The 57,671-nt window shown below is 45.0% G+C and carries 47 protein-coding genes, 1 tRNA gene and 1 pseudogene (2 of these 49 only partly in view); 27 read left to right on the forward strand and 22 right to left on the reverse strand.

What is annotated here, in order from left to right:
* From HQ865_RS11425 to yiaA, 6 genes are all read right to left on the reverse strand, one after another.
* Positions 1–148 carry the 5' end (the start) of a DUF808 domain-containing protein gene (locus HQ865_RS11425; RefSeq protein ID WP_173415023.1) on the reverse strand. The gene continues 695 nt to the left of window position 1, outside the view, so the window shows 148 of its 843 coding nt (coding positions 1–148); it begins with the start codon at positions 146–148; its stop codon lies beyond the left edge, outside the window.
* Positions 149–240: 92 nt separating this feature from the next.
* Positions 241–1,770 carry a RagB/SusD family nutrient uptake outer membrane protein gene (locus tag HQ865_RS11430; RefSeq protein ID WP_173415024.1) on the reverse strand — a complete coding sequence of 510 codons (1,530 nt, stop codon included), beginning with the start codon at positions 1,768–1,770 and terminating at the stop codon, positions 241–243.
* Between the two features lie 26 nt (positions 1,771–1,796).
* The gene (locus HQ865_RS11435; RefSeq protein WP_173415025.1) at positions 1,797–5,045 is read right to left on the reverse strand and encodes a SusC/RagA family TonB-linked outer membrane protein; all 3,249 of its coding nucleotides are present in this window, start codon (positions 5,043–5,045) and stop codon (positions 1,797–1,799) included.
* 376 nt (positions 5,046–5,421) lie between these two features.
* The gene (locus HQ865_RS11440) at positions 5,422–6,297 is read right to left on the reverse strand and encodes a hypothetical protein (RefSeq protein WP_173415026.1); all 876 of its coding nucleotides are present in this window, start codon (positions 6,295–6,297) and stop codon (positions 5,422–5,424) included.
* A 29-nt stretch (positions 6,298–6,326) separates the two neighbouring features.
* Positions 6,327–7,577, reverse strand: a complete 1,251-nt coding sequence (locus HQ865_RS11445) for a YdcF family protein (RefSeq protein WP_173415027.1) — start codon at positions 7,575–7,577, stop codon at positions 6,327–6,329.
* Positions 7,578–7,739: 162 nt separating this feature from the next.
* A complete protein-coding gene (yiaA, locus tag HQ865_RS11450; protein ID WP_173415028.1) occupies positions 7,740–8,207 on the reverse strand; it encodes an inner membrane protein YiaA in 468 nt (155 codons plus the stop codon).
* Between the two features lie 130 nt (positions 8,208–8,337).
* Here yiaA and HQ865_RS11455 point away from each other — a divergent pair, with 130 nt between their 5' ends.
* The 5 genes from HQ865_RS11455 to HQ865_RS11475 all read left to right on the forward strand — a co-directional run bounded on the left by HQ865_RS11455 (position 8,338) and on the right by HQ865_RS11475 (position 17,887).
* A complete protein-coding gene (locus tag HQ865_RS11455; protein ID WP_173415029.1) occupies positions 8,338–9,840 on the forward strand; it encodes a hypothetical protein in 1,503 nt (500 codons plus the stop codon).
* Positions 9,841–10,326: 486 nt separating this feature from the next.
* On the forward strand, positions 10,327–13,653 hold the full coding sequence (locus HQ865_RS11460) for a hypothetical protein (RefSeq protein WP_173415030.1): 3,327 nt from the start codon (positions 10,327–10,329) through the stop codon (positions 13,651–13,653).
* A gap of 10 nt (positions 13,654–13,663) precedes the next feature.
* A complete protein-coding gene (locus HQ865_RS11465) occupies positions 13,664–17,005 on the forward strand; it encodes a DUF6443 domain-containing protein (RefSeq protein ID WP_173415031.1) in 3,342 nt (1,113 codons plus the stop codon).
* Positions 17,006–17,024: 19 nt separating this feature from the next.
* Positions 17,025–17,696: a hypothetical protein gene (locus HQ865_RS11470; RefSeq protein ID WP_173413098.1), complete on the forward strand. Its 672-nt coding sequence runs from the start codon at positions 17,025–17,027 to the stop codon at positions 17,694–17,696.
* Positions 17,693–17,887, forward strand: coding sequence for a hypothetical protein (locus HQ865_RS11475; protein ID WP_173413097.1), 195 nt, complete (start codon positions 17,693–17,695; stop codon positions 17,885–17,887). The genes HQ865_RS11470 and HQ865_RS11475 overlap by 4 nt, the downstream gene beginning before the upstream one ends.
* Before the next feature lie 51 nt (positions 17,888–17,938).
* On the opposite strand, the gene HQ865_RS11480 is transcribed toward HQ865_RS11475, so the two are convergent.
* Complete coding sequence (locus tag HQ865_RS11480; protein ID WP_173413096.1) at positions 17,939–18,289, reverse strand: helix-turn-helix domain-containing protein; 351 nt, start codon at positions 18,287–18,289, stop codon at positions 17,939–17,941.
* 143 nt (positions 18,290–18,432) lie between these two features.
* On the opposite strand from HQ865_RS11480, the gene HQ865_RS11485 reads away from it, so the two are divergent.
* From HQ865_RS11485 to HQ865_RS11560, 16 genes and pseudogenes are all read left to right on the forward strand, one after another.
* Positions 18,433–20,055 (forward strand): P-loop NTPase family protein, encoded by a 1,623-nt coding sequence (locus tag HQ865_RS11485; RefSeq protein ID WP_173413095.1) that lies wholly within the window; start codon positions 18,433–18,435, stop codon positions 20,053–20,055.
* A 3-nt stretch (positions 20,056–20,058) separates the two neighbouring features.
* Positions 20,059–20,955 (forward strand): tyrosine-type recombinase/integrase, encoded by an 897-nt coding sequence (locus HQ865_RS11490; RefSeq protein ID WP_173413094.1) that lies wholly within the window; start codon positions 20,059–20,061, stop codon positions 20,953–20,955.
* Positions 20,939–21,901, forward strand: a complete 963-nt coding sequence (locus tag HQ865_RS11495; protein ID WP_173413093.1) for a tyrosine-type recombinase/integrase — start codon at positions 20,939–20,941, stop codon at positions 21,899–21,901. Before HQ865_RS11490 ends, HQ865_RS11495 begins: the two co-directional genes overlap by 17 nt.
* Before the next feature lie 226 nt (positions 21,902–22,127).
* Positions 22,128–22,178 (forward strand): annotated as a pseudogene (locus HQ865_RS25970) (hypothetical protein); the annotation flags it as partial.
* A 57-nt stretch (positions 22,179–22,235) separates the two neighbouring features.
* The gene (locus HQ865_RS11505) at positions 22,236–22,889 is read left to right on the forward strand and encodes a hypothetical protein (RefSeq protein ID WP_173415032.1); all 654 of its coding nucleotides are present in this window, start codon (positions 22,236–22,238) and stop codon (positions 22,887–22,889) included.
* A gap of 2 nt (positions 22,890–22,891) precedes the next feature.
* Entirely contained in the window at positions 22,892–23,329 is a 438-nt protein-coding gene (locus HQ865_RS11510) for a hypothetical protein (RefSeq protein ID WP_173415033.1), read from the forward strand.
* A 168-nt stretch (positions 23,330–23,497) separates the two neighbouring features.
* Entirely contained in the window at positions 23,498–24,829 is a 1,332-nt protein-coding gene (locus HQ865_RS11515) for an RHS repeat domain-containing protein (protein WP_173415034.1), read from the forward strand.
* Between the two features lie 21 nt (positions 24,830–24,850).
* Entirely contained in the window at positions 24,851–25,714 is an 864-nt protein-coding gene (locus HQ865_RS11520; RefSeq protein WP_173415035.1) for a hypothetical protein, read from the forward strand.
* A gap of 156 nt (positions 25,715–25,870) precedes the next feature.
* The gene (locus HQ865_RS11525; protein WP_173415036.1) at positions 25,871–27,388 is read left to right on the forward strand and encodes an RHS repeat-associated core domain-containing protein; all 1,518 of its coding nucleotides are present in this window, start codon (positions 25,871–25,873) and stop codon (positions 27,386–27,388) included.
* A gap of 3 nt (positions 27,389–27,391) precedes the next feature.
* Positions 27,392–27,823: a DUF4265 domain-containing protein gene (locus tag HQ865_RS11530; RefSeq protein ID WP_173415037.1), complete on the forward strand. Its 432-nt coding sequence runs from the start codon at positions 27,392–27,394 to the stop codon at positions 27,821–27,823.
* Between the two features lie 165 nt (positions 27,824–27,988).
* The gene (locus tag HQ865_RS11535; protein WP_173415038.1) at positions 27,989–29,488 is read left to right on the forward strand and encodes an RHS repeat domain-containing protein; all 1,500 of its coding nucleotides are present in this window, start codon (positions 27,989–27,991) and stop codon (positions 29,486–29,488) included.
* Positions 29,475–29,816, forward strand: a complete 342-nt coding sequence (locus tag HQ865_RS11540) for an immunity protein Imm33 domain-containing protein (protein ID WP_173415039.1) — start codon at positions 29,475–29,477, stop codon at positions 29,814–29,816. Before HQ865_RS11535 ends, HQ865_RS11540 begins: the two co-directional genes overlap by 14 nt.
* A gap of 139 nt (positions 29,817–29,955) precedes the next feature.
* Positions 29,956–31,587 (forward strand): RHS repeat domain-containing protein, encoded by a 1,632-nt coding sequence (locus tag HQ865_RS11545; RefSeq protein WP_173415040.1) that lies wholly within the window; start codon positions 29,956–29,958, stop codon positions 31,585–31,587.
* Positions 31,574–31,960 carry a DUF2750 domain-containing protein gene (locus HQ865_RS11550; RefSeq protein ID WP_202020469.1) on the forward strand — a complete coding sequence of 129 codons (387 nt, stop codon included), beginning with the start codon at positions 31,574–31,576 and terminating at the stop codon, positions 31,958–31,960. The genes HQ865_RS11545 and HQ865_RS11550 overlap by 14 nt, the downstream gene beginning before the upstream one ends.
* A 404-nt stretch (positions 31,961–32,364) precedes the next feature.
* Positions 32,365–33,489, forward strand: a complete 1,125-nt coding sequence (locus tag HQ865_RS11555) for an RHS repeat-associated core domain-containing protein (protein WP_173415041.1) — start codon at positions 32,365–32,367, stop codon at positions 33,487–33,489.
* A 3-nt stretch (positions 33,490–33,492) separates the two neighbouring features.
* Positions 33,493–34,122, forward strand: coding sequence for a hypothetical protein (locus tag HQ865_RS11560; protein WP_173415042.1), 630 nt, complete (start codon positions 33,493–33,495; stop codon positions 34,120–34,122).
* A 297-nt stretch (positions 34,123–34,419) separates the two neighbouring features.
* Here HQ865_RS11560 and HQ865_RS26055 read toward each other — a convergent pair whose 3' ends face one another.
* Positions 34,420–34,545, reverse strand: a complete 126-nt coding sequence (locus HQ865_RS26055; RefSeq protein WP_262889728.1) for a hypothetical protein — start codon at positions 34,543–34,545, stop codon at positions 34,420–34,422.
* A gap of 241 nt (positions 34,546–34,786) precedes the next feature.
* Positions 34,787–34,860, reverse strand: a tRNA-Arg gene (locus HQ865_RS11565).
* Between the two features lie 279 nt (positions 34,861–35,139).
* Here HQ865_RS11565 and HQ865_RS11570 point away from each other — a divergent pair.
* On the forward strand, positions 35,140–35,991 hold the full coding sequence (locus tag HQ865_RS11570; RefSeq protein ID WP_173415043.1) for an N-acetylglucosamine kinase: 852 nt from the start codon (positions 35,140–35,142) through the stop codon (positions 35,989–35,991).
* 127 nt (positions 35,992–36,118) lie between these two features.
* Here HQ865_RS11570 and HQ865_RS11575 read toward each other — a convergent pair whose 3' ends face one another.
* Positions 36,119–36,814, reverse strand: coding sequence for an NUDIX hydrolase (locus HQ865_RS11575; protein WP_173415044.1), 696 nt, complete (start codon positions 36,812–36,814; stop codon positions 36,119–36,121).
* Positions 36,815–36,944: 130 nt separating this feature from the next.
* Here HQ865_RS11575 and pfkA point away from each other — a divergent pair, with 130 nt between their 5' ends.
* The 4 genes from pfkA to HQ865_RS11595 all read left to right on the forward strand — a co-directional run bounded on the left by pfkA (position 36,945) and on the right by HQ865_RS11595 (position 40,511).
* Positions 36,945–37,931: a 6-phosphofructokinase gene (pfkA, locus tag HQ865_RS11580; RefSeq protein WP_173415045.1), complete on the forward strand. Its 987-nt coding sequence runs from the start codon at positions 36,945–36,947 to the stop codon at positions 37,929–37,931.
* 9 nt (positions 37,932–37,940) lie between these two features.
* On the forward strand, positions 37,941–38,789 hold the full coding sequence (locus tag HQ865_RS11585; protein ID WP_173415046.1) for a hypothetical protein: 849 nt from the start codon (positions 37,941–37,943) through the stop codon (positions 38,787–38,789).
* A 6-nt stretch (positions 38,790–38,795) separates the two neighbouring features.
* Complete coding sequence (gap, locus tag HQ865_RS11590; RefSeq protein WP_173415047.1) at positions 38,796–39,791, forward strand: type I glyceraldehyde-3-phosphate dehydrogenase; 996 nt, start codon at positions 38,796–38,798, stop codon at positions 39,789–39,791.
* Positions 39,792–40,028: 237 nt separating this feature from the next.
* Positions 40,029–40,511: a gamma-glutamylcyclotransferase family protein gene (locus tag HQ865_RS11595; RefSeq protein ID WP_173415048.1), complete on the forward strand. Its 483-nt coding sequence runs from the start codon at positions 40,029–40,031 to the stop codon at positions 40,509–40,511.
* Between the two features lie 73 nt (positions 40,512–40,584).
* Here the strand turns inward: HQ865_RS11595 and HQ865_RS11600 are convergent, their stop codons facing one another.
* Together HQ865_RS11600 and HQ865_RS11605 are read right to left on the reverse strand one after the other, a co-directional pair.
* Positions 40,585–42,948: an ABC transporter permease gene (locus tag HQ865_RS11600; protein ID WP_173415049.1), complete on the reverse strand. Its 2,364-nt coding sequence runs from the start codon at positions 42,946–42,948 to the stop codon at positions 40,585–40,587.
* A 195-nt stretch (positions 42,949–43,143) separates the two neighbouring features.
* Positions 43,144–43,338, reverse strand: a complete 195-nt coding sequence (locus tag HQ865_RS11605; protein ID WP_173415050.1) for a hypothetical protein — start codon at positions 43,336–43,338, stop codon at positions 43,144–43,146.
* Between the two features lie 107 nt (positions 43,339–43,445).
* Between HQ865_RS11605 and HQ865_RS11610 the strand changes: the two genes are divergently transcribed.
* Complete coding sequence (locus tag HQ865_RS11610; protein ID WP_173415051.1) at positions 43,446–43,928, forward strand: tetratricopeptide repeat protein; 483 nt, start codon at positions 43,446–43,448, stop codon at positions 43,926–43,928.
* Positions 43,929–44,074: 146 nt separating this feature from the next.
* On the opposite strand, the gene glgB is transcribed toward HQ865_RS11610, so the two are convergent.
* The 10 genes from glgB to HQ865_RS11660 form a co-directional block, all read right to left on the reverse strand.
* On the reverse strand, positions 44,075–45,979 hold the full coding sequence (gene glgB / locus HQ865_RS11615) for a 1,4-alpha-glucan branching protein GlgB (protein ID WP_237073809.1): 1,905 nt from the start codon (positions 45,977–45,979) through the stop codon (positions 44,075–44,077).
* 519 nt (positions 45,980–46,498) lie between these two features.
* Positions 46,499–47,845, reverse strand: a complete 1,347-nt coding sequence (gene rseP / locus HQ865_RS11620; RefSeq protein ID WP_173415052.1) for an RIP metalloprotease RseP — start codon at positions 47,843–47,845, stop codon at positions 46,499–46,501.
* A gap of 3 nt (positions 47,846–47,848) precedes the next feature.
* Positions 47,849–49,036: a 1-deoxy-D-xylulose-5-phosphate reductoisomerase gene (locus HQ865_RS11625; RefSeq protein ID WP_202020505.1), complete on the reverse strand. Its 1,188-nt coding sequence runs from the start codon at positions 49,034–49,036 to the stop codon at positions 47,849–47,851.
* Between the two features lie 77 nt (positions 49,037–49,113).
* A complete protein-coding gene (locus HQ865_RS11630) occupies positions 49,114–49,491 on the reverse strand; it encodes a four helix bundle protein (protein WP_173415054.1) in 378 nt (125 codons plus the stop codon).
* A gap of 55 nt (positions 49,492–49,546) precedes the next feature.
* Positions 49,547–51,040: a GH3 auxin-responsive promoter family protein gene (locus HQ865_RS11635; RefSeq protein WP_173415055.1), complete on the reverse strand. Its 1,494-nt coding sequence runs from the start codon at positions 51,038–51,040 to the stop codon at positions 49,547–49,549.
* 6 nt (positions 51,041–51,046) lie between these two features.
* Positions 51,047–51,763: a glycerophosphoryl diester phosphodiesterase membrane domain-containing protein gene (locus HQ865_RS11640; protein ID WP_173415056.1), complete on the reverse strand. Its 717-nt coding sequence runs from the start codon at positions 51,761–51,763 to the stop codon at positions 51,047–51,049.
* A gap of 7 nt (positions 51,764–51,770) precedes the next feature.
* The gene (locus tag HQ865_RS11645; RefSeq protein ID WP_173415057.1) at positions 51,771–52,742 is read right to left on the reverse strand and encodes a glycosyltransferase; all 972 of its coding nucleotides are present in this window, start codon (positions 52,740–52,742) and stop codon (positions 51,771–51,773) included.
* A gap of 156 nt (positions 52,743–52,898) precedes the next feature.
* Positions 52,899–53,867: a glycosyltransferase family 2 protein gene (locus HQ865_RS11650; RefSeq protein ID WP_173415058.1), complete on the reverse strand. Its 969-nt coding sequence runs from the start codon at positions 53,865–53,867 to the stop codon at positions 52,899–52,901.
* A gap of 497 nt (positions 53,868–54,364) precedes the next feature.
* Positions 54,365–56,956 carry an alpha-L-arabinofuranosidase C-terminal domain-containing protein gene (locus HQ865_RS11655; protein WP_173415059.1) on the reverse strand — a complete coding sequence of 864 codons (2,592 nt, stop codon included), beginning with the start codon at positions 56,954–56,956 and terminating at the stop codon, positions 54,365–54,367.
* 2 nt (positions 56,957–56,958) lie between these two features.
* Positions 56,959–57,671 carry the 3' portion of a glycoside hydrolase family 43 protein gene (locus HQ865_RS11660; protein ID WP_173415060.1) on the reverse strand. 349 nt of this gene lie beyond the right edge of the window, so only the last 713 of its 1,062 coding nucleotides appear in the window; its start codon lies beyond the right edge, outside the window; it ends in the stop codon at positions 56,959–56,961.

Below are 57,671 nucleotides of genomic sequence, written 5' to 3' on the forward strand. Positions count from 1 at the left end.
ATACGAAACCCGTTGCCTTTTCGGCATTAACGGCAAGGTCATCGCCAAGGATGCCGGCCGTTTTACCCGCGGCTACTTTTGTGTTTACCGCCACGTCATCCATCAGCGCGGCTATATCATCCAGAATTGCAAAAAAGCCTGATGCCATAATTGGCGCAAGTTAACTCATTGAGTCAAAAAAATATAGAATAACAAAAAAAGGAGAGACCAATGGCCTCTCCTTTCCCTATAAACCGGCAATTAATAACCGGGGTTTTGGTACATTTTAACCGGATCGAGTTTGTACTCGTCGAACGGAATTGGGTAGTACCTGTCTTTAGTAGTAAAGTGCTGCAGGTTGGCAAGGCCAAAATCAGCCTGGTTTTTCCCGCGGAAATAGGTTACCAGTTCATCGGTAGTAAAAGTACGCAGCAGGTCGAACCAGCGGTGATGCTCAAATGCCAGCTCTACGCGGCGCTCGTGCAAAATGGCCAGGCGCAGATCAGTGTATTTGGCGGCATAGGCAGGGTTGGTTAAGCTTACGGCGTAAGTAGGCATACCCGCACGGGTGCGCACCATATCAATATATTGAATAGCGCCGGCACTGTCGCCCAGGTAATTGCTCACCTCGGCCAGCATCAAAATTACGTCGGCATAGCGCATCAGCGGGTAGTCGTTACCGCCATAGCCAAGGTTACTTGCAGCAGCGCTGGCATCGCGGTATTTGGTAATAAACCAATCGTTTACCACGGTTGAATATTTAACCGAGAAAGCCATACGCGGGTCGCCGGTTTCATACTCCTTAATAATATCGGCAGTGATACCCCCCGAAAGCGCGGTTGACGGTTTAAGCGAGTTGATGGTTTCGCCTTTGACCTGGTTGTTGGCGGCAATGCTTGAGTAGTAGCTGGCGTTGCCCTGTATGTAAGGCATCTGCCAGATCAGTTCGGGGCAGGTGGCTTTTTTACTTACATCAAACACATCGGTGTATGGGATGCTGCTTAGTGTAGTAAAAGAGCGCATATTGTAAGCAGCCAGCAAAAAGGTCTTGGCATTGTTAAGATTGTCAGTACGCTTGCTTTGATCTTGTGTGGTAGCCATGGTTAAATATACCTGGCCCAGCAGCGTGTTGGCCGCAGCCAGCGTAACGCGCCCCGTGGTAGCAGCAGTTTGCAATTTAGCCAATGGGGCTTTGGTAGCGTCTGTCAGGTCGGCTACGATCTGTGCGTATACAGTTGCCTGTTTCTCGCGGAAAGTAGCGGCGCCCACCTCGTCAACGTTGTTAAGCTGTTTGGTAACCAGCGGCACATCGCCCCACTCGCGCACCAGGCGGAAATACATCATCGCACGCAGAAATTTAGCTTCAGCGGCATACTGCAATTTCAGGTTCGGGTCGCTAAAAGGCACCTGGTCAATATAAGTTAACACAATGTTGCAACGGCTGATGGTGCCGTATAACGATACCCAATGGCTTTTCAGGTAGGTGTTACCAGGCAACAACGAGTAATCGTTAAACTGGAACGGCTCACCCGCGTTACTCTGGTTGTCGTTACTACCGGTATCATCAGAGCGTTCGTCTGTCCACAAGCTGCTGCCTTCGCCAATATTGTTGCTGCTGCGCAAGCTGGTATAAATACCGTTAATGGCCAGCAAAATATCATTAGGCGATTTAAAATCGTCGTTCAGGGTAACGCTGTTCGGGTCGACTTTTTCAAGAAACGACTTTTTACATGAAGAACCCATCAACACAAACAGGAACGCGCCTGCTATGATCATTAATTTCTTATTCATCTTCTTTATTCTTTATTGATGATTCATTAGAAAGCAAGGTTAACACCTAAGTTGTAGCCACGCACAAGCGGATAAACACCATAATCTACACCCGGAGCCAGGTTGGGGTTCTGGGTACTGTTGGTGGCGCCACTTGAGTAGTTATAGTCAACCTCGGGGTTGTAACCTTTGTATTTGGTAATAGTAAACACGTTAGTTGCACTGGCAAAAATGCGCAGGCGGCTAATGCCGGCTTTTCCTAACAACGATTTAGGGACTGTATAACCAAGGGTGATGCCATCGCAACGCAGGAATGAACCGTCTTGCAGATAGAAGGTTGACAGACGGGTACTGTTGCTCTGGTCGCCGCCGCGTGATGCCCGGTAAACCTGGCCGTTGCCGGTCTGAGCATCATTGCGGTAACGATCGGCCACTACCGAGTATTGGTTGCCCGAACCTTCCATGTTAAACAGGTAATAGTCCTGGCCGTCCAGCACCTGGTTACCGTATGAACCGTTGAAGTTGGTAGTGAAATCGAAGCCTTTGTAAGACGCGTTCAGTGCAAAGCCATAAGTAAATTTAGCGTAAGGAGAGCCGATCACCGATTTATCAGCATCAGTTACCTTACCATCGCCATTGGTATCAACAAAATACAGCTCGCCCGGGTGCAGCGGGTTGCTCTGCGCGTTTGATTGCGGTACTTTATTGTAGTTGTCGGCAGTAGTAATACCGGCTACTTTAAAACCGTAGAACATACCTACAGGCTGACCTTGCTGGGTAATGTGTGTTTGGTATGAACGTTCGGCACCTGCTACGATAATGGTGTTATTGCCCGGAAATTTGGTTACAAGGTTGCGGTTGAGCGAGAAGTTACCGCTTGCGCCAAATTTAAAGTCTTTGCCTTCGATGATCTTACCATCCAGCTGAACATCAAAACCACGGTTACGGATCTGCGAATCGTGCAGGTTGGTAAGGATAGTGGTACTACCCGAAACAGCCGAGATAGGCTGGTTGTACAGCAGGTTGTAAGTGTAGCTGAGGTAATAATTGAAGATAACAAACAGGCGGCCTTTCAGTAAGCCCAGGTCGGCGCCGAAGTTGTATTGAGAGGTTGACTCCCAGCTCAGTTTATTGTCTTTAATACCGGTTGGCGCGGTAGAAGTTGCTACACTGCCGCCCAAAACTGCACCGCCGGTACTACCTATGGTTTGCTGATAGTTGTAGTCGCCAATATTGTAGTTACCTACCAAACCCCAGCTGCCACGCAGCTTAACGGTTGATTGGTTGCCCAGCCAATTGTGATAGAAAGGTTCTTCTGACAGGTTCCAGCCGCCGGATACTGACGGGAAATAGCCATATTTATTTTCAGGGCCGAAGCGTGATGAACCATCAGCGCGGAACGAACCGATCAGGTAATATTTGCTGGCAAAATTATAGCTGACACGGGCCAGGTAAGATAGCAGCGTAGTTTCGCGCTTGTAGGCCGAGTTAAGCGTAAAGTTGGTCGGGTCGGCACCTTTGTTAGAGATCTCGGGAATGTTATCGTTTTGGAAACCTTTGGCGTTAACGCTTACATAATCTGTAGTAGCATCTTCCGCGGTATAGCCAGCCAGTACATTAACTGAGTGCCTGCCGAATTTTTTATCGTAGTTTACGGTAAACTCACCCAAACGGTTCTGCTGGCCTAAGTTAGCTGCGGTAGCGTTGGCAGCCGCGATAGCCTGCGGAGAGCCAGGCGCGTTGGCGCCGCTGCTCAGGTTGGTGGGTAGGTAGTAATCGTATTTCTCGTTATAGGTCTGCAAACCCAGGTTAGCTTTAAAGGTCAGTTCAGGTAAAATTTTATAACTGGCCGAACCATTGTAATAGCTGCGATAACCATGGCGAACGATCTGCGTACGCTGTGCCAGGGCAACCGGGTTTTCAATAGACTGGTAACCATAAGCGGCCGACTCAGATGCGGCACGGTTGGTAGCCAGCGAGCCATCAGCATTATAAGCCGGGAAATATGGCATATAAATAAGCGCGCCTAAAATTGGGCCGTGGTCAAAACGCCCCTCAGAGGTTTCGTGGTTTAGGTTTTGTGTGTACGAAACATTGGCTGCAATATGCAGTTTATTGTTAACGTCGCCCTCAACGTTGGTCCTGAAGTTGTAACGCTCCTGGCCTGAGTTTTGTACAATACCCTGTTGGTTTTGGTAAGCTCCGCCCACATAGTATTTAATGTCCTTGTTACCACCGCTAAAAGTCAGGTTATGTTTTTGAAAGAAAGCGGTGCGGTACAGCTCGTCCTGCCAGTCGGTATTTACCGATTGCGGGATCGCCTTTTGACTGGCAAAATCATAAATATAAGCAGGTATTTGTACCGATGCGGCATTAGCGCTACCCACGTTTGCTATACGGGTAGTGTTAACGTCGGAGTACATGGCATCGTTCCATACATGGCCGGTGTTTACCCAAATATCTTTATAGGTGTTATTACGGCCGTCAATTACTAACTGGGCATACTGATCTGCATCGAGTAATTTTACTTTATGCGCCAATTGGTTTTGACCGGTTTGTACGTCGTATTCAAACTTACCTTTACCTTCTTTACCATGTTTAGTGGTGATGAGGACAACACCGCCTGATGCTCGCGAACCGTATATGGCAGCCGAAGCGGCGTCTTTCAAAATATCGATAGTTTCGATATCTTCCGGATTGATGTAAAGGTCGTTACCGGCAGGGAAACCGTCGATCACGTACAGCGGGTCTGAGCTGGCCGAGAACGAACCGATACCACGTACACGGATCTTAACGCCCTTATCAGGCGCGCCGTCTGTTTGCGAGATCTGCACACCGGCTACTTTACCTACCAGTGCCTGGCCCAATGTAGGGGCCGAAGTGTTCAATTCGCTGGCTTTAACGCTGGAAATAGCACCGGTTACGTCGCTCTTGCGTACAGTTTGGTAACCAATGGCTACCACTTCCTGCAACTGGTTAAACTGAACTTTCAACTTAACATTAATGTTGCCGCTGCTTGCTGGCATATCCTGCGTAAAATAACCTACGAAAGAATAGCTAAGCGTAGCACCCTGGGGAACTTTAATCGAATAACGGCCGGCGGCGTTGGTTGATACTGCGTTAGGAGTGCCTTTCTGGCGTACAGTAACGCCGGGTACCGGCTGGTTGGTTTCATCTGTTACGACACCCGAAACGGTTTGGGTGTTTTGAGCAGCAACACGTACGGTTACTGACAAGGTCATGATAAGCAGAAAAAGAAGTTTCTTTAAAAGATCATGCGTAATCTTTTTATTCATACTTTTATTTGTTGGTTGTTTAGTAAAAGACAAAAAGCATTGCGAGCGCTTGATGTTGATTTGACAATTGACCGGACCGGGTGAATGTTAGCGCATTCACCGGTTTTTATTGATCGCCGGGGCCGATACGGATGGGCGTTCGTTTTTTACATAGGCAATAGTTTTTCTGGATCGTTTAAATAACATTTGTTAATAATCTTTCAAAAAAAGCAGCAGATTTGCTTGTGGTAGAAGATTTTAAATAGCTTAGTATTGAAATATTTGCAACAAAGCTATCGCCGCTATCTTAAGTAGATGCTATTTAAAAGTTAAGTTTATATAAAGCATAAAGGCCTATGTTGATACATAGGCCTTTATGTTTTAACAAATGTGATTTTCACCAGTCGGTCTTCACAAAATTGACATTATTTTTACGTGATGAGGTAACAGCGATGCCCTTAGTGTTCGAGCCGATAAAGGAAAAACCCTCCAGTTCATCGGCGCGGTCTATATGATCTACCTGCTTCAATACCACCATTTTACCGACATCAACAGATTTCTCCAAATCCACATAAGTAAACCGCCACTGGCGTCCTTCTATTTTATTTTGTATAAGCACCAGTACACCTTTGCCGGGAACCCAGTTTAGGTTTTGCACCCAGGGGGTGCACACAAACTTTTTATATAATACGCCCGGTTCGCTGGTCTTTTTGCATTTGCTCAATTTTTCGGGATCGTACAGGCGAACTTCGTTACCGTGGTCGCCGTAATCGGCGGTGGCTACATACCATTTGTTGTGGTACTTCACATATTCGGGGCGGGTTCCTTGTATGCAGGCATCATCATCAATAGTATTCAGCAACGGTCCATCAAGCGTGCCTTTTTTAAGGAACGCGTTCCAGTCGATGCAATAAATATTGGTTTTCCAAACAGTACCCTCCGGGTTCATTTTTACCGAGTTGCCCATAAAGGTTGGGCCAACGCCGTTGTAAGCAATCCCTGTTGGGTGGCTGATCACGTCCTGCCCGTTTTGTGTCAACTTGTACTCCTTTTTCAGGTATACCAGGCTATCTTTTACCAGTTTAAATTCGCGCACCATACCCACTTCCCTATCGCCATATAAAAATATACGGCCCTTTTGGTAAGATATACCCTGGCAGGCGCCTAAGGAATCGACAGTTGTTTCGCGTTGGATGTTAACATCGATACCGCCTGCTATAAAAGCAGATGTGGTGATAAATAATGCCGCTACAACGGCGTATATTATTTTCATACAAAAATTAATTTTAAGATAATGCGATACTATGGATCAAGCGGCTCGTCAAGGTCTATTTGCATGGCCTCCGGAAGTGGGTAAAACTCGGTAGCGGTTGGTGAAAGCGATTTACCCAGTTTATAAGGCACATAGCCCAGCTCTTTCATGCATCTGCCAGCCATATTGATGATAGCGCCGGCCTGTCCCCTTTCGGTAACTACCAGGCCCGGTTTATTATCGGGGATGCCATAACGGTACATCAGCCTTACACCATTGCGCATATTGGTAGTGGTATGGCGGGCATGCGGCTCCATAATTACGGCGTAAGCGGGTATGTGTAATACCTCTACAAGGTACTTCTTCATTTCCTCGGCCTCGCAATATTTTGTTTTATAAGGATGCACCTTACCGCCAGACGGCATAACAAAAGGAGCCAAACCCGCACGGTATTGCTGCGCAGCTAATCTGCAACGCAACATGCCGCCTGCACTTAAAGGCGTGGTCAGGTTCTCGGGCCCTTCGCCGGGGATCAGGATAACCGTATATGGATATTTAGCCCAATTGGTTACCTTAATGTGTTCAACCGCTGCTTTATTTACAGTCTGCGCCATCGGCTCGTAATTTGCCGCATCCTGGCGTTCGTTCAATTGCAGTAACAACAAGGCAGCCTGCATGGCAGGTTCAAAAAACAGGGAGGCGTCTTTTACATCGCCATAAAGTGTTTCGTTAATGCTGCTTAGCTGGAAGGCATATCTCCTGCCTTTGGTATTAAAGCTGATCGAATCGATAAGTGGATAATTTGGCTTTTTGCCATCACCGTAAACACCGATGGTATAATTAATACCTGCCGCGTCCTGTTCCCAGGCCTTAACCAGTAATTGCGATATAGTTAATCCTTTATACAAACCATAAGTACCGGATGGGATCAGTTTGTTCTTCACCAGCTTCTGCAGCGCGCTACCGGATTTGCAAAGCGCTTCCAATTCAATGCCAACGGTTTTTATCTCCTCGTCCGAAAATTTGATCTTATCAGTAAAGCAGGCCGCGTCCTTACAATCGGTTACTGAGTTTTTCAGATCGGTTAACTTCTTTTGGGTTAATTGCTTTAAAACAGCATCGGTTTTTAGTGTCTGGCTAACTGCTTTATCTTGTTGGATAAGCGTAAGCAGGTAATAATTTTTTGTCTTCACCCAATCGCCATCAGTGATCAACTGATAATGATTGACGGGTGCTGGCTTTTGTGCTAACACCAAAAGCCCGTTCAATACGGTAAATAAAAGAATAAATAGTTTTTTCATACAATAGCGGATGCATTGCAAAATAGCCGCTTGAATATGAATTGAACATTAACCTAATGTGATGAAAAGACCGATCGACATTTAATCTGAGACTACACCCAAACAATGCAATAAACCCCGCAGGCTTGCCAGGCAAAGCGCTGCGGGGCGGCAACCGCTACGTTACAACTCTTTATCCTCAAACATCTTTGCGTCGCGGGTATTCTTTTGTACAGCAATAGCCGAAAACATGCTCAGGCAAAACGCCATAGCGTAAAAACCTTTTTCGCTTCGGGCAAGATCAGTATTCCATAAACCTATTGTTAACAGTATCATTGCAGCAATAGTAGCAAACCAACTCAGGCCGTAGTAAAGATCCGTTACGGCAAGTCCCTCGGCCCTGTCCCTTACGCTTTTTTGAACTGATATAACCGCGAATAAGCCAAATAATAAAATGGTAAAATAATAGCCTTTTTCGTTCAATTGGATGTCTGCATTCCATAAGCCGATGCAATACCCCACCACTCCTGTTAATAAAGCGAACCACGAGGCGCCAATAAACGCGGCGGTTGGTTTAAATGGGTTCCTGGTTTTGTCGCCATATTTTACGGCGGTTAAATTTTCGTCTGTTTTGTTTTGTAGCGGTTCCATATTTTTTGTTTTTGTTGATTAATATGAACCAAATGTCGGGTGCAAAACCTACCTGCAAAAGTCAAATTGTTTAAATTACTGACGATATATTTTTCAATTATTGTATTTTTATAAGTATTAATATATCTATATGGACTACCTTTCAGAGTTAATCAACCTACTCAACAATAATGACAAAAAGCTTTTCAGGCAGTTTTTACAACGAAAAAACAAAAGAGATGACGTAAAAAACCTATTGTTACTTGATTTGATAGAAACTGACGATATAGATAACATAAACAAGCTTTACGGAACTAAAAAAAACAATGATGCCTACCATGCCCTGCGTAAAAGGTTACAGGATAGTTTATTGTTATTTCTATCACAGAAAACATTTGAAAGTGATCATTCTGATACCTACGATGCCTTGCGCCTGCTGGTGGTGGGACGCTTTTTATTAGAAAATGATGTGTTTAAGATTGCATTTAAATGCCTGCATAAGGCCGAACGACTGGCTGAAGATATGGAACAGTTTAATTTATTGAACGAGCTTTTACTACTGAAGATACAGTATGCCCATTTGCCGGGATCTGAAGATCTGGAACCCTTGACCGCCCGTTTCCTGCAGAATCAAGGGCATATGGAACGCGAAGCTAAGCTAAATTTGGCATATGCTTTTTTAAGACAGGAAATACAGGAGATACACCGGGATGGAAAGATCGTTAATTTGACGGCTTTGATAATAACCACTATCCGGAAATACAGAATTTCTGCACAAGACCTGATGACTTACAAGTCTATTTACCAAATTCTTTTTATAGCTAACGAATATGCGGCGATACAGCAGAATTACGCATTGATAGAGCGTTATATCAACAGAACGAATCAATTTATACAAAATCAGCCCTATAAAACCAGGTCTTACCTTTTTTACCATATATCCATCCTGTATTATTTAGCAAACTTTCATTTAAGGCGAAAAGACTTTGCAGAAAGTGTGGGTTATCTCAGGAAAATGATGGATTTAATGCTAACCGATAATCGTTATCACGCGTTATTTTATTTACGTTATCAATTGCTTTCTGCGCTCGACTTGTTCTTTACGGGCTTCGCCGATGATGCGATAGCGCTTTTGCAGGTGTCGCTTTCCCGGACAAAGCATGTATCTAGGCCGGAAGACATCGACGATATAAGAATATGCCTGGCTATGTTTTTAGCCCTGGGTAATAACCGGGAGAGCTTAAAATATCAAGCCTTGCTTACCCGCACTGATGCCTGGTATGAAAAAAAAATGGGCATGTTATGGACCATCCGTAAAAGCCTGATGGAAATTTTAGTACAGGCCCAGTTTGGTAATATCGAGCTTGCCATGTCCCGGTTAAACAGCTTTCGGCGACGATATAAGAAGTACCTGCTTAAAACGTCGGAAGAGCGCGTGCTGACGTTTTTGAAGCTGGTTGAAAAATATCTGCTGAAGCCCGATGTTATTTTTGAAGAAACCTATAAAACAGCCGTATTAAACCTGGCTAACAAAGCAGAGAACGACGACATCTTCAGTTTAAGTTTTATCGCCTGGCTGATAGCACGCTGGGAAAGAAAAACACCTTATAAAGTGGTGCTGATACTTATACACGACGACAACCAGGCGCAATAATAAAACTGCAGTTCACTGTCTTTAGCCAAATCTCGCTTATACTTCGCTATACGCTTATGGGCTCGGGTAATATATAATCGCGCAAATATTTTTCGAATAGTGGCACAGTTGCGTCACTATTTTATATTCGGGCTATGTTGATATTTGTAGTATTACGCGAACCTATTCACATTGACAAACACCATGCCCTGACATTTGCGCCATCCCTGTACGGAACACTAATTGAAAGTTCTGTGCAAATAAGGTCAATTTAATTATTGAAGCATAGCCATACCGAATTCCTTGTTTTTTATAAAATATAATTCTTACATTCGGGAAGCTCAATTCAATAGCTTTGAGCAATCCGTACAGTCAAAACCGCATTAACCTTAAAGCCTTATCCATGAAACCCAGCCGCAAAACATTTATTTAACCTGCGCACTTATTTGCTGTTTCGGCCCCTGCCGTTATATAAATCATCAACCTTTATTTATCCCAAAACCATCCATGAAAAAAACCTTCCTTATCGGTGTGGTGCTGTCCTTATGCGCCATACAGTTATTCGCACAAACCGATCCAACGAATTACACCAGGGCAGATATCGTCCCACCCTCTCCAACAGCAGCTAACCTGTCCAAATACGGCAACGTACCGGTTACCATGTACACGGGTATGGCCAACGTCAGCGTCCCTATCTTTACCGTACAGGGGAACGACCTCAGCCTGCCCATCAGTCTAACCTATAACTACAACGGCCATAAACCTGCAGAGCAGACCAGTTGGATCGGTCTCGGCTGGTCCTTACAGGCAGGTGGCGTAATTACCCACAACGTTAAAGGGCTGGATGACGAGTACAACACCAGCAACCCCTATGCGTACGAGAACAGTGCTGCGAAATACAATAACCCATATGTTGACACAGATAACACCTATCTTACCCAGATCGACAACCGCACTTATGATGCCGAGCCGGATGTGTACAGCTTCAACTTTGCCGGCCACTCGGGCAAGTTTGCCCGGGTAAAGAACAGATTTGTGCTTTTCCCGGTACAAAAACTAAAGATAGCCGCCAGTGGCACCGGCTTTAATATCACTACCGAGGACGGCACGATTTATGAGTTTGGCGAAATTGAAAGTACGCAAACCAAAGCCAGCGCTGGAGCGGGCCACATCCCCGGTTTTTTTTCGGCCTTCTATCTGACCAAAATAACCAATGCCGCCCAAACCGAATCCATCACACTTACTTACACGGATGAAGGCACGATTTCGCAGCGCGGTGCCTGGGCCCAAACCTGGCTCCTGTCTACTAATCCTTTTCTTCCCGGCTATAACCCTGCCGGAACTTTATCTACCGCAAATCTGAGTATGCCTACCTGGGTATCGAGCAAAAGGCTGACAACGATACAGTCATCCAAATATACCGTTACCTTCTACCCCGAGTCCTGGGTAAGAACAGATGTCGGAGTCCATTCCGGTACCGGCCCATATGCTTTGGCGACTATCGGCATTGCTACCAACGCGGGTATCCCTGTAAAGACCTTTCACCTGGATCATAGCTATTTTGTTCACTCCGTTACCGCCGGGATTACCCATTCCAATTTTCTAAAGTTACGTTCGGTAAGCGAAACGGTATCCGGCGGTGCCGACTCGCTGACGCATTATTTTGATTATTATGATGACGGAAGCGGAGGCATACCTGAAGTAACCGGGTTCGACCAGGTAGATCATTTCAATTATTACAATGGCCAGACCAGCTTTACCATGATGCCGAATACCTTTTATCCCGGCGGTGCTAACCGTACCCCCGTTCTCTCCGGGGCGGTGCTGGGGTCTTTAAAAAAAGTAACCTATCCCACCGGCGGCAGTACGGAATTTGAATATGAACTTAACCGCACCAATACCGGGAACTATGAACAACACCAGGCGATGGTTAATCCTTACGCCTACCGCACTGATCCGGATACCGAGAATGAAATTACCGATACGGCATCGTTCAACAGTAATCATTCGCAATGGCTCAAATTAGTATGGACGCGCACGGCCAAAAACCCGGATGTCGACGACCCCCTGGGCAGGGCGCGTGATAACTACCATCCGGAGGTATACATTTACAAAGGCGACCTGGACGGGGCACTGGTTTATACCGGCAAAATATTGTATACCGCGGAAAACGATGCGGGGCATGTGGATAGCCTGGCTATTGATAGCGGCAAGTATGTGATACAGGTGATCTGCGATAAAAGCGAGAACTGGGTAGACGTACAAGCCAGCTTTACGGAAGCTACCACCATTCCTGAAACCGTACCCAGCGCGGGTGTGCGGGTGAAGACCATTACCGACAACCCGGTAACTGGTCTCCCTGTTATTAGGAAATATAAATATGAATTTGGCGGCAATGCCCCGGTTAACTACGTAACCAACAGCTATATAGAAAGAAAACATGACAATCCAAGTTTTCCTTTTCTTTATAATGACTATAGTTATTTCACCTACAGTTCCATGCAGGTGCAAAGCGAAACGCCCGGTTTGCCGCTCTTTTATTCGAAGGTTACGGAGGATACCGGCAGCGATACGACAAACGTCAGCCGCTCCGTATACTTTTTCCAGTGCCTGGAATCCGGCGGCAATAACCTGGGGGTAGAAACAGCGGAAGAACTGCATTATAAAAAGAACAGCAGCGGCTATACCCTGCTCAGCTCTAAATTTTATGATTATAAAGTAGTGCCCGACACCTTGCTTATAGCGGTTAAGCCGTATGTAACGCTTTCCGAAATAGAGGCACCCGAACCACCTATCAATACTTACAGCGCCATTGTTTACGGCCTTGACTCGGAGTGGAAGTTCCTTAACAAAGTTACCGAAACCATTTACAATAACGATACCCTGACCACCCAAACCCGCAACCATTATAACCTGGCCACCCGCAACCTGGTGCTGAGCCAGCAAACCAATTCGGACGGGCGGGTATCGGTACAAAAGATGAAATACCCCGACGATTATGCCGGCTCCATAACGGGTAATCTGGTAGCAGCCAACGTACTGGCCCCGGTTATCGAGAAGCAGGTATGGCAAAAGCGCTCGGCTACCGATTCGGTGCTGATTGGCGGCACCATAACCAAATACGATTCGCTGCTGTATAAACCCGTAAAAATATATGCGCTGGAGAATGCCGCGGGGCTGGCATCGTTAAGTACCGAAACCAAAGACGGTGCAGGCAAGTACAACACCCTGCTCAGCGACAGCCACTATATACAACGGGCAACTTACACTTACGATACCGGTGCCAAAATTACGGCCCAGCAGCTTACCGGCGGCATCAGCACGGCCTACCAGTACGGCTACCCGGCGGTTAACGGTACCGAGGCCGGTAAAAACGCCTACCCCATTGCCGAATGCCGCAACGCCACCACCGCCGAGTTTTACACCCAGAACTTTGAGGACGGCAGCAGTGGAACAACCGGCGCGGCGCATACGGGTGCTAAGTATTACAGCGGCACATCATATACCGTTAGCTGGACCAGGCCCAACAGCCGCGCCTATGTGATCACTTATTGGTACAAGAGCGGGAGTACATGGTTGTACAGCGGCGAGCTGGCCTATACCGGCAGCAGCTACACCTTAAGTGGTGGCAGCGCCTACGATGATGTGCGCATTTTCCCCGCCGACGCGCAGATGAGCACCTATACCTATTTGCAGGGCGTGGGGGTTAGCAGCACCATTGATGCCAAAGGGATCACCACCTACTACACGTACGACGAGCACAACCGCCTGCTGGCCGTTAAAGACCAGTATGGCAATATCCTGAAGCAGTACGATTATAATTACGCACACTAAACCCATCAGCATGAAAAAGCATTTAACTCTCCTTTTTGTAGTGCTGCTGGGCATAGTGTCCCACACCCAAGCCCAAAGCACCAGTCAAAACTATGTGCGCACGCGGGTGCCGCGCACCCCCATCAAAACCACGGGCCGGCTGGATACGCTAACTACGAATAAAGATTCGGTGCAAAGCACCATCCAATATTTAGACGGGCTGGGCAGGCCCATCCAAACCGTGCAGGTATACGGCAGCCCTAACGGGCAGGACCTGGTGCAGCCCCAGGCCTACGACCAGTTTGGCCGCGAACCCATCAAATACCAGCCCTACAGCGTAACACCCGCCACGGCCGGCATGTACCAGGGCACCGCCCTGAGCGGCACCGGCGGCTATACCGGCAGCCAGCAGTACAGCTTTTACCAGATCACCGGGCAAAGCTATGCCCCTACCACCACGCCCTACGCAGTAACCGTGTTCGAACTTTCGCCATTGCAAAGGCCGGTAGAACAGGGCGCCCCCGGCAATGCCTGGCAACCCTACAGCGGCAGTATCACGGGTAGCGGGCATACCGTAAAAATGGCCTATGCCAATAACAACAACACCGCGCTAAGCGATACGTCTGGTACCCGCATCGTAGCCCTGTATACCGCCGCCATTAACAGCAACGGCAGCCGCACGCTGAACCGGGCCGGCAGCAATACCGCCGTATACGGCGCCAACCAGCTGAGTGTAACGATCAGCAAAGACGAGAACTGGCAAAGCGGCCGGGCCGGCACGGTAGAAGAATACAAAGACAAGGCCGGCCGCGTAGTACTGAAACGGACGTTCAACTGGAAAAGCAGCACGCTGGAGATCCTTTCTACCTATTACGTATACGATGATAAAGGCCTTTTGGCTTATGTACTGCCACCCGGTGCTGCTCCCGATGCCACGGGGGCTATCAGCGGTACCACGCTCAGTAACTTTTGCTACCAGTACCGTTACGACGGCCGGGGGCGGCTGACCGAAAAGAAGCTGCCGGGCAAGGGCTGGGACTTTGTGGTGTATAACACCCTTGATCAGGTGGTAGCCACGCAGGACAGCAACCAGCGGGTGAACAACCAGTGGCTGTTTACTAAGTACGATGTATTGGGGCGTACCGCTTTGACCGGGGTATGGGATAACAGCAATACGGCCATCAGCCGCAGCGACCTGCAAAGCACCATAGACGGGCAAACTATCCTTTGGGAGGAGGCTATCACCACCGGCCTGGGTTATACGGCCAATGCCTGGCCCGGGAGTTATACTACCCGCTTAAGCCTTAATTATTACGATAACTACACTTTCCCGGGTTACCCCTATGCACCCTGGGGTAGCGGGACAATGGCCCAGCCCCGTGGCCTGCCTACCGGCAGCCAGATTACGGTAATGAACCCCGACGGAACCTTTATAGACGGCTTATTTACAGTAAGCCATTATGATGCCGAAGGCCGCGTGGCCCAAACCAGCAAGCAGCATTACCTGGGCGGGCACGCCGGCTACAGTTATGGTAATTACGATGTGAACTTGCCCACATATGATTTTAACGACCAGGTGGTAGCGAACAGCCGTTACCATGTAGTGAATTATGCGGTACCACTGGCTGTAGGTAACGTGTTTTATTACGACCACATGGGCCGCCGGGTTGCCCTGTACGAAGAGATCGTTTCGGGGAGCACCTCCAACCCCATTACGCTTATTGCCGTTAACCTGTACAACGAACTTGGCCAACTGAGGATAAAAGGCCTGCACAGCACCAATAATGGCGCCAGCTTTTTACAAAATTTGGGCTACACCTATAACCCGCGGGGCTGGCTTGGCACCATTAACAGCAGCGGCAATTTGTTTAACGAGGAATTATACTACGAAAGCCCCTCCACGGGCAAGCAGTATAACGGCAATATCAGCAAAATGCTGTACAGCGGTAGCTACAGCGGCAGCAAAAGTTTTACTTACACTTATGATAAGCTGAACCGGCTCACCAATGCCACCTCAACCGGGAATACGCTGGATGAAGGACTCACCTACGACGTGATGGGCAATATTACCAACCTGACCAGGGGCGGGCAAAGCTATTCTTCGCTCTCCTACGGGTATACGGGTAATCAACTAACCGGCGTAACAGGAAGTAGTTTTACCACAAGAACCTACGCTTACGATGGCAACGGCAACGCTACCAGTGATGGGGGTAGTAAGACGATTGATTACAACTTGCTCAACCTGCCCCGGAAAGTAAGGAATGGCAGTACTGAACTGGCTAATTATACCTATGATGCCACCGGCAGGAAGCTGAGCAATACCAGTACCGCCAGCGGGATGAATGATGGTACCTGGGAGTATATCGACGGGATCGTTTACCACAATGGTTCAGTGGCTTTTATCTCCACTGAAGAAGGACGCGCTGTCCCCAATGGTGGCGGTAACTATGTTTACCAATACAACTTAAAAGATCATTTGGGCAATGTACGTTCTACCTTTTACAGTAATAGTGGCACAGCTACCGTTTTACAGGAGGATGAGTATTATTCATTCGGGTTAAGACATGGGCTTTACGATGCTTCTAACAATAATCGTTACCTTTATAATGGGAAGGAGGTACAGACTGACCTTGCTAACCAGTATGATTACGGTGCACGTTTCTACGACCCTGTAATTGCGAGGTGGACTGCTATTGATCCTCTTGCGGAGAAAAATAGCCGATGGACACCCTATAATTATGCGGTTAATAACCCTATTAGGTTTATAGACCCTGATGGTCGAGATACTGCTCAAAGAAACGCAGCTGTTAGGGAGGCAGGGAGATGGGTAGCAGGAAATGATAATGGAAAAGGTAATACGTATAGGTTAGGTGCGAAAGGCGAGGATGGCCCCGGTTCCGAAATCGACTGTTCTGGATTAATTACAAAAGTTGTCGTTGCTGGAGGCGAAAAAGACCCTAACCACGGAAAAAGTAATGGTATAACCAATATTGACAAGAATCTACCAAATGTTGATCCAGAAGATGTAGTACCAGGAAATGTCGTCACATTAAATGGCAATAAGCATGGGGGACTTATTACTTTGGTCCAAAGGGATAAAGATGGCAATTTTGTAAACTTACAGATGACGGATTCAGGTGGAGATCCCTCAAGTGGAACTTCTGGACCGAGGGTAAGCAACCTTATACAGAATGGAAAAGTTATGTATTGGGGAAAGCGAATTGTAAGTTTTAATAAATTTGATACTAAACCTGATGCACCGGCATCAGCACCATCCAATAATAAACCCCAACAACAAAGCCAAGGCGGTTTATGGAATTCAATAAAGAGTAGTGTAGTTAATACTTTTAATTACATAATGGATAATATGTAACATATCTAAATTGCAGAAAATGAATAAACGACTTTTAATATTACTTCTAATCGCAACAGCCACATGGACAAGTTGCAACAGCAGCTCGACCAAGAGTTCATCCGACTCTTTAAACAATACTGGCGATACGTCCAAAGCAGTAGCAGATGCTAAACAGAAAGCGATTGATGCTCAAATGGCTAAAGGCAATCGCTCCGATAGTGAAGAAGAAACACCTTCGCAATCGGATGAAAAAAATAGAATATTAAAAAGCTATGATGATGTTAAAACAATTGATACCATGTTAGTTAATGGTAATGACAGCTTAAACTTTCATCTAAAATATTATTGTCTGAAGAACACCAATTTATTGGTACCCAAGTCATATGATATTGATAAGAGCGCTCCCAAAGACTTCTTAACACATGAATTTGCATCAGATGTGTTACTTGTCAATAAGAGAGATACTGTTTTGAAAAAGCAGTTTAGAGCAAGCGATTTCGCCCCCTACTTTAAAGATGAATTCGGAGGTAACCTAAAAAAATATGGTACTATATTGATGCCCAATCTTTCGCGGAGAAATAAAGATAAAAGTCAAATAGTACTGGTTTATTCTCTTGCAATACCTACAACAGATATAGGAAAAGGGGTATTCTTAATCATCTCAAAAAATGGTGATTATAAAGTGGTTGAAAATTACAATGGCCAATGAAAAAGCTTATCCTATTACTACTACTAAGCATGGCTTTTACAGTTCATGCGCAAACAGCGCAGCAGGACAGTGCCCACAGTGCCTATCACCTGAAGCACAAAAAAGACCCCAAGCAGCATAATCCCTATGCGTTTGCGGACAGTGCAACAGGCAAAAAGCCAGCTGCAAAGCCGAAGAAAAAAACAAACTGATACCAATGACAAAGCCCCTAAAATCGGGGCTTTGTTCGTTTATAGCAATTCTTACTTTACATATTCCTGGATATGCCTTTTGGTTAGAAAGGCGTCAATAAAAACTTTCACAATATGCTTATCTTCAGCGTTCAATAACTCCACTTCTTTAAACTGTTTAAGCAGTTCCCGGTCGGTCAACTGTGCCGTCACTGCCGGGTCATCCACATCCTCATTTACCAGATAATCGGCAGTCGTATCCAGCGCTTTGGCCAGCTTAGAAAGCATATCTGCTGCCGGTTTAGCTTTGCCTATCTCATAGCGGCCAATCTGCACATAGGTCAGCCCGACGATTGCGCCAAGCTCTGCTTGCTTCAGTCTTTTTTGGGTACGTAGTTCCCTGATCCGGCTTCCTAAACTCATTTTTCCTTTATTCCTTTAACTTCAAAAATACTAAGAATGATACATAAAATGCGTGGTAAAATACAAACGAGTATCACTTGCTTTTATGAAAGCATCATCATTATAATTGCCGAATAAAAAAGTATTATATAAGCACATAATAAATGAATGTAATACCAAAGTTAATTACAGATAATCCAGAGTTGTTACTTTATATTGATGGCAAATCGCATACAACAGTCCTGGGCGGTATTAAACTGACCGGCTTCGACCGCTTAAAAGTAACATTGAAGATAGTCTTTGGTGGCAACACCATCAAAGCCTTTCGCCATAACCTCGACCTGTATAACAGCGTGCAGTGTGAGCACCTGGTGGAAAAGGCTTCCGAGGCGCTGGACGTTGCTGCCGCTGAACTGGCCGGGATCATCAGCCGCCTGACCACTGCACTGGAAGATTACCGGTCCGAACGGCTCGAAGCCATGAAGCCAAAGCAGGCGGAAAAAAAGCAGCTCACCGAGGCTGAGCGTAAGATCGCCCTGCAATACCTGAAAGCGCCAGGCCTGCTCGGACGGACCCGGCAGGCGATCTCAGCCAGCGGTATTGTCGGTGAAGAAGTGAACAGCCTGATCGCCTACCTGATCTACACGTCCAGAAAGCGGAATACACCGCTGCACCTGATGTGCCTGGGGCCGTCCGGCACCGGCAAGACCTGGCTGCAGGAACGGGTCAGCGAACTGATCCCCGAAGAAGATAAGTTGGAGATCACCATGCTCTCCATGAATGCCTTTTACTACTTCGGTAAGGATGAACTTAAAAATAAGCTGCTGTTGATCGAGGACATGGACGGTGCGGATAACGTGCTGTACCCGCTCCGGGAACTGCAAAGCAAACGCCGGATCAGCAAGACCGTCACCCTAAAGGACAGCAAGGGTAACCTGAAAACGGTTACGCTTAACGTGGAGGGGCCGGTATGTGTCAGCGGCTGCACCACCCGCGAACAGCTTTATGAGGATAACGCCAACCGCTGTATCCTGCTGTACACGGACGATAGCCCTGAACAGGATAAGAGGATCATGGACTACCAGCGCAAGCAAAGCGCCGGGCTGGTTGATCAGCAGGCTGAGCGCAACGTGCGTGAGCAGCTGAAGAACGTGCAGCGCCTGCTGCAGCCGGTCAGCGTTAAAAACCCGTTCGCTACCTACCTGCAACTGCCGGAGGCCATCTTCAAGCCCAGGCGCACCATGCTGCTGCTTTTGTTATTCACCGAAACCATTACGTTCTACCACCAGTATCAGCGGGAATTGCAAACCGATACCACTACCGGTGAGCAGTACGTAGAAACTACGATTGAAGATATTGAGGTTGCCTTTTCGCTGCTGGAAACGACCTTGCTCAAAAAGAGCGACGAGTTAAACGATGCCTGCCGTTCATTCTTTGAAAAACTGAAAGCCTGGCTAAGGCAAAACGATAGCGAAACCTTTTACAGCAAGGAAGTGCGCCCGGTCTTTCGCCTCAGCCCAAGCAGTCTGAGCCGTTATCTGTACGAACTGGAACGCATGGGTTATATCAAGATCGCGCGTGGCAGCCGCTATAAAGGCTTTGAATACAAGGTACAAAGCTGGGATGATCTGGAAAACCTGACCAATGATGCCCATGAAATGATGGAGAATATCCTGGCTGAGATACGTAAGGTAAATCATAGTAGCCCAGGTGTAGCCCAAAGCCCTGATGGGTTACATAAAGTACAGAAAACCAGCAAGAAAACCGCAGTAGCCCAACAACAATAAAAAATGCAAGGCACCTTAATAAATCCGCTGTATATCCGGCTGCATGCAGGCTTTACCCAATGGCTCCGGATACTCAACTTTGAACCTACCAGCCCTCGTGATATGCCTAAAATGCTGGCCGAGTTCTTACTTTATTTAGAAGCCCAGGGATGCGACCACCCGCATGATATACAGCCCGAACACCTTAAAAAATACCTGGAATATCTGCACGAAAGACCGAGCCAGACCGCAGCCGGTGCGATCAGCCTGAACTACATCCGGAAACACTTACAGGTGATCCGTAAGTTCAGCCGTTACCTGATGGAGAGCGGCCAGCCCAGCTTTACTGTAAAGCTGCGCATTAAAGGCAAAAGCACCAATATCAAAAGCATACTGACCCTGGCCGAGATCAGCAAGCTTTATGATGTGGTTAAAGATGATATATATGGGTTAAGGGACAGGGCGATGCTTGCCCTGTATTACGGTTGCGGCCTGCGGAAAAATGAGGCGGTTAATATCAATGTCCGTGACATCCTGCCCGATAAAGAACTGGTTTACGTCCGCAAAGGCAAAGGTTATAAAGAGCGTTATGTGCCACTGGCCGGTACCGCTAAAACCGATCTGGAGAACTACATCCTGTATGCCCGGCCACACTTCGCAGGTGACAAAAAAGAAGACGCTTTACTGCTTAATGTCAGTGGTAAACGGCTCACCGGCCAAACCTGTTATGACCGCTTACAAACACTGAAAACAGCGGCGGCTATCCCTAAACCCGTGGGCCTGCACACCCTGCGGCACAGCATTGCCAGCCACCTGTTACATTCCGGTATGCAACTGGAGCAGATACAACGCTTTTTAGGGCATGGCAGCATGGAAAGTACGCAGATCTACACCCATCTACAGCATGAACAAAAAATATGAGTTCGCACCGGCTACGCTGGCTGCTTTAGAACCTTTCCGGGCTTACCTGAAACAAGAGCAGTTCAGCCACAGTTACATACACCAAACCATCAACTATACCGCTACATTCCAGGAATGGCTCAACAGCCAAAGCTTGGTATTGGCACAACTTACCCATGCCGACGTAATGGAGTTTGCCGACCAGTTAAGGCAGAAAGGCTTTAGTATCAAGCTGATCAACCAGATCATGCGGACTTTGCGGTATTACTTCTCCCACCTGCAACAGGAACAGGCCATTAACATCAATCCCGCAGCAGGGATCATACTTAAAGGTACGGTCAGAAACCTCCCGCATGACCTGTTGACCATGCCTGAAATGGAGGCGCTCTATGAAAGTTACCAGGTTACCGACAATCGTACTTACCGCAATAAGGTCATTATTGGGTTGCTTGTTTATCAGGCAATTACAAGAGATGAACTGAGCCATTTACGCCCTGAACATCTCAAACTAAGGGAGGGCAAAATCCATATCCCCGCCACCGGCAGGCAGCTTGGCCGCTTACTTCCGTTACAGCCTCATCAAATCCTCGAACTGCATGAATACCTGCTCGTGATCCGTCCGAAAATACTGGCTGAGCGCCTGGCCGAACGACCGGGGCGCAAGCCGGATCGTTACAAAGATGCCCGGGAAATCGAACGTTTGTTTATCAGCATTAACGCACAGGAAGACATCAGAAACAGCCTTTTACACCTCAATTATGCCCTCCGGAAACTCAGCCCAAAATACAAGCATGCCAAGCAGATCAGGCAAAGTGTGATCACGGAATGGCTCAAAGAAAAGAACCTGCGCACCGTTCAATATATGGCCGGGCACCGGTATGTGAGTTCAACTGAAAGGTATAAAACAACTAATCTGGAAGACCTGAAAGAAGCCCTTAATAAACATCACCCGCTAACCTTATCATAAAAAAAATCGAGCTGCTGTGGTGGAAAAATCCAAAAAAACAACCAACCCGGCGGCTCCCTGTGGTAAAAATCAACCAACCACCGGGGCTTGTATGAAAAAAAATATCTGTTAACTTTACGTGCCTGAACGTTCTTTATAGCACTGAAAAAGTGCAAGTGGAAAAAATCGTAAAAATCGTAAAAGTTATAAGGGGCAATACGATTATGGCGCAAGGTTTTATGATCCGGTGATCGGGAGGTGGACGAGTGTGGATCCGCTGGCGGAGAAGATGCGGAGACATTCTGTCTATAACTATGGGTTCGATGATCCGATCCGATTTAACGATCCGGACGGGATGTTACCTGGAGATAGTGGTGGAGACGATGATGGCCCATGGTGGGGAGGGCAACACGGCACAGGCAATGGTAATTCATTTATTGAAAATGCTTATGGCGTGATGCGTGATGGATTGATCTCGGGTTTAGGCACACTTGGCAGTATAGCAATGTCGGCCGTTCGTGGACCAATATCGATCCCAAACAAAATCTCGATGTCGTATAAAGATGATCCTGAGGGACATATTGTTTCAACTCCGCTTTATACACCTGGGGCCAGATTGATGGCTACTGCTGGAGCCTCACTGGATGTTTTGGGTTCTGTTCCAATGAACGCACAAACAGGAGGTTTGTTTGCTCAAGCAACAGGTGTAAAATCTTCTGCAGCAACGGTAGTAAAAGAGGCCATTAATGCCAACTCAAAATTAAGTACACTTGAAAATATATTATATCGACTTGAAACTGTGGAAGGTGAATATTTGAAAACTGGCATCACCTCCAAAGCCATTCCTGAAAAAAGATACACCGCAACGTTTATGAAAGATAAAATAATGCGTATATTAGATAAAGGAAGTCGATCTAATATGTTAAAAAAAGAGCGCAGTATCGTTGAAAGCACACCAGGTCCGCTTAATAAAGAGCCATGGGCTGGTAAATTTCCAACATTTTTTTAATTATGATAGGTTATTATATTAGTTGCAGCGATGAAGTCTGTGATATGTTTAAACCGTATGTTTGGGGTAAACATGGCATAGATACAGTTATGAAAATAGAATTATCAAATGATTATGGAACAGACTTGAATCTTTTACTTATTCAGTATTATGTGGAAGGGAAGTTCAGTAACTATCTGCCAATAGAGCCTAAATTAGGCAATTACAAGAAAGATAGTAAAGACATAACTATTGCCATTGGTGTTACACGTAAAGGTTTTCATGAGAAGGAAGAATTTGAACGCAGAGAATTCGTTGTGGATAGTACATTATTAGCTATAAAACTATCTAAAAATAAATTGTTCAAAAAAAAACTAAATATAGATTTTGACAAACTACTTAACGACGTAAAAAGGGTTGCAGACGAGTACTTAAAGTATCCTGAACCCTACTTTCCGTAACCCACCACCAACTATTTAGCACAAGTCATGTGCAACAGCCACGTCCTCGCTTGTAGTAAACTAAGCAGGTAAAACCAACAAACCCAGCCAAATAAGCCGGGTTTGTTGGTTTGCAAAGGTTTATAAACTTAAATCACGGGCAAACAGTACAACGGCAATATCAGCAAGATGCTGTACAGCGGTAGCTACAGCGGCAGTAAATCGTTCACCTACGGTTATGATAAGCTGAACCGTTTAATAACGGCCACCTCAACCGGCAATACGCTGGATGAAGGACTGACCTACGACGTGATGGGCAATATCACCAACCTGACCAGGGGCGGGCAAAGCTATTCTTCGCTCACCTACGGATATATGGGTAATCAACTAACCGGCGTAACAGGAAGTAGTTTTACCACAAGAAGCTACGCTTACGATGGCAACGGCAATGCTACCAGTGATGGGGGTAGTAAGAGCATCGACTACAACCTTTTAAATCTGCCAAGGAAAGTACGTAACGGCAGTACTGAACTAGCCAATTATACCTATGATGCCACGGGCAACAAGCTGAGCAATGTCAGCACAAGTGCCGGGATGAATGACGGTACCTGGGAGTATATCGATGGGATTGTTTACCACAATGGGTCTGTTGCTTTTATCTCGACCGAAGAAGGAAGGGCTGTACCCAATGGCGGCGGCAACTACACTTACCAGTACAACTTAAAAGACCATTTGGGGAATGTGCGCTCTACGTTCTATAACAATAGTGGCACAGCTACCGTTTTGCAGGAGGATGAATATTATTCATTCGGGTTAAGGCATGGTTTGTATGATGCATCAACTAATAATCGTTACCTTTATAATGGAAAGGAGTTGCAGACTGACCTGGCTAACCAGTATGATTATGGCGCAAGGTTCTATGATCCTGTGATTGGGAGGTGGACGAGTGTTGATCCGTTGGCGGAGAAGTCGAGGAGGCTTAGTCCATATGTTTATGCAGATAATAATCCGATAAGATTCATCGACCCTGACGGGATGGCGACGGATAGTGTTAACAAAAAGAACACAAAGGAGACATCGTATTGGGGTGTAGGCTCCTATACTATTACCTTTGAAAACGGAATGAAATATCATGGCAAAGGGCCATACGAAAGGGCAAGAGCGTCTGCGAAAAGGATCGGGAAAGCAAATGATACTAAAGTGGCTGAAGATGGGATAGATTGGGAGCCAGCGGCGAGTGATAAACAAGCATTCAAAGACGAAGATGATAGGATGAATACTGATGAGGGTGGACACAAAAGTAATGACAATTATAATAAACGTGCTTCACCAGGTAAGGCGATTAAAGAACAAGAAAAAAGAAGTGCTGACCTTGGAGAGTCAAGCACTTCGTCGACGTCAAATAGTAATTCTTCCCACCAATCGACTGGATTACAGCCAGGAGTGAAAGCAGGAAGCGTAGCGGTGGGTACTGTTACGCTGATTATAGTGATGATTTTATTATCACCTGTCGGGGTATAATTTATGAATTAAATATATTTTATGGCTATAATTCGAATAGCGGGCTTTAAGGTCTATGCTAATTTAGATGGCACAAAATCAATTATTATTGATTCTGATAATATCGATGCGTGTATGCGTATCTATGCTGAAAATCATTTAGAGGGTGTTGCTATTACAACTTCCCATGATTATAAACTTGATAATGTTGACTTTCTATCCCGATATCCAGATATAAAACATCTTTCCATATCAGATGGAATCACTGATATTAGTGCAATTCATTTATTAGGAAAACTAAAATCATTAGTTGTGTCAGGAAAAAACAGGAAGATCGATTTTTTTTACTTTCCTTTACTTGAAAAACTATCTATAGATTGGAGTGTTCATTTTTCAAATATGGATAATTGCAAGCATTTGAGTACTTTATCACTTTATAATTACAATCCTAAAACTAAAGACTGTTTAGGTATATCTAATCTCCATTGGATTAAAAACCTGGAAATTACACAGTCGCCAATTCATTCACTAAATGGTTTAGATAAATTTAACCAACTTAAAGAATTGAAAATTAATTATTGCAGTAAATTGGAAGTACTATGCTGTTTGGAAAAAAGCAAAGAAACCCTGATTGCCTTTCTTTGTGACCATTGCAAGTCAATTAATAACCACGAATATGTCACAGCGTTTCGTCATTTAAGTATATTAGCATTCAATGATGGAGGAACGATACCATCATTAAAATTCATAAAAAAAATATCTTCACTAAAAAATTTTAGGTTTGTCGGTACAGATGTTGCCGATGGCGATATGACACCTTGCATAGGTTTGGACTACGTTGGATTCTCTGACAAGAGACACTTTTCACATACAATGAAACAAATAAATAATCTTTCAAAAACTTAAGTAATGTGGCCTCCCTCCGCTACCGCAAGCGTCCCCGCTTGTGGTAAACTAAGCAGTTAAAACCAACAAACCCGGCTTATTTGGCCGGGTTTGTTGGTTTACAAAGGTTTGTAAACTTAAATCACCGGCAAACAGTACAACGGCAATATCAGCAAGATGCTGTACAGCGGTAGCTACAGCGGCAGTAAATCGTTCACCTATGGTTATGATAAGCTGAACCGTTTAATAACGGCCACCTCAACCGGGAATACGCTGGATGAAGGCCTCACCTACGATGTAATGGGCAATATCACCAACCTGACCAGGGGCGGGCAAAGTTACAATAGCCTTACTTACGGTTACACCGGCAACCAGCTGACCGGTGTAAGCGGTACCAGTTTCACCACCAGAAGCTACGCTTACGATGGCAATGGCAATGCCACAAGCGATGGCGGTAGTAAGAGCATCGACTACAACCTTTTAAACCTGCCCCGGAAAGTTAGAAACGGCAGCACCGAACTGGCCAATTATACCTATGATGCCACGGGCAGGAAGCTGAGCAATACCAGTACCGCCAGCGGGATGAATGATGGTACCTGGGAGTATATCGACGGGATCGTTTACCACAATGGTTCAGTGGCTTTTATCTCCACTGAAGAAGGACGCGCTGTCCCCAATGGCGGTGGTAACTATGTTTACCAATACAACTTAAAAGATCATTTGGGCAATGTACGTTCTACCTTTTACAGTAATAGTGGCACAGCTACCGTTTTACAGGAGGATGAGTATTATTCATTCGGGTTAAGACATGGGCTTTACGATGCATCTAACAATAATCGCTATCTTTATAATGGAAAGGAGATACAGACTGACCTGGCCAACCAGTATGATTATGGGGCGAGGTTTTATGATCCGGTGATTGGGAGATGGACGAGTGTGGATCCGTTAGTAGAGGCGGGACAGGAGTTTGGAACACCATATGGATATGTGTTTGACGATCCTGTAAAGAATACTGATCCTGATGGAAGAGCACCAGACGATGATCCTCCGGGCGCACTTTCAATGACAGGCAATTTTGTAAAAGGGTTGGGGCAATCAGCCTGGGGAACGGTGACAGGAGTATATCAGGCTGTTAGACACCCAATCAATACTTTGCGAGGCATTGCGGATTTGGGTACGCCTATGGGTGCCGCTAATATGGCTACTGCATCAGCAATGACCGTTGATAAGTTTCAAAATGGTAACGGCGATGTCAAAGCTAATATGATTGGCAATGGCGTTGGTGATGTTGCTCAACTGTTTATTGGAGCAGGTGAAGTTAAGTTTACTGCTAATGTTTTAAAAAGTGTTAAAGATGCTGAGATCATTGTTGATATCAATAAAGCGTCAAAAATATCTAAAGCCGAAGCAAGAGCAGCAAAGCTTAGCGAGGTAGCCAGGGACGGCAAGGACTTTACAAAAGCAGGAAAAGAAGCAGTAATAGACCTAAACGCAGCACATAACGATGGGAAGGTCATTTGCATGGGGTGTAAAGTGGAAACGCTTCCGGCAACTCAATCAAAAAAAGGCGTAACTCATTCACCTCTTGAAAGGCGTGTCGACCATAAGATACCCAAATCAAAAGGTGGAAGCGGAACGCCAGATAACGGCCAAGTATTGTGTGATGCATGTAATTTAAAAAAGAGTAATAATTAAAAAATGAGAAATAAAATAACTATCACATATCGCGACTTAAAAGGTGAAATAGCAGAAGAAACTATATGGGCAGAACTTGTAAATAACGAATATTATAAAATCGATAACATTCCTTTTTTTGCTCCCAATTTGGCATACAATGATATAATAAGCGTCGAAGAGGATGATGGGGTTTTATATTTTAATACTCTTATAAAATCATCAATGCATACAACAATCCAGATAATATTTTTTGACAGGCATAAAGAAAGTGAAGTGCTAAAAAAAATCGAAGAAATGGGTTGTGCGTGGGAGGGAATGCAAGGCGGAGCTTATTATGCGGTTGATGTGCCTCCGAATATAAACTACAATAGTATTAAGGTTTTTTTAGACGAACAACAGCAAAATTTAGTTTTAGATTATAAGGAGGCGTGTTTGGGTAATGTATCAAAATAGTTGGTAGTTATTTAGCTGTTTGAAAATCAACGCTATCGCTTTGATGGCATATTTAAATTTCTTAAAAGCGGGTGATATTAAGTTATCATCTGTTCAAGCCCAACCAAGTGTTGGGCTTTTTTATTTCTTTGTCTTGGCAAACAGTACAACGGCAATATCAGCAAAATGCTGTACAGCGGTAGCTACAGCGGCAGCAAATCGTTCACCTATGGTTATGATAAGCTGAACCGTTTAATAACGGCCACCTCAACCGGGAATACGCTGGACGAAGGCCTCACCTACGATGTGATGGGCAACATCACCGCTTTGACCCGCGGCGGGCAAAGCTATTCTTCGCTCACTTACGGCTACACCGGCAACCAGCTGACCGGTGTAAGCGGTACCAGTTTTACAACCAGAAGCTACGCTTACGATGGTAACGGCAATGCTACCAGTGATGGGGGTAGTAAGACCATTAATTACAACTTGCTCAACCTGCCAAGAAAAGTAAGGAACGGCAGCACCGAACTGGCCAATTATACCTATGATGCCACCGGCAACAAGCTGAGCAATACCAGTATCGCCAGCGGGATGAATGATGGTACCTGGGAGTATATCGACGGGATCGTTTACCACAACGGGTCAGTGGCTTTCATCAGTACCGAAGAAGGCAGGGCTGTTCCAGCCGGTGGGGGCAACTACACTTATCAGTACAACTTAAAAGACCATTTGGGGAATGACCGGGTGAGCTTTTACAGTAACAGTGGCACAGCTACTGTTTTGCAGGAGGATGAATATTATTCATTCGGCCTAAGACACGGACTTTACGATGCTTCTAACAATAATCGTTATCTTTATAATGGAAAGGAGATACAGACTGACCTGGCCAACCAGTATGATTATGGGGCGAGGTTTTACGATCCGGTGATTGGAAGGTGGACGAGTGTGGATCCGCTGGTTGAAATGGGGCAAGAAAGTGTAAACCCATATGGGTACGTTTTTGATGATCCCGTTAAGTTTAGAGACCCCGACGGTAGAGTTCCTGATATAACAATTGATGGTGCTAATAATTCAAGTGTTACTATCAAAACAGATTTGATAGATGTTAGGGTCAACGCTAGCTCATTAGTCGATTTTGGAGGTAAGTATACCTTAAACGGTGATGCAATATTAGGCGCAGCTTTAGATATTGTTGGTATATTTGATCCTACTCCAATTTCAGATGGTATTGCAGCCGGTAGGTCATGGAGTAAAGGTGATTATGGCGATGCAATTATCAGCGGACTTGGGGCGGTACTTCCTTATGCAGGGGACTTGGCCAAATCAGGTAAAATTAAGAAAGATGTTAAAATTGTTGAGGAGGCGGTTGACGCTGTACGAACGGAAGAAAAAGCTGCAGTAAAAGTTGAGACTGCTTATAAAAGGCCGAGTGGCGCGACAACCAAAGAACAAAGAGCAGCCGTTCAAGGAAAACCTTGCGTAAAATGTGGAGCGCAAGACGGAAAAAGAATTGCTGGTCATAAGAAAGCCTTGGTTAAGGAGTATTATGAAACTGGTAAAATTGATAAAAAAAGAATGAGAGAGGTAGATGCTGTACAATCAGAATGTGCTACTTGCTCACCCCGTGAAGGTGCGGAAATGAGTAAATATTCAAAAGAACAAAAAAAGGCAAATGGATTGGATTAACGAACAACGATTGTTATGTCAACGTTATGGCTCAATATACACAGAGTCTCCAGAATATATGAAGATAGGTATATCTTTAAATGTCAAAGACGGAATTTATCCTATTCACGGTTTAAGACATCCTATAGAACGCGACACTACTGGATGGTATATTTGGGCTGGAGAGTATTCGGAAGATCCAGAATTCTTTGTATCGCTTCATGTTATACACCTTAACGAGTGGTGTCCTGAAGTGGCTAAGTTTTTAGGATTATCCCCTGGCTGGAGATTTTTGTCTGCTCCAAATTATGAAGACGTTTGGGAAGATTTATCGCTTCTTGATATTTGATTAAGTGGTAATGTATCAAAATAGTGGGCAGAAATTAAACAATGGTGATGCATCAAAATAGTTGGTAGTTATTTAGCTGTTTGAAAATCAACGCTATCGCTTTGATGGTATATTTAAATTTCTTAAAAGCGGGTGATACTTGGGTATCCCCCCACGCTGGTGCGCGCGTGCCGCGCGTACCTCTGTTACCCAGCCCTGCCCGCAAAGCAGGGCTTTTCATTTAACAAGTACCGGCAAACAGTACAACGGCAATATCAGCAAAATGCTGTACAGCGGTAGCTACAGCGGCAGTAAATCGTTTACCTATGGGTACGATAAGCTGAACCGTTTAATAACGGCCACCTCAACCGGCAATACGCTGGATGAAGGACTGACCTACGATGTGATGGGCAATATCACCAACCTGACAAGAGGCGGGCAAAGCTACTCATCGCTCTCCTACGGTTACAGCGGTAACCAGTTGACGGGTGTAAGCGGTACCAGTTTTACCACAAGAAGCTACGCCTACGATGGCAACGGCAACGCCACCAGCGATGGGGGTAGTAAGACCATTGATTACAACTTGCTCAACTTGCCACGGAAGGTAAGGAATGGAAGCACCGAACTGGCCAATTATACCTATGATGCCACGGGCAGGAAACTGAGCAATACCAGTACCGCCAGCGGGATGAATGATGGTACCTGGGAGTATATCGATGGGATTGTTTATCATAATGGGTCTGTCGCTTTTATCAGTACGGAAGAAGGACGCGCTGTTCCCAATGGTGGGGGCAACTATGTTTACCAATACAACTTAAAAGACCATTTGGGCAATGACCGGGTGAGCTTTTACAGTAACAGTGGCACAGCTACTGTTTTGCAGGAGGATGAGTATTATTCATTCGGGTTAAGGCATGGACTATATGATGCATCTAACAATAATCGTTACCTTTATAATGGTAAGGAGGTACAGACTGACCTGGCTAACCAGTATGATTATGGGGCGAGGTTCTATGATCCGGTGATCGGGAGATGGACGACGGTGGATCCGTTAGTAGAAGCGGGGCAGGAGTTTGGAACGCCTTATGGGTATGTGTTTGACGATCCCGTTAAATTCAGAGATCCAGATGGACGAGCTCCTGATATAACTATTGAAGGAGAGAATAATTCAAGTGTAACGATTAAGACGGATTTAATAGATGTAAGGGTAAATGCCAGTTCTTTAGGCTTTGATTTTGGTGGCAAGTACACACTTCAAGGAGATGATTTATTAGGTGCAGCTTTAGATATTGTTGGTATATTTGATCCAACACCCATATCAGATGGTGTTGGCGCAATTAGATCTTTTCGCAAAGGCGATTATGGCGACGCTGTTATTAGTGGATTAAGCGCTCTGTTACCATATGCGGGTGATCTCGCTAAAACTGGAAAAATCAAGAAGGATGTTCAAATCGTTGAGGAAGCGGTTGATGCTGTTAAAGCTGTTCAGAAAGATGCTAAAGCCTTGATGAAAGAGGGGCGATCTGGTAAACAAGCGAGGCTAAAAGAGTTAGCTGATGATGATAAATTAGGGTCTGCCGACCGGGGGTGGTTAAATAATGAAAAGAGACATATTGAGAATGGTAATAGGAAAACTATACGACTTCCTGGTAACTCAAGAAATTCAAAAGGGGCTGGTAAAGTTTTAGCCCACCCACGTGGTGGAAGAGCCAAAAATGGGGTTAGCTATAAAGAAGCCCGAATGCAAGACACAGATTTACATAAACTCGAACATAAACATGGCGGCTATTAATTCAAGTAAAGTTCAGAATATACTAAACATGCGTCCTGAAGAACGATATCATTATTTCATAAGAAAGATTGGCGACTTCGAAGAGGTTTGGGGGCTTTATGATAACGGATGGGCGACAAGTAAAGACAATTTGGGCAATATAGTTCTTCCATTTTGGCCTGAACAAGGCTTTGCTGAACTCTGTGTAGCAGGAACTTGGAAAAGCTATATTCCTAAATCTATATCATTATCAGATTTTATGGATAAGTGGTTACATGGTATGGACAAGGATGGAACTTTGGTTGGTGTTTTTCCAATTCCTGATGGTAAAGGAATAGTACTATCCGCCTCAAAAATTCGTTCTGATATAGAAAACGAATTAGATCAGTACTAAAATTGGTCATGTAATCCCCATTTAGCGCAAGTCTTGTGTGATAGCTATGGAAAAAGCAGACTTGTGCTTTTATGTAATAAACCAAGCCCAACCAAGTGTTGGGCTTTTTTATTTCTTATATGCCAGCCTGGTTTTAGCATGTTGGATAAGCCCATCGATAGCATACATTATATGTTCTCTATCTTCTTCGGGTAGTTGCTGAATGGTTAAAAATTTGCACGCTGACCGGCATAAGCTACAGCTATGACGGCAATGGCAATGCCACAAGCGATGGCGGTAGTAAGAGCATCGACTACAACCTTTTAAACCTGCCCCGGAAAGTTAGAAACGGCAGCACCGAACTGGCCAATTATACCTATGATGCCACGGGCAGGAAGCTGAGCAATACCAGTACCGCCAGCGGGATGAATGATGGTACCTGGGAGTATATCGACGGGATCGTTTATCATAATGGTTCAGTGGCTTTCATCAGTACGGAGGAAGGACGCGCTGTACCCAATGGCGGTGGTAACTATGTTTACCAATACAACTTAAAAGACCATTTGGGCAATGACCGGGTAAGTTTTTACAGCAACAGCGGCACAGCTACCGTTTTGCAGGAGGATGAGTATTATTCATTCGGCTTGCGCCATGGTTTGTATGATGCTTCTAACAATAATCGTTACCTTTATAATGGAAAGGAGATACAGACTGACCTGGCCAACCAGTATGATTACGGCGCAAGGTTTTATGATCCGGTGATCGGGAGGTGGACGAGTGTGGATCCGTTGGTAGAAGCGGGACAGGAGTTCGGTAGCCCTTACGGATATGTTTTTGACGATCCTGTAAAGAATACTGACCCGGATGGTAGAGAACCACAAGGGCCTTGCCCTCAGTGTGCCACCTTGAATATTGCTTTCCTTAAAGGATTTGCAGATGATATTAAAGCAGGGCTGCATTCGCTGGATTATGCAGGGAGACATCCCTTTGAGACTGCGGGAAATATTCTTCATGCATTAACCAATGACCCTAAAACTCATCGCACTCGTCTTGAAGGTGCAATTAAAAATAGTGTTGCGGCAAACTATAATAAGTTCGCCGACGGCGATTTGGTTACAAAAGCCACCGTATTAGGAATCGTTTCCGGAGAAGGTGTGCAATTACTTGGAGGAGAAGCGGCAGATTTTACTAAAATTGGTGAAGGATCTAATATTTTAAAAAATGCTGCACAAGGAAAAGAATTTGTAGCCATCGTGACTCAAGGCTTAGAGGATGCAGGCCATATCAACATTGCCGAACAAGTAAGTATTAAACCGAATGGAGAAACAGGCAGGGTTAGGTTGGATAATATTAGTACGAAAGATGGAAAAATAGCTTTAACTGATGCCAAATCATCATCGACAGCCGGGTATACAAAAAATCAGAAAGCTGGATATCCCGCTATTGCAAAGAAAGGAGGAACAGTGGTTGGAAATAAGGGAGCAGCACAAGGCTATCCAGCCGGCACTATAATTCCCCCTACAAAAGTTGATATAGTTAGACCTAAATAAAACATGAACAAGGAAACGAATAAAAACACATTATTAGAATTGTTGCATAACAGATTTAAGCAATATAACTATTCCTTAAATAGAAGTTTAGCAGAGTTTACCAAGAGGGAACCAGATGGTTGGAGTAAATTTCAATTGATTTTTTTGAATAGAGATGCTGGGTGGGAAATTAACATCGGCATGCTTATCAGGAAAAATGTAGTTGAGGATTTATATCATAAGGTGTCATCGTTCGAACCCAAATATCAAAAAACAACTCCTACCGTCGGCATCACTGTTGAGAATTTGTTAGATGATAACAAAAAACACAGGTGTTATCTGAATTCAAATGAGGATATTGAAAATTGTGTTTATTATATCGAAAAAATATTTAGAGATATTGCTCTACCTTTTTTTAGACAATATAATGAAATTGGAAATATAGAAAAAGCTGTAAATGTAAAAAATGGTAAAAGCATCTTTTCTGGTTTAAAATACGAAGGTAACTTGGGGGTTATTTTAGCTAAACTCGTTAGAAATCCAGATTATCCTTTTTTTGTAGAAAAAAATCGCAACTATTATACGACTCTCAACGATGGATACTTTTTGCCTCAATATGAGAAATTACTGGAAATCCTTGCGGAGATAAGGTAAAACCAGTTCTCCTTAGTCAGTAATGTATCAAAATAGTTGGTAGTTATTTAGCTGTTTGAAAATCAACGCTATCGCTTTGATGGCATATTTAAACTTCTTAAAAGCGGGTGATACTTGGGTATCATCTGTTCAAGCCCAACCAAGTGTTGGGCTTTTTTATTTCAGTCGGAGGGTAAACCGGACAAATTCTCCGCGTTAGATTCTGTGTTGATATACAAGAAATATTTATTATTTATCTTTGTGTCTTAGGCGGCTTAAGCCAGCCTGTTTAGGGCGGCCCATTCTTATGTGGCTGCTCTAATTATTTACAGGCAATTGTTCTTCCGGCATTTGCAAATAGTTTGCCTGGTATGGTTTATTGGTTTTATATATCGTGTAAACCATCTCTAACAATTTTCTCCCAACCGCTGTTATACCTTTCATTTTTACGCTGTTTCGGGATACTATTCTTATAAAAACTGCTTTATACCTTTCTGAATATCTTATAGCTGCCAACGCCGGTAGGTACATCTCTATCTTTGATAAAACCTAAGTAGACAAGCTAAAACTATTATAAAGTCTTAAATTTATTAACCCGATTAACTAAACACCGCATTTAGCTTACAATCAACCCTTTAAAACAACAAAAGCCTCTCTGCACTAACAGAAAGGCTTTCAATTCCAGTGATCCCATCAGGATTCGAACCTGAGACCGACAGATTAGAAATCTGTTGCTCTATCCAGCTGAGCTATGGGACCATCGCGATATTTTCGCGGTGCAAATATGCAAAAAATACGTTAAATATATGTGTTTTGTTTTCAAAATCTACTTGCGGGCAATAAAACAACTAAGTTGCAATTCGTAATTAATCCTTTTTGAAATATCCTGCGTATAGCTGTATCTTACCTATTCAAAATCTGTGTTTATTGATCGCATAACCGTCATTTTGACAAAAAAAGAATTATTTTAAAATCGTACAAAGTGTTTCTTTTACAATAAGTAAAATCATACTTTTAGCAAATTATTAATTTAACATTATGATCATTATTGCCGATGGTGGCTCAACCAAAACTAACTGGTGCCTGGTAAATGAAGAGGGTAAAAAGGTGTACTTCAACACCGAGGGCTATAACCCCTATTTTTCAAGCAAGGAATATATCATTCAATCGCTAAAGGAAAACTTACCTACCGATTTGCAGGTAGATAAAATTACCGAGGTGAACTATTACGGTGCAGGATGTTCGACCGACGAAAAGCGTAAACAAGTGCAGGATGCCATGTCGGCCGTGTTTACCAGCGCTAAGGTTAATATCGGGCACGATCTGTTAGCTGCCGCCCGCGCTTTGCTGGGCACCGGCCCGGGCTTTGCAGCCATTTTAGGAACCGGTACCAATACCTGCCTTTATGATGGTAAGGAGATCATCCAAAATATCGATTCGGGCGCTTATATCCTGGGGGATGAAGGCAGTGGTTGTTACATCGGCAAAAAACTATTGATCGATTACCTGCGTGGTTACATGCCCGGGCCGGTACGCGAACTATTCTGGGAGACCTATAAATTAACCCCCGACGATATTAACGAACAGGTGTATACCAAACCACTGGCCAACCGCTTTTGCGCAGGCTTCAGTAAGTTTGTGTACGATAATAATGTGCATATCGAATATTCGCGCAACCTGGTGCGTACCTCGTTCGAAGACTTTTTCCGCAACCTGGTAACCCGTTATCCTGATTATCAAAAATATTCGTTCAATTGCATCGGTTCGGTAGGTTATAACTTCCGCAATGTGCTGGAAGAACTGGTAGAAGAAAACGGCATGGTGATGGGCAACATCATCCGCTCACCTATAGATAACCTGGTGAAATTCCATTTGGAGAATAAGATATAAGATAGATTCAAGATTTTTAGAATCAAGAGTCAAGACAGACACTATAATAAACGGGCCGGAAGCAAATTGCTTCCGGCCCGTTTCATTTCTTGATTCCTGATTCTAAAAGTCCTGACTCTCTTCTCTCCTACTTATCAAGGTTCAGGTCATTCTGAAAGATCTTCGAGTACTTCCTCCTGTCAAATTTGTAGAGTTTGGCGGCGCGGTACGATACGCCTTTTTGTTTCTCGTCCAACTCTTTTAAAAAGCCATAGCTCAGCATCTTCTTTCGGAAGTTACGTTTATCCAGTTTCTTATTCAGGATGGCTTCGTAAAGTGATTGAAGTTGGGTTAGCGTAAATTTCTCGGGCAGTAGTTCAAACGCAATCGGCTGATAACCAAGCCGGCGGCGGATCTTGTTAAAGCCGGTTTTGAAAATCTCGGTATGGTCGAAGCCCAGCTTAGGCAAATCGTTAACCGGGTGCCAGAACGCTTTTTTAGCAATTTGATTAATCGGCTTCAGTTCCTTTTGGCCGTTAAGGCGCAGCAAAGCGTAGTAGGCCACGGTAATCACGCGGCCTTGCGGGTGGCGGTTCACCTCGCCAAAGGTATGGAATTGCTCCATGTGCAGGCCTCGTAAACCGGTAAGCTCATATAATATACGTTCGGCGGCATCGTCCAAACTTTCATCCTGCTTTACGATATAGCCCGGCAAGGCCAGCCAATCCTTGTAAGGATCCTCGTTACGCTCAATTAAAAGTATCTTCAGTTCACCTGCCTCAAAACCAAATATTACACAGTCGATACTGAATACCGACTCAAATTTAGGTAATTCTTGTTCCAAGCCTTTTTGTGTTATTAGTAAAAGTTTAAATATAGATGCTAAATTGATAAATGTAAAAAAATAAAACAAAATTTAATAGTGTAATTTTTACACACTATATTCGCATTCTCTATTCTAAAAGGAAAACCATATGCCTAAGATCTCAAAAATTGCTGTTCTTACTTCCGGTGGCGATGCCCCGGGGATGAACTCGTGCATCAGGGCCGTAGTGCGTACCGCCATATATAATAACCTGCAGGTAACCGGCATCAGGCAGGGCTACCAGGGAATGATCGATAATGACATGTACGATATGCAAACCCGTTCTGTCAGCAATATCCTTAACCTGGGCGGCACCATCTTAAAAACTGCCCGCTGTATGGCCTTCCATACCGATGAAGGTATGGAACAGGCTTATCAAAATTTAAAAAAACAAGGCATCGAGGGTTTGGTGGTGATAGGCGGCGACGGTACCTTTACCGGCGCGCTGCGCTTCTCTAAAAAATATCCTGATATAGCTGTGATCGGTGTACCCGGCACTATAGACAACGACCTTTACGGATCTACCTATACCCTTGGCTTTGATACGGCCACCAATACCGTTATCGAGGCCATCGACAAGATACGTGATACTGCCGACGCGCACGACCGCCTGTTTTTTGTGGAAGTGATGGGCCGCGATTCGGGTGCTATCGCTCTGCGCGCAGGTATATCCTGTGGTGCTGAAGCAATCCTGCTTCCTGAAAAGGAAACGGCCATCTCCGATTTGATCGACAATCTTAAAGGTGGCCAGTACGAAAAGAAAACCTCAAGCATCGTAATTGTGGCTGAGGGCGATAAGAACGGTGGCGTATACGATGTTGCACAGGCTGTTAAAAAAGAAGTTACCAATTACGATATAAAAGTAACTATCTTAGGCCACCTGCAGCGCGGCGGCAGCCCGTCTGCGTTCGATAGGATTTTGGGTAGTCGTTTGGGTTTCGCGGCGGTAAACGCGTTGATAGCGGGCGAATCGCAAAAGATGGTGGGCCTGCAGGCAAATATTATAGTTTCAACCAGCCTGGAAGAGGCGCTTACCCAGCATAAGTTTAGCCTGGAAGAAGACCTTTTACAAATGGCTGAAGTATTATCTATCTAAAAAAGAAAGATGTTCGCGGTTGTTTATAGCGGATCTAACTATGCTGATTGGCGTTTGGCCGATAAGGGGCGCACTGTTGCCTCTTTCAAAACAAATGGCATCAATCCCTATTTCAGCGATGAAAAAGCGATAACGCAACTGCTCAATAAAAACATCAACCTTATTCATCATGCCGAAGCCATTAAGCGTATTTACTTTTTTGGAGCCGGTGCCAGTAACGATGAATTAAAGGCAGTGATCATTAACGCTTTTTCGGGCTTTTTTAAGTTCGCGAAGATCAGCGTACAGCATGACATTGAGGCAGCCGCCATTGCCTGTTGTAAAAATAAACCGGGCATTATCTGCATTTGTGGCAGCGGCAGCAACGCCGCCTGGTACGATGGTAAAAAAGTGCGCCCCAATAACTATGGCCTGGGTTATATCCTGGCCGACGAAGGATCGGGCAACTGGATGGGCAAGCAGTTGCTGAAAGGTTATATGAGCGAAACTTTGCCTGCCGATATTCGCCAAAAGTTTGTTAAAAAGCACGAGATAGACCGTAAGAACATCCTTGATAAAGTGTACCGCCAAAAGCATCCTGCGCTGTATTTAAGTGGTTTTGCCGACTTTTTTGCCGATAACATTACCGAGCATTACGTAAAGAAGACGGTGAAGACCGGCTTTGATAAACTGATCAAAACCTATATCCTACCCCTGCGCGAGCAGCACCCAGACGCGCCTGTTCACTTCGCGGGATCGGTAGCGGCAAATTTCCAGGATTACCTGCGTGAAACGGCTACCGAAAATGGCATTAGTATTGAATATATCATTAAAGAACCTATCAATAATTTATTAAGCTACTATCAAAATAAAAATTAACAAAAAATGAAAATAGGAATTAACGGATTCGGCCGTATCGGCCGTTTGGCTTTCAGGGCCGCTATGGAAAGACCAGATGTTGAAGTTGTAGGTATCAACGACCTTGTTGAGCCTGATTACATGGCTTACATGTTGAGGTACGATTCAACCCACGGTCAGTTTAAAGGCACTATCGCTGTTGAAGGCGGCCACCTGGTAGTAAACGGCAAAACCATCCGCGTAACTGCAGAAAAAGACCCTGCCAACCTGAAATGGAACGAAGTTGGCGCCGAAGTGATCATCGAATCTACCGGCCTGTTCTTAACTATCGAAAGCGCACAAAAACACATTGATGCAGGTGCTAAAAAAGTAGTGATGAGCGCCCCTGCAAAGGATGATACCCCTACTTTTGTAATGGGTGTTAACCACAAGCAACTGAAGGCTGAACAAACCATTGTTTCAAACGCATCTTGTACTACTAACTGCTTAGCCCCTATAGCTAAAGTGTTAGATGATAAATTTGGTATTGAAGAAGGTTTAATGACCACTGTACACGCGGTAACTGCTACCCAAAAAACAGTTGACGGCCCATCGGCTAAAGACTGGAGAGGCGGTCGTGGCGCTTACCAGAACATCATCCCTTCATCAACCGGCGCTGCTAAGGCTGTTGGCCTGGTGCTTCCTCAGTTAAAAGGTAAATTAACAGGTATGTCGTTCCGTGTTCCGGTTGCCGACGTTTCTGTAGTTGACCTGGTAGTTCGTTTAAAAAAGGGTGCTTCTTATGCTGATATTAAAGCTGCGATGAAGGAAGCGTCTGAAGGCGAACTGAAAGGCATTTTAGGTTATACCGAAGATGAAGTAGTATCCGAAGATTTTAAAGGTGATGCACGCACTTCAATATTCGACGCTAAAGCCGGTATCGCGCTGAACGATAACTTTGTAAAAGTAGTTTCTTGGTACGATAACGAATGGGGCTACAGCAACAAACTGATTGACCTGGTACAAGAGATCGGCAAATTATAATTTGCCTCTATCTTTTTCTATAAAACAAAAAGCTGGTTTTGGCCGGCTTTTTGTTTTTAATTAGTCTCAAAAGCCGTCATCCTGAGCGGCAGCGAAGGATCCCCGACAACCATAGCGGAACTGCATAGTTTGGGATCCTTCGCTATGGCTCAGGATGACGAATTGGTTTATATAAGATAATACTATAGCAACATTAAAACCGTTAAATTTAATACCGTTAACATAAACCCCAGCGTTATGGTACTATTTGCTTATGCATCAAACATGAATGTGGACGAGTTTGCCAAAACCGTTCCATCGGCAAAAAAGATATGTAATGCCAAATTGCCCGGCTACCGGTTCAGCTTTAATTTAACGGCAGATGACGGATCGTCGAAGGCCAGCCTGGTGCCGTCTACAGAAATGGACGCGGCTGCCTGGGGGGTATTGATTGAATTTAACGATGACGAACTGGATAACTTCTTCTTCCAGGATGAATGGTTCGACTGGACACAGGTGCATTGTATGTGCGCCAGCGGAGAGATCTGCAAAGCCCATGCCTTTGTTACCAGGCCGCACGCCATAAATGATTTTACCCTCCCCTACGATTGGTACCAGGCCAAGATCATTAAAATAGCGAAAGAACAGGGCCTGCCCGAGGAGTATATCACCGCATTATCGCTTATGCCCCACAAAGTCGACCCGGATGAGAGAAGACGGGCGAGGCGAATGAACCGCTGATTTTCGCTGATATTTTTGATTTCGCTGATAGTCCGTGTTTGATAATCAACGGAATCAAAAATATCAGCGAAAATCAGCGGTCATTCTTCAAACTATTCACCGGGTTACTCACAGCCACTTTAACGGTTTGATAGCTGATGACAGTGATGGATATGGCGATAATGATCACCACCGGCAAGGCCAGCAGCCACCAGCTGATATCGATATGGTAAGCATAAAACGCCAGCCACTTATTCATTACCAGCCAGGTGATAGGGATAGCCAACACCGCGGCTATGGCAACCAACTTTACAAAATCCTTAGCCAGTAATACTAATAATTGATCGAGGGCGGCGCCTAATACCTTACGGATGCCGATCTCCTTAGTACGTTGCACAGCTATCAGGTTGGCCAAACCATACAAGCCAAGGCTGGCCAGCAGGATGGATAGCAGCGTAAAGAAGTTGAACAGTCGGATGGTTGTTCTGTCTTTTTGATACATGGCGTTAAAGCCGTCATCCATAAAATCGGCGCTGTAAGGCACATCAGGGAAATAAGTTTGCCAGGTTTTGTGCACTAAGTTCGCATCGTGAGGGTTTATTTTTACCAGTACCGATGTTGGTTTCATCGATTGATAAACTAACACCAGCGGCGCAATGGGATTGTGCATAGATGCGTAATGAAAATTTTTGACCACGCCGATGATCTTGCTCTTATCATCAAAGCCGTTTGCGTTTTTGCCGATGGGGTCTTTAAGACCAACTTGCTTCAGAAATGCCTCATTAACGATGTATCCCGCTTTTTTAACCTTTTCATTACCGTAGAAATTGTGGCCGGCAATAAGCTGCATGTGCAACAAAGGTATAAAATGCTCATCAACCGAAAAGTAATTGGCTACGATCTCGCGCTTAACGCCGTTCACCATCACCGTTGTAGTTGATTTTGGGGTTTGATTATTCAGCATAGATAAACCGGTTTGCGCAGTGAGTCCTTTTACCTGGCTTAATTGCTTTAGCGCATTACTGAAGGCGCCCACCCGCGTTAAGGCTGCCGAATCATCAGGCAAACCAACATTTAGCAACTGATCCTTATCATAACCTATCGAACGGTGCTGTACAAAGTTAATTTGCTGATTCATGATAAAGGCGCCGGCTATCATTACCGTGGCAATAACAAACTGCACAATAGTAATACCCTTGCGCAACGATATTCCCTTAGCCTGAAACTTAAAATTACCTTTTAAAACAGCTATGGGATTAAATGCCGACAGTACAAAAGCCGGGTATAAGCCTGTGAGCAAGGACGAGGCCAACACCAAACCACATACCGTAATAAAACTAAATGCTGAACTTAAGAACGAGATCCTGATCTGCAACAGGTTATTTAGCAAGGGCAGCATCAAAAACATTAACCCGATACCAATAAGCAAGGCAATCATCGTTACAAAAAGCGATTCGAACAGAAACTGCCGCACCAGGCTGGATTGCAGCGCGCCGTTCACCTTGCGCACCCCAACCTCTTTTGCTCGCTCGGTGGCCCGGGCGGTAGAGAGATTGATATAATTTAACAAAGCAATCAACAGGATCAGCATCGCTAATACCGAGAAGATGTATACCAGCAACTTATCGCCCTTCGGGGTATCTCCCATCTTATCGGTACTGAAGTGCACATCCTTTAACATTTCCGCATCAAACTGCACCGAATAGCCCACGGCGCCGGTTTTATTTAGTTCGGGTTGCAGGTCACGTTTTGATATAATGGCCAATTTTTTCTTCAGGATATCCAGATCGGGCTTTTGCTTAAACAGCACAAAGGTGTATACCGCAAAATCGGCATCCATCCAGGCGGTCTCCTTTTCAAAGTTACCGTTGACTAAGGCATCTATTTTCAGGTCGGAATTTTCGGGCAGTTCGGCCATTACACCGGTTACGTGATAAGGCTTTTTATTGTAGCTGATATTTTTGCCCAATGCTTTTTGATTACCGAAGTACTTCTTAGCTAACCTGGCCGATAATACAATCCCTTGCCTATCGGCTAAAGCGTGTGAGGGATCGCCCTCGGTAAGCGGATAGTTGAATACCTTAAAAATCTCAACATCGGTGCCCAGCACATTATCCTCGTTATACAACTGGTTGCCCACTTTTATAATGGCCTTTCCGGGTTCAAAGCGGGTGATGGCCTCCACGTCGGGATAATCGTGCTTTAAGGTAGCGGCCAGCAAGGTTGGTGATAGCGCGATGTTCACGTTATCCTTTTCTGGCGTACGCATCAGGTTGGTGATGCGAACAATGCGGTTGCCTTTGGTGTGATACGCGTCGTAACTCCACTCGTAGTGTACATACAGCGATATCAGCAGGCATGCCGCTATCCCGATAGCCAGTCCGCCGATATTTATAACCGAGAATGTTTTATGACGAAGCAAATTGCGCCAGGCGATCTTTAGGTAGTTTCTGAACATATGACCGTTTAGTTTGATGTAAAAGTAAACGGTTGCGTTAACGATAACTACTGATTGGCAGGGATTTAACAAAGTTTAACATAGTTGTAATTTCACAGATTTGAGGATGATTTCACAGATTAAAACACACTCAGACATTGTTTCTTTAATTTAAAAATCGGTGAGATCATCCTCAAATCTGTGAAAGCATAAAAACTACATCAACTCCTTATCCTTTTTCTCGTGATAGGTTTTATAAGCCAGGTAGTACAGCGCCATTACCATAAACAGGTCGCCGCCCATATTCCATAAGTTAATGCCATGGATGTGGGTGTTAAATAGTTGGTAGATGAATAACAACAGTGCCACCGTACCGCAGATGAGATATATGTATAAAAACTTATTGTACATATTTAAGCTTTTAATACTATTAACCGTATTTAGTGGCTTAAAGTTTTAGGGGCAGGATAGTCGTATATGTAAAAAAAGTTTATATTGCAGTAATTAATTTAAACGCTATGCATAATTGGGAAGATACTTACCTGGAGGCAGAGGAAGCCATACGCAATACTAACTATTTGCACGCTAAGCAATTGCTTGAAAATATCATCCTTGATGAACCCTCGACCGCGCAGGCCCACAACTCGTTAGGCTGGCTGTACCGTACCCAGTTTGATGACTACGAACGCGCCGAAAATCATTACAAAGCGGCTATACGCAGCAATCCCAACTATCCGCATGCTTATATTAACCTGTTAATATTATATACTTACCAGGAGCAATGGGAAAAGCTAAAACCAGTAGCCGACAAGGCCATGAACCGCCCGCTGGTTGATAAATCGCTGATCAACTACCGCCTGGGGATAATGGAAGAATACCTGCAAAATTTTGATAGCGCGATAGCTTATTACAAAAAAGCCATTAAGCTTTGCCTTAATTTCGATTCGATAGAGGATTATAAGCGGGCTATTGCCAATTGCGAGTATAAATCGACACTGTAATACCTCTCCCCGCCCCTCTCCAAAGGAGAGGGAGAGTTAAAACATGATTTCTGATGTCATGCTGAACTTGTTTCAGCATCCCATATGCAAATTCGCGACCATCCAAATGGGATGCCGAAACAAGTTCGGCATGACTGTTTATTTGTTTATTTTTCTCTCTTAAACATCACCGCGCTTAAAGGCGGCAACGTGATCAGTATCGAATGATCCTTACCATGCCAGCCTTCCTCTTCTGAAATGCTGATCTCTGCATTGCCGACACCACTGCCCCAGTATTTCTTTTCGTCGCTATTGAATAGCTGCTTCCACTTGCCACCAGCAGGTACGCCTGTGCGCTGGTTGTGGCGTACTACCGGGGTCATATTCAGCACTACAACAATATCATCATCCGGATCGGTGCCTTTACGCACATATACCAGTACCGAATCGTTAGCATTGCCGCCATCCAGCCATTCAAAGCCAGTGCTTTCAAAGCCTTTTTCATATAGGGCGGGTTCGCTTTTATACAGTGCGTTCAGGTCTTTAATGGTTTGCTGTATGCCCAGGTGGTTAGGGTATTGCAGCAAGTGCCATTGCAGCGATTGCTGGTAATTCCACTCATCTCCCTGACCAAATTCGGCGCCCATAAAAAGCAGTTTGGTACCCGGATGTGTGAACATATATCCATATACCAAACGCAGGTTGGCAAATTGCTGCCATTCATCACCCGGCATTTTGCGCAGCATCGACCCTTTGCCGTATACCACCTCATCGTGCGAGAATGGCAGCATAAAGTTTTCGGTAAAGGCGTATATCAGGCTAAACGTAGCCACATTGTGGTGATATTTCCTGTTGATGGGGTCTTCGCCGAAGTATTTAATAGTATCGTGCATCCAGCCCATCATCCATTTCATACCGAAGCCTAAGCCGCCGGTATAAACCGGGCGGCTAACGCCGGTGAACGAGGTTGATTCCTCGGCAATGGTTTGCACATCGGGGAAGTGGCTGTATACGGCCGAGTTAAATTCCTTCAGGAAAGATATCGCCTCCAGGTTCTCGTTACCGCCATACTGGTTTTGTTCCCACTCGCCATACTTGCGCGAATAATCGAGATACAGCATCGAAGCTACGGCATCTACCCGCAGGCCATCTACATGGTACCTGTCCAGCCAAAACAGCGCGTTACTGATCAGAAATGCCCTTACCTCGTTACGGCCATAGTTAAATATGTACGATTTCCAATCGGGGTGAAAGCCCTTACGCACGTCGGCATGCTCGTATAAATGCGTACCGTCAAATTTGTAAAGCGCATGCGCATCACCAGGGAAGTGCGAGGGGACCCAATCCAGTATCACCCCTATCCCGGCTTTATGAAATTCTTCTACCAGGTACATCAATTGCTTTGGCGTACCATAACGCGAGCTGGCCGCGAAGTAGCCGCTCACCTGGTAACCCCAGCTTGGGTAGTAGGGGTGTTCCATTATCGGCATCAGTTCTACATGGGTAAAGCCCATTTCTTTTACGTAAGGCACCAGCTTTTCAGCCATTTGAGCGTAGGTATAAAACTCATCGGGGCTTTCCGGGCTGCGCGCCCACGAGCCAAAGTGTACCTCGTAAACCGAATATGGCTTATCCAGTCCATTATGTTGCAGGCGGTTGGCCATCCAGTCCTGATCCTTCCACTCGTAATAAGTATCGGCTACAATAGAGGCTGTAGACGGCGGCACTTCCCAGCGCAGGGCAAATGGGTCGGCTTTTTCCAGATCTTCGCCTGTAGAGGCTTTAATGTAGTATTTGTACACTTCTCCATCGCCTACGTTCGGTACAAAAACCTCCCATATGCCCGAACCATCCCAACGGGGGAACAGCGGTGTAGCGCTTTTATTCCAGCCATTAAAATTGGCTATAACCGATACCGTTTGGGCATTAGGCGCCCAAACCGCAAAATAGGTACCCACCACACCCTTATATTCCACCACGTGCGAACCTAATTTCTCGTATAATTTATAATGCTTGCCCGATTTAAACAGGGCGATATCAAAGTCGGTAAACCGGCTGTAAACCTCAGGCATAGGCGATGCACTATCCACTACTTCAATTACGGCATCTTGTTTATCGGTTGTTTTTTTTGTCGTTGTTTTTTTAGGGGCAGCTGCCTTTTTAGGCGTTACGGCTTTTGCAGTTTCGGCCTTGGCTTTAGCGGCTACTACCTCCTTTAATGGTTTATCAGCGGCAGGCGTAGTTTTTTTAGATGCCGCGGCTTTTTTCACAGATTTATCGGCAGCAGGTTCGGCTTTTTTAGCCGGCATTGCCTTTTTTTTACTTGCAGGTTTTTCTACAGGTAAGTCGGTTGCAGGGGTGGGAGTTTTTTTTGCCATAATAGATCGCCCATCGGGCGCAGATAATTTTTAGGCGATGAGGCTAACGTGCCATCATCTCATCAAATATACTCAATTCAACATATATCTGCCTGCCTTGTTTGGCAGATCTCCAACCTACTGACAGACAATATCTTAAACAAGAAAAGCCGCAATCACGCGGCTTTTCTTGTTAATTTAAGACTAATCTCTGATTAACTAATCTCCAATCTCTTATTTTTTAATGACATGTTTAACAATATCATTACCAAAAACAAACACCATCAGGGTGATTAATATTACAAAACCCACCAGTTGCGCCCGTTCAAGGAACTTGTCGCTCAATGGTTTGCCTTTGATCATCTCTATGATCAGGAACAAGGCATGGCCGCCATCCAGCGCCGGGATAGGCAGCAGGTTCATTAGCGCCAGTGCCATAGATAGTAAACCAACCAGGCTCCAAAACTTAAACCAATCTACATGGCTGCCAAACATGGTGGCCATAGCAACCGGGCCGCTTACAGCCTTGTTAAACTTCAGTTCGCCTTTAAATACCTTGCCCAAACCTTTGGCATTATCAGCAAACATACCCCAGGCACGGTTAGCACCAACAGGCAGCGCGCTGATCAGGCCATAATTTTCTGTTTTGGTTACAGGTTCATCGGGTTTAATAGCGATGCCGGTGCTGCCATCCTTAAAACCAAGTTTACCGTCTTTATTAATTTCGGTAGCCAGGGTTAATAAATTACCATGACGTTTTACCGTCAGGTCGGTCTTTTGATTTTTGTACTTCAGCAATTCAGCCTGGAACTCATCGAAGAATGTAACCGGCACCTTGTTAACCGCGGTAACGCTATCGCCCTTTTGCAAACCGGCCAATTGGGCATTACTGCCCTTCACTACCGAATCGATAGCGAACTTTGTACGCGGGGTAACAAACTCGCCGATACCATAATCAGAAATATCATTCAGGATATTGCCCGGAACGGTGATGATTTTTTCTTCACCGCCTCTTACAACGGTAAGTTGGGTGTTACCCAGCAGCACCTTCGAGCTTATTAACTCCTCAAAATGCTGAATAGTTTTTCCGTTTACCGCAATGATCTTATCGCCTGCCTTCAGGCCAATATGTGTACCGATCTTACCGGGAACAATACCAAATTTCACATTATCATTAGGTACAAAGGTTTCGCCATATTTAAGGGTGATCATCCAAAAAATGAAGATGCCCAGGATGATATTCACTACGATACCGCCCAGCATCACGATCAAACGCTGCCAGGCCGGTTTAGAACGGAACTCCCATGGCTGCGGTGGCCCGGCCAGTTGCTCGGTATCCATCGATTCATCTATCATCCCGGCAATTTTAACATAACCGCCCAATGGCAGCCAGCCTATGCCGTATTCGACCCCTTTGTAATTAAATTTGAACAGACTAAAGTTCCAGGCATCAAAAAACAGGTAGAATTTCTCTACTTTAATGCCAAAAGCACGGGCGGCAAAAAAATGCCCTGCCTCGTGCAGGATAACCAAAATTGAAAGGCCCAGCAACAACTGGCCCACCATAATCACTATACTCATTCGTTACTTTGTAATCAAATTGTTAACGCCATTAGGGGCATTATGCTTTATTAAATATTCTGCTAATATGCGTGTTTCTTTGTCAGTATTCAAATAATCATTTAAGGTTGGGGTTTCCTTAAATTCAACATCGGCCATACACTGCTCAATTACGTCGCTCATGGCCAAAAAACCTACTTCATCTTTCAAAAACCCTGCCACGGCAACTTCGTTGGCCGCGTTAATGATACATGGCATATTCCCCCCCCTGTCCAGCGCATCGAAAGCCAGCTTCAGGTTGCGGAAACTTTCCATGTCCGGTTTCTCAAAACTCAGATTTGGGTAAGCGGTAAAATCGAAACGTTTAAATTCATTCCTAACCCGGTGCGGATAGGTAAGTGCATACTGAATAGGCAACTTCATGTCCGGAAGGCCCATTTGAGCCTTGATAGAGCCATCGGTAAACTGCACCATAGAGTGGATGATGGATTGCGGATGCACAATTACCTCTATCTGCTCAGGCGTTAAACCAAACAGCCATTTAGCTTCTATCACCTCCAGGCCCTTATTCATCAGCGATGCAGAATCGATAGTGATCTTGGCGCCCATCACCCAGTTAGGGTGCTTCAGCGCCTGCTCGCGGGTAACATTAGCCAAAAATGCGGAAGATTTTCCACGAAATGGCCCACCCGAAGCAGTTAGGATGATCTTCTCTATCTCGTTATGCCCCTCACCTGCCAGGCACTGGAAGATAGCCGAATGCTCTGAATCGACCGGTAATATTTTTACGTTATGCTGCTTAGCTAAGGCGGTAACCAATTCGCCGGCTACTACAAGAGTTTCTTTATTGGCTAAAGCAATATCCTTACCGGCCTTTATAGCGGCGATTGTAGGCTCTAAGCCCGAGAAACCCACCATAGCCGTCAGCACCACATCGATATGCTTCTCTGTAACCACCTCGCAAATAGCCTGGTGCCCACATCGTACTTTTACAGCGGTATGTGCCAGCGCCTGCTTTACCAGCGGGTATTTCTGCTCGTCGCAAATAATGGCATAAGCCGGCTTAAACTTTAGCGATTGCGCAATCAGCAGATCGGCGTTAGTTTGCGCGGTAAGCACATAGGCATGGAATAATTCAGGGTTTTCCTGAATTACCTCCAACGTTTGTGTACCGATGCTACCGGTAGATCCTAATACGGCTATATTTTTAATATTGTTCAATTGTTATATTGCTCGATTGTTTTCTGTTAGGGTTTAAGAAATTGTTGCATAACTATTAGCTAAGCATGTCATACGGACAATTTCTCTTCAGTAAATTTAATAAGCTGATGTATTTCACGAGGTAATCTTTCCAGGTAAACATTAATTACCTTATAAATATCATCAGATATTAAACCTCTTATATGTGCTTTATTACACCAATCTGTGCACTCTTTTGTTGAACCCAAACTGTAATAATAGAATTTGATTTTATCTTTTTTGTGATAGCGACCAAAACCTTCTGCGATATTTGCCGATATAGAATCTGCTGCATTTACAAACTGCTTGCCTATTGTATCTTTAGCAAAGTAGTCCCACCCTATCACAATTTTCCACACCTCGTTACCAAAATTGAATGCCGACTTGTATGATGTCAGGTCTGTTAGTTGCAAGTATCGTTTTTCCATTTAACACTTTGATTAGAACAATATCATTAAAACAACAATTAAACAATAAAGCAATCTAACAATTTCCTAATTCTTCCGCTATCTTCCTGTCGTTACTCAACCTCGGTACCTTGTTTTGCCCGCCCAGTTTACCCTGCGCGCGCATATAATTTATAAAGGTATCCTTTTTTAAGCTTCTGACGATTAAAGGCTGCAATATGTTACCCTCGATCAGATCAAAATAGTAAATATTTTTTTGCTGCAGGGCTTTGTCTACTTTACCGGCAAAAGCTTCCAGGTCTTTCGGCTCGGTACCGAACTCTATAAACCACTCGTGATAAGGCAATTCGCCTGCTGGCGGGTTTACCTGCGGGGCTACGGTAAACTCTACCACGTCAACACCTTCTTCTTTAGCTACGCTCATCAACGCCTGCTCCACCTCCTCGCCTATCACATGTTCGCCAAAGGCCGAAATATAATGTTTGATACGACCGGTTACCAAAATGCGGTACGGATCCTTCGATACAAACTTAATGGTATCGCCAATGCTATAACCCCACAAACCCGCATTGGTATTCAGGATAAGCGCGTAGTTCTTATTCAGCTCTACATCCGCTAAACTAATGCGGGTTGGGTTATCATTAAAAAATTCCTCGGCTGGGATAAACTCGTAGAACATACCCGCATCGCAAAGCAACAGCAGGCTTTTATCTTTTTGAGAATCCTGGTAGGCGATAAAACCTTCGGATGCGGGATAGGTCTCGATAGAGTCGATAGCGAAACCGATACTTTCCTCGATACGGGCGCGGTAAGGTTCGTAATTCACCCCACCATAAACAAATAGCTTAAAGTTGGGGAAGATATCCTTGATTTTCTTACCACCTGCTTTTGCCGATAACCTGTCAAAATACATCTGGCACCAGGGTGGTATGCCACTGATGAGGCGCATATCCTGATTAAAGGTCTCGTCGACTATGGCATCTACCTTTTGCTCCCAATCTTCTATACAATTGGTATCGTAAGTGGGTAAACGGTTCTTTTGCAGATAAGCCGGCACATGGTGCGCTACAATGCCCGACAGACGTCCGGTCTGCACGCCATGCTTTTCAGCCAATACCGGGCTGCCTTGCAGGAAGATCATCTTGCCATCCACAAAGTCAGATTTGCCGGTTTCGTGGATATAATTGAGCAAGGCGTTGCGGGCGGCCCTGATATGCTCGGGCATACTTTCCTTACTCAGGGGGATATATTTTACGCCAGATGTGGTGCCCGATGTTTTAGCAAGGTAAGCGGGTTTACCCGGCCAAAGCACGTCGGCTTCGCCTTGAGTTACACGCTCTATATAAGGGCGCAGGTCTTCATAATCGCGTATTGGGACATGCTTTTTGAAACCGGCATAGTTATCAATCTTTTCAAAATCATGATCCTTACCGAAAGCGGTATTCTTTGCCTGATTGATAATTGACTGAAAAGTTTGCTGTTGCAATGCCACCGCGTTTTTACGCAGGTGATCTATTTTTCTGTTTACAACCGCCGCGAAAATCCTACTTAAAACAGATTTTAAACCCATTGTTTTTTAATTGGTTTCGGCAATATCGTCATCCACATCCATATGGCTGTAAACTAACTTGCGATAGGTAACCACCAGGATGATATTTACCAGCGGGTAAGTAATAATGATACCGATGATCAGCGCGATGAATCCAAGCGCGATCAGCCCGATGCTGATGAGCAGGATCAATATAATTTTGGTAAGATTACCTTTGGTGATATCAAAACTTTGCTTCAGCGATTCGAACGGGCCGGAATCATCGTCAACAATAAAGCACACGCAGAACATGTAGCGCAGGGCCATATACAATAACACCAATACGCCCAAAAACTTAACGGTGTTTTGCGTAGCCGGGTAATCGCTCAGCCATTTGTCAATAATAAAGAAGTTAAACGTGGTTACGATGAACGCGAACAGCAGGCAAATAGCGATATAGCTTAATACCATGCGTATGGTTGGCACTATCTGCGAAAACTCAAATTCGTAATATTCGCTGTCTATCAGCGTAAAAATAAGCTTATATAAGCCGAGCGTGGTATACCCCTGCATCAACAACAGCAGGAAGAACAGGATGATCTGTACCGTAAAATCGGACGTAGAGGTGAATATAAAGTTGACCAGTTGTATCACTATCAGCGCTACTACGGCTATGGCCGAATAGATGATAATGGTTACAAAGTTCTTTTTTATAATGTCCCACGCAGCCTTAATAGTTTCTGCAATAGAGAACGGATGGTACATAGTAACCTTATTTATTTTTATTCAATATTATTCGCTTCCAAAAATCCTGCATAAAACCTAAGCCATAAGCAGTTAATTGTATAAACGCCGCAATAATGCTCAAAAATGCAACTTTTACAGATTTATTTTTAATAAGCGAATGAAAAAATATTAACAATATAAAAACTGTTAACACTATATCTCCTAATATAACAATTTGCCAGCCAAAAACATGGGCTATAACAGTAAATATTAAACCGAGTGTAAACGTTGCAGGAAAAAAATGCACAGCTTTTAATCCCCCGGGAAAGAACTTGTAAACATTAATGCGCGCGCGCCCAAAAAAGTGCAACTGCTTATAAAACTGCAAAAAGCTGGTACGGCGCTTATGGTAAACCTTTGCTTCGGGTATCAGGCCAATTTTAAAGCCCATGCTGTGGATGCGGATGCTATATTCAATATCCTCGCCCAAACGCGTAATGACGTAACCGCCCGCTGTTTCCCACACCCTGCGCGAGATACCCATGTTAAAACTGCGCGGATGAAACTGCCCTATCCCCTTTTTATTACCACGGATACCACCTGTAGTAAACGGCGAGGTCATGGAATAGCTGATAGCTTTTTGTATGGGTGTAAATGATGGGTGCGAATCGTCCGGGCCGCCGTAGGCATCCAGGTAATTAGCGGCTAGGCTTTCGGCTACTATTTCCAGATAGTCGGGCGGGATGAGGCAATCGGAATCGAAGACGATAAAATAATCGCCCATAGCCCGCTCGAACCCAAAGTTACGGCTAAAACCCTGGCCGGTGTTGGGCTTTACAAAATACTTTACATCCAGCTTATCGGCATAGCCGGCTACGATATCCTTGGCATCATTTACCGAACCATCCTCAATCACCAGCACCTCAAACCGGGTATAGGTTTGTTTGGTAAGCGTATACAGCAGTTCGTTGATCTCCTGCGGACGATTGTATAAAGGTATGATGATGGAGAAAAACATGTATCGAATGTGCAGATGTGCTTATGTGCAAATATGCAGATGCTTTTTTAATGTGCAGATATGCGGGTGTGCAAATATGCAGATGGTTATTTAATAATTGAATAATTTGTCAGTTGATCTTTCATTTGCACATACGCGCATTTGCATATCTGCACATCAGATCATCTCCTCTACCTGGTATTTATTGCGTTCGCTGGCGCTGCGGGCAACCAATTCTGCTACGAAACCGGTAAGGAACAGTTGAAAGCCGATAACTACCGCCACCAGTGCTATATAAAACAGCGGTTGCTCGGTAACCTGGCGGAATTGATCATGTGTATGATATTTCTCATTATGGTAAATAATGATCTGCTTTTCCACAATCACCCACACCATGGCGATGAAACCGGCTAAGAAACTTAGCACCCCCATCGCACCGAAAAAGTGCATTGGGCGTTTACCAAACTTGCCTACAAAAAATATCGATAGCAGATCCAGGAAACCATTCACAAAACGTGCCATACCAAATTTGGTTTTGCCGTATTTGCGCGGACGGTGCTCAACAATCTGTTCACCTATTTTAACAAAGCCAGCCCATTTGGCCAGTACCGGGATGTAGCGGTGCATTTCACCATAAACCTCTATATTCTTTACTACAGTGCTGCGATAAGCTTTCAGGCCGCAGTTAAAATCGTGCAGGTTGGGGATACCGCTCATTTTGCGGGTGGCGGCGTTAAATAATTTAGTTGGGATAGTTTTGCTTAGCGGATCGTACCGTTTGGCTTTCCAGCCCGATATCAAATCGTACTTATCTTCTACTATGCGGCGGTACAAGGCAGGTATCTCGTCGGGGCTATCCTGCAGGTCGGCATCCATGGTAATGATGACGTTGCCTTTTGCTGCCTCGAAGCCGGTATTCAGCGCGGCCGATTTACCATAGTTGCGGCGGAATTTGATACCCCGCAGGAAAGGGTTATTTTCCTTCAGTTTTACGATCATGTCCCACGATCCGTCCTTGCTGCCATCGTCTACCAGTATCACTTCGTAAGTGAAACCATTTTCCTGCATTACACGCGCTATCCACGAGGTTAGCTCGGGCAGCGATTCTACTTCATCGTATAAAGGTACTACTACTGATATATCCATTGACAGGTTTGCCAACGTAGCTTGGGTAAATGCAAAACCACGTATTATCGGCAAAAATAGCAAAAAGCTGTTATATAATTTCGAACCTGTGCTTTTTGTAGAATCTTATCATAAAAACATATTTCCCGTAAAATCGAAACTATGTTATGCTTTCGCCACTTAACTGTAGGCAACTATCTTAATTTACCCTTTTACATATGTCAAAAAACATCTCGAAACGCTTCAAATCGATGATAAAAACCGGTTAATACGTCTCACTTCAGTACCGTTTTAAAAAAATCAATTTGCAGGATAGTATAATAATCATCCTCCCAAAACACAACAACCGGCCTAAAGCCGGTTGTTGGATGTATACAATATCGTAAAAACAAATGACAGCGATGGTGGCAGAAGTGTAGCATTAAAAGATGCCCTATCGCACGTATAAGGCCTCTCCTCAACCTCATGTTTAGCCCTGCCCGTTCCGTCGGGATGACAAAATGGGTGCGTGTTGGCCCTTACTTAGCGGCAAAGCGCAGCACCGTGAACGAATAGTCCGGCAGCGTAGCTTTCGCGGCATCCTGTTCGCTTATCTCTGATGTTTCGGGTCTTGCGGTTTTACTGGTAGGATCGCCTTGCAGGATGGTTTTGCTTACCTTTTTACCGGCAAGGTTCAGGCCCGATAAATCCAGGTCGGTATTGATTTTTACCGGCAACAGGTTAACCATTTTTACGATCACGTCATTAGTCTTTCTATCACGCACTACCGATATGGCTACGCGCTTTTTAACCGCATCTATGTTTGATGATAGCGCCAATGTATTAGGCAAATACCTATCGCCCGAATTGGCACCGTATAACTGCTGCACAAAGTACCCCACCGTCGGCTTCACTTCGGTATTATTAAAATAGATCAGGTCGGGGTTCCATTGGGTATGGCCTTCTTTGGCCAGCAGCGGCGCGTACGATGCCATGCTCAGCACATCACCGTTGCGTTCCAAACTGGTCATATATAAAGCTTCAGACAAGGCGGTTTCCAAATTATTAGGCCTGCCCGGCAAATGCGCGGCGTATTCGCCCAGGTATACTTTTGATTTTGAACGGTCGTAACTATCGTAAAAATCCTGGTTGTAAATAAACCAGCCCGGTGGCTGATAGTAATGTTCATCAACAATCGGCACATGCAGTTTATCAGCAATATCCCAACCCTGCTCATAATCTGTCCCTTCGTAAAAAGGGCCAACGGTACCTATGACCGTAATTTCGGGATGGGCTTTGCGCATGGCTTTATAGATCATGGTGAAACGCTCCTCGAAAACATCGGTGATCAGGTCTTCGTTGCCAATCCCTACATATTTAAGGTTGAAAGGTTTGGGATGACCGGCCTCGGCGCGCTTTTTACCCCAGGTGGTATTTACATCGCCGTTGGCATATTCCACCAGATCGAGTACATCCTGCACATATTCGTCCATTTGCGCCATGGGGATACCGCCTTGCTGACCGGCACCACCCGTGCCCGAATTTTGGCATGGCACCCCGGCTGCCAGTACAGGTACCGGGGCGGCACCAATATCCTCGCAAAACTGAAAGTATTCAAAATAACCCAGGCCGGCACTTTGATGATATCCCCATAAATTGCGCTGTGGCTTACGGGTTTCAACCGGGCCAATGGTATTCTTCCAGCGGTAGATATTGCCCAAGCCATCGCCATGCGCCACACAGCCACCCGGGAAACGGATAAAGCGCGGATGGATATCGGCAATGGTTTGCGCCAGATCGGCACGCAGGCCGTTGACACGGCCATTAAACGTATTTTGCGGGAACAGCGAAACCACATCCAGCGCCACTTTGCCCGTGGTTAATGGTTTTATCTCCAGCACTGCATGTTCGGTATTGGCATTAGGCGTTAACACGGCGCTCAGCTTTTTCCAGCCCGTATTAGCTGCATCCAGTTTGGTATCGGCCAGTACACTGCCATCGGCATCTACCAGTGAAACCTGCATGGCTGTGTTAGCGCCCGATAATTGTTTAGTAAACAGCGACAGGTTATAAGCCTGCCCCTTCTTCACAACAATACCATCAAACCCGCCATTAACCAACGCGGCGCCAGTTTTTTGGGTAGTTAATACCGCGTAATGCCTGTTATTAATGTGTATGGGCGAAACGCTGTCTATCGCCATTTCACTGCCATTGCCTTTCACCGTCCACGAGTGCGTGCTGATCCAGGCTTTATCCCTGCCCTCTTTATCGCCGGGCTGATATTCAAAATCGCGGTTTTGGATCAACTCTGCATACAGGCCGCCATCGGCAGCGTAGTTAAGATCTTCAAAAAACGCGCCCAGCAACATATCGCTTATCGGGCGGGCCTTTTCGGGCGCTATTTTAATGGTGGCCGTTAGCGGTTTCAAATCTTTAAAGCGTTCGGCATCCTGTTTGGTGGTTTCGGCGTAAAGCGTGTTCTGATATTTTTTCAGATCGGCGGTTTTTACCAGGCCATCCACGGTCGACCATGCTACACGATAAACCTGCCCGCGCTGCTTACCGGCAGGCAGTTCAGCCGTGATACTGGCGTTATGATATTTTGAGGCAGGTACTTTCACAGCCGGGCTGTAATGTTTAAAGTCGGTAGTGGTTAACTGGTAGTACTGATGATCGCTATCGGTATAGGTAATGGTATATGTGCCTGTTTTGGCATTATAGGCCAGTACCGGCTCCAGGCAATTTTTGCCCAATTGCAGCATGGGGTAGCTTTGCCTGCCCCAATCAATCAAATCGGTTGATGAGGTGTGGGCAAAGGTTTTATCCCGCTCGTTCAAGCTCCACAGGCAATGCCAAACGCCTTTATTATTAATGATGATGTATGGGGTGATCATCCGCTTTTCGCTTCCCCAGCGGCCGTAATCGCTTTTTACATAATCGTACTCGTTGCCAATATCAAACCAGTTAGCGCGGTCGCGGCTCCAGGCAAAGTGCAAGCCGCCATGGTTATTGTTTTTTACCGATGCATAGGCAAACAGGTAAACCGAATCGGGGGCGGCAGCTTTAGTTTTAGCCATACCCGGTAATGCCGACGATGCCAGGAGTAATAAAGCAGGTAGTATTTTTTTCATGATCAAAATTTCATATCCAGTTTCCAGTTATCGGCCAGGCGCTGCGCTTCTTTTTTAGTAAGTTGTATAAAAGCCGCGTGCTTGGGTTGCGAAAAGTTGGTGGCTTTCATCACCCCCTCGTTAAAATGGCCCAGGTTTTTAAAATTCACAAAGTCGGTAGTTTCGCTAAAGCCGAAATTATTGGGGTTAATGCGGTAGATATCGTAACACAGTATCCACTTATCCTGCCCTATCAGCTTGTAAACCGTCGGGGCTTCGCAACCTTTTGGTTCAGGATCGTACCATTTATCATCAAACTGATAGCCGGTGTTGATGGAATCGGACACGGCCTGCTTTACGCCCGAAGTGCCATCGTGCGAAGCATAAAACATGTGGTATTTATTGCCAACTTTGGTAATATCGGCATCGATATAAGCAAAAGGTTTAGGATACTCGAAAATGGGTTTGGGTTCGGTAAGCATCTTGTCGAAGTTTTCGCTCATGTAAGCATAGTACACCTTCTCTTTTTCAACGCCCTTGCGCATGGTAAAGTAAACCATCGGGAGTTTTTTAACCTCATCGTAAATTACCTCTGGCGCCCAGGCACAGCCAATATTTTCTAAGCCGGGGAAAGCCTGGTCTACCCGCAGCACATGATGTTTCCAGTGCACTAAATCGGGCGATTGCATAATCACCAATCCGCGGTTATTCCCCCAGCCAAACTGCTTGCCATCAC

The sequence above is a fragment of the Mucilaginibacter mali genome (assembly GCF_013283875.1).
GTDB lineage: Bacteria > Bacteroidota > Bacteroidia > Sphingobacteriales > Sphingobacteriaceae > Mucilaginibacter > Mucilaginibacter mali.

Bases quoted from the DNA above. Each gene is read 5' to 3' on its own strand.
- HQ865_RS11485 (WP_173413095.1), top strand. From the start codon at position 18,433: ATGAATGTAATACCAAAGTTAATTACAGATAATCCAGAGTTGTTACTT.
- HQ865_RS11600 (WP_173415049.1), bottom strand. From the start codon at position 42,948: ATGTTCAGAAACTACCTAAAGATCGCCTGGCGCAATTTGCTTCGTCAT.
- HQ865_RS11460 (WP_173415030.1), top strand. From the start codon at position 10,327: ATGAAAAAAACCTTCCTTATCGGTGTGGTGCTGTCCTTATGCGCCATA.
- HQ865_RS11535 (WP_173415038.1), top strand. From the start codon at position 27,989: ATGCTGTACAGCGGTAGCTACAGCGGCAGCAAATCGTTCACCTATGGT.
- HQ865_RS11555 (WP_173415041.1), top strand. From the start codon at position 32,365: ATGAATGATGGTACCTGGGAGTATATCGACGGGATCGTTTATCATAAT.
- pfkA (WP_173415045.1), top strand. From the start codon at position 36,945: ATGCCTAAGATCTCAAAAATTGCTGTTCTTACTTCCGGTGGCGATGCC.
- HQ865_RS11505 (WP_173415032.1), top strand. From the start codon at position 22,236: ATGTTACCTGGAGATAGTGGTGGAGACGATGATGGCCCATGGTGGGGA.
- HQ865_RS11475 (WP_173413097.1), top strand. From the start codon at position 17,693: ATGAAAAAGCTTATCCTATTACTACTACTAAGCATGGCTTTTACAGTT.
- HQ865_RS11440 (WP_173415026.1), bottom strand. From the start codon at position 6,297: ATGAAAATAATATACGCCGTTGTAGCGGCATTATTTATCACCACATCT.
- glgB (WP_237073809.1), bottom strand. From the start codon at position 45,979: ATGCCTGAGGTTTACAGCCGGTTTACCGACTTTGATATCGCCCTGTTT.
- HQ865_RS11570 (WP_173415043.1), top strand. From the start codon at position 35,140: ATGATCATTATTGCCGATGGTGGCTCAACCAAAACTAACTGGTGCCTG.
- HQ865_RS11515 (WP_173415034.1), top strand. From the start codon at position 23,498: ATGCTGTACAGCGGTAGCTACAGCGGCAGTAAATCGTTCACCTACGGT.
- HQ865_RS11445 (WP_173415027.1), bottom strand. From the start codon at position 7,577: ATGAAAAAACTATTTATTCTTTTATTTACCGTATTGAACGGGCTTTTG.
- HQ865_RS11435 (WP_173415025.1), bottom strand. From the start codon at position 5,045: ATGAATAAAAAGATTACGCATGATCTTTTAAAGAAACTTCTTTTTCTG.
- HQ865_RS11510 (WP_173415033.1), top strand. From the start codon at position 22,892: ATGATAGGTTATTATATTAGTTGCAGCGATGAAGTCTGTGATATGTTT.
- HQ865_RS11495 (WP_173413093.1), top strand. From the start codon at position 20,939: ATGAACAAAAAATATGAGTTCGCACCGGCTACGCTGGCTGCTTTAGAA.
- gap (WP_173415047.1), top strand. From the start codon at position 38,796: ATGAAAATAGGAATTAACGGATTCGGCCGTATCGGCCGTTTGGCTTTC.
- rseP (WP_173415052.1), bottom strand. From the start codon at position 47,845: ATGAGTATAGTGATTATGGTGGGCCAGTTGTTGCTGGGCCTTTCAATT.
- HQ865_RS11655 (WP_173415059.1), bottom strand. From the start codon at position 56,956: ATGAAAAAAATACTACCTGCTTTATTACTCCTGGCATCGTCGGCATTA.
- HQ865_RS11650 (WP_173415058.1), bottom strand. From the start codon at position 53,867: ATGGATATATCAGTAGTAGTACCTTTATACGATGAAGTAGAATCGCTG.
- HQ865_RS11610 (WP_173415051.1), top strand. From the start codon at position 43,446: ATGCATAATTGGGAAGATACTTACCTGGAGGCAGAGGAAGCCATACGC.
- HQ865_RS11520 (WP_173415035.1), top strand. From the start codon at position 24,851: ATGGCTATAATTCGAATAGCGGGCTTTAAGGTCTATGCTAATTTAGAT.
- HQ865_RS11560 (WP_173415042.1), top strand. From the start codon at position 33,493: ATGAACAAGGAAACGAATAAAAACACATTATTAGAATTGTTGCATAAC.
- HQ865_RS11550 (WP_202020469.1), top strand. From the start codon at position 31,574: ATGGCGGCTATTAATTCAAGTAAAGTTCAGAATATACTAAACATGCGT.
- HQ865_RS11645 (WP_173415057.1), bottom strand. From the start codon at position 52,742: ATGTTTTTCTCCATCATCATACCTTTATACAATCGTCCGCAGGAGATC.
- HQ865_RS11470 (WP_173413098.1), top strand. From the start codon at position 17,025: ATGAATAAACGACTTTTAATATTACTTCTAATCGCAACAGCCACATGG.
- HQ865_RS11430 (WP_173415024.1), bottom strand. From the start codon at position 1,770: ATGAATAAGAAATTAATGATCATAGCAGGCGCGTTCCTGTTTGTGTTG.
- HQ865_RS11540 (WP_173415039.1), top strand. From the start codon at position 29,475: ATGGATTGGATTAACGAACAACGATTGTTATGTCAACGTTATGGCTCA.
- HQ865_RS11640 (WP_173415056.1), bottom strand. From the start codon at position 51,763: ATGTACCATCCGTTCTCTATTGCAGAAACTATTAAGGCTGCGTGGGAC.
- HQ865_RS11635 (WP_173415055.1), bottom strand. From the start codon at position 51,040: ATGGGTTTAAAATCTGTTTTAAGTAGGATTTTCGCGGCGGTTGTAAAC.
- HQ865_RS11530 (WP_173415037.1), top strand. From the start codon at position 27,392: ATGAGAAATAAAATAACTATCACATATCGCGACTTAAAAGGTGAAATA.
- HQ865_RS11480 (WP_173413096.1), bottom strand. From the start codon at position 18,289: ATGAGTTTAGGAAGCCGGATCAGGGAACTACGTACCCAAAAAAGACTG.
- yiaA (WP_173415028.1), bottom strand. From the start codon at position 8,207: ATGGAACCGCTACAAAACAAAACAGACGAAAATTTAACCGCCGTAAAA.
- HQ865_RS11465 (WP_173415031.1), top strand. From the start codon at position 13,664: ATGAAAAAGCATTTAACTCTCCTTTTTGTAGTGCTGCTGGGCATAGTG.
- HQ865_RS11525 (WP_173415036.1), top strand. From the start codon at position 25,871: ATGCTGTACAGCGGTAGCTACAGCGGCAGTAAATCGTTCACCTATGGT.
- HQ865_RS11595 (WP_173415048.1), top strand. From the start codon at position 40,029: ATGGTACTATTTGCTTATGCATCAAACATGAATGTGGACGAGTTTGCC.
- HQ865_RS11605 (WP_173415050.1), bottom strand. From the start codon at position 43,338: ATGTACAATAAGTTTTTATACATATATCTCATCTGCGGTACGGTGGCA.
- HQ865_RS11455 (WP_173415029.1), top strand. From the start codon at position 8,338: ATGGACTACCTTTCAGAGTTAATCAACCTACTCAACAATAATGACAAA.
- HQ865_RS26055 (WP_262889728.1), bottom strand. From the start codon at position 34,545: ATGAAAGGTATAACAGCGGTTGGGAGAAAATTGTTAGAGATGGTTTAC.
- HQ865_RS11585 (WP_173415046.1), top strand. From the start codon at position 37,941: ATGTTCGCGGTTGTTTATAGCGGATCTAACTATGCTGATTGGCGTTTG.
- HQ865_RS11630 (WP_173415054.1), bottom strand. From the start codon at position 49,491: ATGGAAAAACGATACTTGCAACTAACAGACCTGACATCATACAAGTCG.
- HQ865_RS11490 (WP_173413094.1), top strand. From the start codon at position 20,059: ATGCAAGGCACCTTAATAAATCCGCTGTATATCCGGCTGCATGCAGGC.